Origin of the sequence: Streptomyces sp. NPDC002467 (assembly GCF_042889825.1) — a bacterium.
GTDB lineage: Bacteria > Actinomycetota > Actinomycetes > Streptomycetales > Streptomycetaceae > Streptomyces.
The window spans coordinates 115,344-172,109 of the sequence record NZ_JBIARJ010000020.1; the positions used below are offsets into that span (position 1 = coordinate 115,344).

Sequence of the window (56,766 nt, forward strand, 5' to 3'; positions counted from 1 at the left end):
GTCCACATCGCCGCCCACCTGCGCGGTGGTCCAGAACGCCCGCTCGTAGTCCTGCAGCGAACGCGCCGCCGACCACAGGGCGAAGGGCACGGTGTCGTGGGCGCTCGTGCGCCGCCCGCAGCCCAGGACCGCCGCGACCGTGGTCGCGTCGCCGTAGTCCAGCATGTCCCGCGCCCGGCGCAGCCCGGCGCCCACCGCACTGCGCGGCACCAGGGCGATCACGCCGTCCAGCAGGTCGGAGGCCTTCGGCGGGCCGGTCGGATCCGCCGCGAGCGCGGCCGCGGCGGCGACGGCCATGGCCCCGCACACCGCTTCGCGGTGCTGGTGGGTGGTGTAGGCCGAGATCTCCGCCTGGTGCGTGGCCTGCTCGGGGTCGTCGGCGTACCAGGCGCCGAGCGGAGCGATCCGCATGGCGGCGCCGTTGCCCCAGGAGCCCTGCCCGTTGAACAGTTCGGCGGCCAGCGTGCGCCAGTCCTCGCCCTCCCGGACCAGCCGCAGCATCCGGTTGACCGCGGGTCCGTAGCCCCGGTCGAAGTCGTGGTGGTGCGCGAAGGAGCTCGCGAGCGCGTCCTGGTCGATGCGGCCGTGCTCGGCCAGCACGGCCACGACCGAGCAGGCCATCTCGGTGTCGTCGGTCCACTGCCACGTCTCGGTACCGGCGGGCAGTTCGCGCCGCTTGAGCAGCGGGTAGTTCACGGGGACGAAGTACTGGGAGCCCAGGGCGTCCCCCAGGGCCAGCCCTCTGAGGCTGGACATGGCGCGTGCGTAGCGCCGTTCGGGAGTGGAATCAGGCGTCATCGCGGGCCACTCTAGCCGTCGAGGTCATAAGGCTCGGGTGTGGTCCACCGCTCAAACGGGCGGTCCATCCGGTAGCGGCCGTCCGGACCGCGCATGAGGACCCGGTATTCGCCGTTCCCGGGATTGGACAGCGACTCGAACTCGGCCACCGACCAGTGGAACCACCGCATGCAGAAGAGTCGCATCGTCAGCCCGTGCGTCACCAGCAGCACGTTCTCGGGGTGGTCCGGGGCCTCGAAGCTGCGGTAGAGGCTCTCCAGGAAGGACCCGACCCGGTCGTACACGTCGGCGCCCGACTCCCCCTGCGCGAACCGGTAGAAGAAGTGCCCGTACGCGTCCCGGTACGCCTTCTGGAGCCGTACGTCCTCCCGCTCCTGCCAATTCCCCCAGTCCTGCTCGCGCAGCCTCGGCTCCTCGCGCACCCGGACGCGGGTCGGGTCCAGCCGCAGCTCCCGGAGGGTCTGCAGGGTTCGCCGGTAGGGGGAGACGTACGCGCTGATCGTCTCGTCGCCGAAGAGCTCGCGCAGCCGCTCACCGGCGGCCACGGCCTGTTCGCGCCCCTTCTTGGTGAGCCGCAGGGCGTGGTCGGGCTCGCGCTCGTACACCGAGTCGTCGGCGTTACCCTCCGATTCCCCGTGTCGGACAAGGACGATGCGACGTGGTCGAGACATCCCATGACCCTATTCGGCCACCGGCGGGCCGATCGACGGGCACGCCGGTCAGGGCCCGGCCCAGCCGGCGTTCGTCGTACATCCCTACCGCCGCGCTGCCACACGGTCACACGCTCACACCGTCCAGGACGGTTCGAGATCGACGACGTCGCCGGTGAGGGCCTCCACATCGGCCTGGATCTGGGCCCTCAGGGAGAGCCGCTCCACTCGCTCCTGCCGGTACTTGCCGTGCTCGGCCGCCGCGTGCCACATCGACAGCACCAGGAACTCCCGGCCGGGCGCCTCGCCGAAGAGGCCCCGGATCATCCCGGGCGAGCCCGCCATGGCCGGGTTCCACACCTTCTCCTGCATGAGGGCGAAGTGGTCGACCCGGCCCTCCCGGATCTTGGTGTGCGCGACGCGTACGACATCGGCGTCGGTGAACCGGGGCTCGAACCCCGTCTTCACGTCGAAGCGGTGGTCGAAGAGGGTGACGCGCAGGTCGGTGTAGGTGCCGTTCTGCGATGCGGCCAGTCGATCGTGGCTGCGGGCCATGAAGGAGTCGTAGAAGGCCCGGCTCTCCCAGAACGCGAAGACATGCGCGACCCCCTGCCGGCCCCGGCTCCAGCCGCCGCCCTGCCCCCGGAATCCCGGCTCGCCCGGCAGCCCCGCCCATTTTCGCTGCCCGCGCTCGAACCCCCGTCGGTCCGTCACCGTGCAGCGAATCCACTTGACCAGCACTGCGCCATCGTACGGGCCCGGCGCGTCCCGGGTCAGTCCCCGGCGCGGTGGATCCGCACCACTTCCGCCTCATCCCGCCCGGACAGCCGAAGGCCGAACTCCCTGTCGAGCACGGCGATCAGCTCGTCCGGGCCCACGTCCTCCCGCTCGACCCGCCCGTCCGGATGGAGCCTGGTGAGCTCGCGCCCGACCAGCGCGAGGCGGACCGCGTCGCCCGGGCGCTGCACGATGGCCCGGGAGACGAAGGCGGATCGGGGGTGCGTGGAGCTGTAGTGGTTCAGCACCACGTAGTCGACGGGGTGGTAGCGCTGCGGGGAGAACGCGTACAAGTCCCGCCACGCTCCCCCGCGCAGGACGCACAGCACGAGGACACCGGCCTCCTCCTCGCGGACGCGGTACGTCCACTCCCCCTGCCGCACCTCACCACCGGGCCGCCCCAGCGGGACGGGCTCGCGGGGCCCCTGGTAGCCGAACCCGGCGTCGCAGAGCCACGGTTCACCCTCGACCGTGACGACGAGGACGGCGTGCGTCACGGCCGTGAGGGAATCGCCGCGGGTGCGGTTTCGGGCACCGCGCCCGGAGACCTCGAAGCCGATCCGCTCCAGGGCAGCGGCCAGCAGCGAGTTCTGCTCGTAGCAGTACCCGCCGCGACGGGCGTGCACGAGCTTGCCCTCGATCGCCTTCACGTCCAGCTCGACGGGGCGGCCGAGCAGCACGTCCAGGTTCTCGAAGGTGACGGCGGCGGTGTGGGCGCGGTGCACTGCGTACAACGTCCCCAGATCCGGCCGGAGTTCCCGGGAGGCCGATTCCGTTCCCCATCCGATCCGTGCCAGGTAGGCGTCCAGATCCAGCTCGTCACCACTCCACATGGCTTCCGCTCCCCGTCCCACTCCGGCTCCCCGTCCCGCTCCCACTTCCGGTCCCGCTCCCGTGCCCGGCTCCGTGCCCGGCTCCGGCTCTGACTCGGTCATCCGGCGGCCCACCCCGGAGCCGCCGGCAGCACCTGCTCGGCGACGCTGAACAGCGCCGCGTCATCGGGCGTCCTGTCGTCCTGTCGCCACACGACGACCTCGAACCAACCACCCGCGTCCCCGGGGCCCTTGGCGACGAGCAGCCGCCGCGCGATCCCTCCCCGGCCCGCCGTGCTCTTCCCGCCGTCGAGCCTGAAGGTGAGGGCTATGGTCCGGTCCGAGTAGAGGGCCGCCGGGTGGCCCAGGACCGTCGTACGTTCGACGGACGCTCCCAGAAGACCCGCCATCTCGCCGACCTTGAGCTCGCCGGCAGACGCCGACAGCTTCACGGAGTGGGTCGTCAGCCCGACCTCCGCCTCGGGGGAAACTGTCTTCCTGCCGCCGGCATCGGTGAACTCGGCGCCCTTGCCCGAGGCGTTGCGCACCATGTCCTGCGGCGTTCCCAGGAGTGCCGGCAGGTCCGGCCGGTTGAGCGCCCGGCACAGCCGCGCCCCGGTGTCGTCCGCCTCCGACCGGCTCTCCGATCCGGACGGGCAGACCGCCGGTTTCGGGTCCGCGGCCTTCGTGTCGAAGGAATCCCTGGTCGCCCATGCCGTGGCGGCCAGCCCTCCGACCAGCACCACCGCCATGACGGCCTGCGCCGCCGCGTTCACGCCCGTCCCGGATCCGGCCCCGCTCTCGGCCACGTCCCCCGCCCTTCCCCCGCTGATCACACGTGCGGGCTGGAGGTTAACCGGTGATCGTTTGAGCGGGAAACGAGTATCCGGTCCCCTTGCCGGACACGGGCATGGCGAAGGGGACCGGCCATCGGCCGGTCCCCTTCGTCGTACTACCGGTCAGCGGGCCCAGGGCCTACCGACCTACCGGCATCAGCTGCAACCGCTGGTGGAGCCGCAGCCCTCGCAGATGTAGCAGGAACCGGCGCGCTGCATCTTCGTACCGCAGGAGAAGCAGAGCGGGGCGTCGGCGGAGACGCCGAGCTGCATCTCGACCAGTTCGGCGTTGCTGTGCGCCGTCTTCGGAGCCGGGACCGGGACGGTGACCACGGCCGGCTTCGGGGCCGACGGCACCGCGGTGAGCGGGGCCGACTGGGCCAGGGCCTCGGTGTCCAGCTCCTCCTCGAGGGGCTCGTAGGAGCCGGTCTCCAGGTGGCGCTGGCGCTCCTCGGCGGTGTGGATGCCGAGGGCCGAGCGGGTCTCGAAGGGCAGGAAGTCCAGCGCCAGGCGGCGGAAGATGTAGTCGACGATCGACTGCGCCATCCGCACGTCCGGGTCGTCCGTCATGCCGGCCGGCTCGAAGCGCATGTTCGTGAACTTCGAGACGTAGGTCTCCAGCGGCACGCCGTACTGGAGGCCGACGGAGACGGCGATCGAGAAGGCGTCCATCATGCCTGCGAGCGTCGAGCCCTGCTTGGACATCTTCAGGAAGACCTCGCCGAGACCGTCGTCCGGGTAGGAGTTGGCGGTCATGTAGCCCTCGGCTCCACCCACCGTGAAGGAGGTGGTGATGCCCGGGCGGCCCTTGGGGAGGCGCTTGCGGACGGGGCGGTACTCGATGACCTTCTCGACGGCGGCGCGGATGGTCTCCTCCGTCTTGGCGGTGACCTCCTCCTTCTCCTCTTCCTTCTTCTTGGCGGAGAGGGGCTGGCCGACCTTGCAGTTGTCGCGGTAGATGGCGAGCGCCTTGACGCCCATCTTCCACGCCTCGAAGTAGATCTCCTCGATCTCCTCGACGGTCGCCGTCTCCGGCATGTTGACCGTCTTCGAGATCGCGCCGGAGATCCAGGGCTGGATCGCGGCCATCATGCGGACGTGGCCCATCGCGGAGATGGAACGCTCGCCCATGGCGCAGTCGAAGACCTCGTAGTGCTCGGTCTTCAGGCCCGGGGCGTCGACGACCACGCCGTGCTCGGCGATGTGGGCGACGATCGCCTCGATCTGCTCCTCCTGGTAACCCAGGCGGCGCAGGGCCTGCGGGACGGTGCCGTTGACGATCTGCATCGAGCCGCCGCCGACGAGCTTCTTGAACTTGACCAGGGCCAGGTCCGGCTCGACACCGGTGGTGTCGCAGGACATCGCGAGACCGATGGTGCCGGTCGGCGCGAGGACGGAGGCCTGGGAGTTGCGGAAGCCGTTCTTCTCGCCGAGGCGCAGTACGTCCTGCCAGGCCTCGGTGGCCGCGGCCCAGATCGCGTTGTCGAGGTCCTCGGTGCGCGGCGCGGCGGTGTTGGCGTCCGCGTGCTGCTTCATGACGCGCTTGTGCGACTCGGCGTTGCGGGCGTAGCCGTCGTACGGGCCGACGATCGCGGCCAGCTCGGCGGAGCGCTTGTACGCGGTGCCGGTCATGAGGGAGGTGATCGACGCGGCGAGGGTACGGCCGCCGTTCGAGTCGTACGCGTGGCCGGTGGCCATCAGCAGGGCGCCGAGGTTGGCGTAGCCGATGCCCAGCTGGCGGAAGGCGCGGGTGTTCTCGCCGATCTTCTGCGTCGGGAAGTCCGCGAAGCAGATGGAGATGTCCATCGCGGTGATGACGAGCTCGACGACCTTGGCGAAGCGCTCGGCGTCGAAGGACTGGTTGCCCTTGCCGTCGTCGTTCAGGAACTTCATCAGGTTGAGCGAGGCGAGGTTGCAGGACGTGTTGTCCAGGTGCATGTACTCGCTGCAGGGGTTGGACGCGGTGATGCGGCCGGACTCGGGGCAGGTGTGCCAGTTGTTGATCACACCGTCGTACTGGATGCCCGGGTCGGCGCAGGCCCACGCGGCCTCGGCCAGCTTGCGGAAGAGCGCCTTGGCGTCGACCTTCTCGATGACCTCGCCGGTCATGCGGGCGCGCAGGCCGAACTCGGTGCCGTTCTCGACGGCCGTCATGAACTCGTCGTTCACGCGGACGGAGTTGTTGGCGTTCTGGTACTGGACGGACGTGATGTCGTCGCCGCCCAGGTCCATGTCGAAGCCCGCGTCGCGCAGGGCGCGGATCTTCTCCTCTTCCTTCACCTTGGTCTCGATGAAGGCCTCGACGTCCGGGTGGTCCACGTCCAGGACGACCATCTTGGCCGCGCGGCGGGTGGCGCCGCCCGACTTGATCGTTCCTGCGGACGCGTCGGCGCCGCGCATGAAGGAGACCGGACCCGAGGCGTTGCCGCCGGAGGACAGGAGCTCCTTGGAGGAGCGGATGCGGGAGAGGTTCAGGCCGGCGCCGGAGCCGCCCTTGAAGATCATTCCCTCTTCCTTGTACCAGTCGAGGATCGACTCCATGGAGTCGTCGACGGCCAGGATGAAGCAGGCCGAGACCTGCTGCGGCTGGGGAGTGCCGACGTTGAACCACACCGGGGAGTTGAAGCTGAAGATCTGGTGCAGGAGGGCGTAGGTCAGCTCGTGCTCGAAGATCTCCGCGTCGGCGGGCGACGAGAAGTAGTCGTAGTCCTCGCCGGCCTTGGTGTAGGTCTTCACGATCCGGTCGATCAGCTGCTTCAGACCGGTCTCGCGCTGCGGGGTGCCGACCGCACCGCGGAAGTACTTGCTGGTGACGATGTTGACCGCGTTCACCGACCAGAAGTCGGGGAACTCGACGCCGCGCTGCTCGAAGTTGACCGAGCCGTCGCGCCAGTTGGTCATGACGACGTCACGACGCTCCCAGCTCACCTCGTCGTAAGGGTGCACGCCGGGGGTGGTGTGGATGCGCTCGATACGCAGGCCGCCCTTGGCGGCCTTGGTCCCCTTGGCGCGGGAACCACGTGCCGAGCTGCTCGCCGTCTCTGTCATGCCGCCTCCCAATGCGGGCAAAACGCCCTAAAGTGCCAGCGCTATTCCGCGGCACGGTGCTGTGTATCTGTATCTACGTCTCATCGCTCGACTGACCGGCCACACCGCAGCTGGGGCGCTGCGGTGTGGGCCGTCCGGTCAGCCGGCGGCGGAGGCGGGCACGGGGACCGAACCGGTCCCCCCGGGCTCGCGCTCTTCGGGGTGAGGCCGCGGCTCGCGCAGTTCCGCGATGGCGGTCTCGAAGTCTTCAAGGGTGTCGAAAGCTTTGTAAACGGACGCGAACCGCAGGTACGCGACCAGGTCGAGCTCCTGCAACGGACCGAGGATGGCCAGACCCACGTCGTGGGTGGTCAGCTCGGCACTTCCGGTGGCGCGCACCGCCTCCTCGACCCGCTGGCCGAGCTTGGCGAGGGCGTCCTCGGTGACCGGCCGCCCCTGGCACGCCTTGCGCACGCCGGAGATGACCTTGGTACGGCTGAAGGGTTCGGTCACCCCGCTGCGCTTGATCACCATCAGCGAGGCCGTCTCCACCGTCGTGAAACGACGGGAGCAGTCGGGGCACTGACGGCGCCTGCGGATCGACGTGCCGTCGTCCGTGGTGCGGCTGTCGACGACGCGGCTGTCGGGGTGCCTGCAGAAGGGGCAGTGCATGGTTCCCTCACCCTCCCTCTTGGCACGACTGAATCACCCCACGGAGCCCCTGAACGACAGGGACAAGCTCTGTCGGGGGCTCGTGAAGCAGCCACAAGCATATGCGATGCCGGGACCCTCGGCAGACCGAGGACCACAACCTCTGGGTGGCAGCGCTCATCCAACCACTAGATCTTGGGTTGCGGCGGATTTAACCCACTCCGCGTGTCGCACCGTCCGATAGCCGGATGCGGGGCCCCGCGGTGCCACACTGGGCGCAGCCCCGAAGGCGGCGACCCGACCGGGAAGGGTACCGTAAGCAGCGGGCGCAGAGCCGAACCCACGTTCGGTCGACCGAGCGTCTATACACCTCTCGAAATGCCCACGCGCGACGATCTGCGATTTTTCACTCGAACGTGTGTTTGGCGCAACCTTTCGAAAGCTACTACCGTTGTCCAGCTAGGGAGAACATTTCGAGAGGGGCCGACGTGACCACGACCGCAGACAGTGCCACCATCACTGCCCAGAACCGCTCCCAGAGCCGACTCGAGCCGGTGCATGCCATGAACGACGCAAACCTGAATCCGGAGGCGGAGCCCGTCGTACGCCCCGCACGCTCGCTGCCAGGTCGACCTCCAGGCATCCGCGCCGACAGCTCCGGGCTCACGGACCGGCAGCGGCGGGTCATCGAGGTCATCCGCGACTCCGTGCAGCGTCGGGGTTACCCGCCGTCGATGCGGGAGATCGGCCAGGCCGTCGGCCTGTCGAGCACGTCGTCCGTCGCCCACCAGCTGATGGCCCTGGAGCGGAAGGGCTTCCTGCGGCGCGACCCGCACCGCCCCCGTGCCTACGAGGTGCGCGGCTCCGACCAGCCGAGCTCGCAGCCCACGGACACCACGGGCAAGCCGGCCGCGTCCTACGTTCCCCTGGTCGGCCGGATCGCGGCGGGCGGCCCGATCCTCGCCGAGGAGTCCGTCGAGGACGTGTTCCCGCTCCCCCGCCAGCTCGTGGGCGATGGTGAGCTGTTCGTCCTCAAGGTCGTCGGTGACTCGATGATCGAGGCCGCCATCTGCGACGGCGACTGGGTCACGGTGCGTCGCCAGCCCGTCGCGGAGAACGGCGACATCGTCGCCGCGATGCTGGACGGCGAGGCCACCGTCAAGCGTTTCAAGCGCGAGGACGGCCACGTGTGGCTCCTCCCGCACAATGCCGCCTACCAGCCGATTCCCGGCGACGAGGCGACCATCCTCGGCAAGGTCGTCGCGGTACTGCGTCGGGTCTGACGCCCGCCGCCCCCATTCAGCCCCCGGGACCCACTGCGCCGGTCCCGGGGGTTGTCCTTTCTTGCGGCTAAACCGCCGCCGCTCTCGCGGAGGTGGTTGATCGCCGTTGGGGTCGCTCAATTGACGGTTGCCGCTCGTGCTCCCAGGAACTACTTCCCGTCGGCATTTGCGGCTGCGTCGATGGCGGCCAGCGAGCGGCGGGCCTGGTTGCGGTCCGTGGTGTACCAGAAGTCCGGCAGCGTGGCCCGCAGGAAGGTCCCGTAGCGGGCCGTGGCCAGCCGCGGGTCCAGTACGGCGACGACACCCCGGTCGCCCGAGGCGCGTACGAGGCGACCCGCGCCCTGGGCCATCAGCAGGGCGGCGTGCGTGGCGGCGACGGCCATGAAGCCGTTGCCGCCGTGCTCCTCCACCGACTTCTGGCGGGCGCTCATCAGCGGGTCGTCGGGGCGCGGGAAGGGGATCCGGTCCATCACCACCAGCTGGCAGCTGGGACCGGGCACGTCCACGCCCTGCCAGAGCGACAGCGTCCCGAACAGGCAGGTCTTCGGATCGGCGGCGAAGGTCTTGATCAGCTCGCCGAGCGTCTCCTCGCCCTGGAGCAGGATCGGGTTGTCGAGCCGGCCGCGCAGCTCCTCGGCGGCCGCCTTGGCGCCGCGCATGGAGGAGAAGAGCCCGAGCGTGCGGCCGCCGGCCGCCTCGATCAGCTCGGCGAGTTCGTCCATCATGTCGCCGCGGGTGCCCTCGCGGCCCGGCGTGGCCAGGTGTTTGGCGACGTAGAGGATGCCCTGCTTCGGGTAGTCGAAGGGCGAGCCGACGTCCAGGCCCTTCCAGGCCGGTACGTCGTCCCCTTCGACCCCCTCGGCGGAGAGCCCCAGCGAGGCCGCGACGCCGTTGAAGTCGCCGCCGAGCTTGAGGGTGGCCGAGGTCAGGACCACCGAGCGGTCCTCGAACAGCTTCTCCCGGAGCAGGCCAGACACGGACAGCGGGGCGACCCGGACGGTCGCGCCGAAGCGGTCGTGGCGCTCGTACCAGACGACGTCGTACTCGGAGCCGTTGGTGATCCGCTCCGCCACCGTGTGGATGCCTTCCACGCCGGCCAGGGCCTGCTTGCGGACCGCGTCCTCGTCGTGGACGGACTTGTCGCGGGTCGCACCGATCGCGGAGATCACGTTGCGCGAGGCGTCCCGCAGCGCCATCAGCGCGTAGCCGAGGTCCTCGGGGAGCACTTCGAGGCGGCCCGGGAGCGCCAGCTCCATGACCCGTTCGAAGGTCTCCGCGGCGGTCTGCAGGGAGTCCGCGATCTTCTCGTCGACCAGCTTGGCCGCGCGCTTCACGGCGCGGTTGACCTGCCCCGGGGTGAGCTCGCCGGTGGCGACCCCGGTCACGCGGGAGACCAGCTCGTGCGCCTCGTCCACGATCAGCACCTCGTGCTGGGGCAGCACGGGGGCGCCCTCGATCGCGTCGATGGCGAGCAGGGCGTGGTTGGTGACGACCACGTCCGCGAGCTTGGCGCGCTCGCGGGCGGCCTCGGCGAAGCACTCGGCCCCGTACGCGCACTTCGTCGCACCCAGGCACTCGCGGGAGGAGACGGAGATCTGCCCCCAGGCCTTGTCGGAGACGCCCGGGGTCAGATCGTCGCGGTCGCCGGTCTCCGTCTCGTCGGCCCAGTCCCGCAGGCGCAGCAGGTCCTTGCCGAGCTTGCTCGTGGGGGTGGCCGCCTCGAACTGGTCGAAGAGGCCCTCCTCCTCGTCCTGCGGCGCACCCTCGTGCAGACGGTGCAGGCACAGGTAGTTGGACCGGCCCTTGAGCATGGCGAACTGCGGGCGGCGGCGCAGCTGCGGGTGCAGCGCCTCCACCGTCCGCGGCAGGTCGCGCTCGACGAGCTGCCGCTGCAGGGCGAGGGTCGCCGTGGCGACGACCACGCGCTCCCCGTGGGCGAGGGCCGGCACCAGGTACCCGAGGGACTTTCCGGTGCCGGTGCCGGCCTGGATGAGCCGGTGGGAGTTGTCGTCGATCGCTTCGGCGACGGCTTCGGCCATGGCCACCTGGCCGGGACGCTCCGTGCCGCCGACGGCGGAGACGGCGGCGTGCAGCAGGTCGGGGAGGGAGGGCTTCGTCATAGCACTGCCAACCCTACGGGGCCGCACCGACAGTGAGCGCACCGGCGAGGAATCAAGGCCTGTACAAGGGGTTGGGCACGGTGCCGTGCTGGACTGCGTGCGGGCGGTCGGGGCGGTCGCGGTAGCCGTCCTCGTAGAGCCGGTTCCGGTTCAGGCAGAGCCGACCGATGCGCTCCCCCAGCAGGTCGAAGAGCTCGTAGCGGTCCTTCAGCTCGGGGAAGCGGGCCTGGTGGCGCACGATCTCCGCCCGTACGAGGGACCAGAACTCGCTCTCCGGCACGTCCAGGCGGTCCTCGCACAGGGCGGAGAGGTAGCGGAAGACGCCCACGAAGAGTCCGGAGTGGATGAACTGCGGCAGGAAGTCCGCGGGCTCGGTGAGCAGGACGGCCCGGACCTCGTCGGGCAGCGCGGCCAGCTCGGGGAGCGGCTCGTCGCTGATGTTGATGTCGTCCACGAAGTCCTTGACCGCCAGCCGGACCGGTACGTCGTGCTCGTCGAAGATCACGACGGCGTTCTCCCCGTGCGGGGAGAAGACGGTTCCGTAGCGGTAGAGGAAGTGGAGCAGCGGGGGCAGCACGGCGGCGAAGAGGCGCTGGAGCCAGACCACCGGGGCCAGACCGGACCGGGCGACGAGTTCGGCGGTGAAGGAGCGGCCGCGCGGGTCGGTGTGGAGGAGGGAGGCGAGCGTACGGGCACGCTCGCCGGGGGCGAGGCGGCCGGTCAGTGGCTCGCGCCAGATCGCGCCGAGGAGCTCCTTGTACTGGTACGGGACCTCGGGGAGCTCGTCGTACACGGGATGGCGGACGGTGACGGAGGCGACTTCGCCGAGCAGGATCACCCCGCATTCGTCGCGGAGGAAGGGGTCGCCGTCGCGGATCGAGTGGATCCAGGCGGTGACGGCGGGGGCGGCGAGGGCCAGGTCGGAGGGCAGGCCGCGCCAGACCATGGTGTTGAAGACGGAGAGCGGCAGCTTGACGCTGTGCCGGTCGGGGCGGGTGAGGTTCAGGAAGGTGCGGATCGACTGCTGGGGCAGGCGCACGTCGGGGTCCGCGGGCAGCGGGACCAGGGTGCCGGCGGCGAGGGCCGGGGCGAAGAGCGGGAGGACCACCTCGTCCCACTGCCAGGGATGGACCGGGAAGTACAGGTAACCGAGCGGGTCCAGGCCTCGGTCGCGCAGGCTCTGGTCGAAGGCGGTGCGGGTGACGGGATCGAGCTCCTCGGAGTAGAGGCGGGCGGGGTCCTCCAGACCGGCGGTGCCGCGGTAGGCGGCGATCGAGGGGTGGGCGGCGAGCCAGGGCAGGCGCTGGCGGGCGCGGGCCTCGGGGGCCCAGGCCGCGGTGTCGGAGGCGGAGAGTCCGATGCGGCCCTTGTTGAGGACGAGCCAGGGGTGACCCGTCTGGTGGCCTTCGAGGGCGGCGTAGTCCAGGTCCGCGAGGACGTCGGCGGTGAGCGCGGTGTGGTCGATCCGGGCGTCGGCGGCGAGGGTGGCGCTGAGCTCGCGGACGAGGTGGCCGAGGGTGGCCCCGTCGAGGCCGAGGAGGGTGCGGGCGCGGATCAGGAAGGCGTACGGGTCCCCGAAGGCGATGGGCGGCTGGGCGGAGGGCGGAGCCGGGGTGAGGGTGATGCTGTCCGGGCTGACGTGCCAGCTGCCGTAGACGCGACGGCGGGCGCGGAAGCCGAGGCTGCTGCCGTCGTCGAGCGTGAGGGTCCAGGCGTCACCTGCCCTGGCAGAGGCCCGGACCGGGCTGATGATCTCCTCGTACGCGAACTCGGAAAGCATCTTGGCGAGCAGCCGGCGGGCCGCGAAGTCCCAGGTCGCGCTGGTGAATTCGGGGGGCGTACAGGGGTGCTGGGGCGAGGGCGGCACGGACGGTTCCGTGGCTTCGTGGGGGGTCGGGAAATTCTGCACGGGTCTCCTCGGGGCTCGGGAACTTTGCCGCGTGGTGCGGAGTTTTCGAAGGGAGAGGTGCGAAGCGGCGGGGCGGTCGGGGCCTGCGGGGCGGCAATCAGAGGAGATTGCGCAGCGCCCGCTCCCGGATCATCAGGGCGGCGCGCTTCTCGGGAAGGTCGATTTCCGCGAAACAGCGGAAACCCGAGCCCAGGAAGGCTGATACGGAGGGGGTGTTTCGGATGTCCGGTTCGGCGATGACGCGTGTGCAGCGAGGTCGGTTGTCGAGCACCAGGTCGGCGACGGCGCGCAGCAGTGTGGTGCCCAGTCCCCGGCCGCGGTTCGTTCCGTCTCCGATCAGCAGGTGGATACCCGTGTCGTCGGGGCGCGCCGGGTAGTACCGGGACAGCGGGTCGAGATCGGCCCGGTAGATCTCCCAGTAGCTCATCGGGGTGCCGTCGAGCAGGCCTAGGCAGGGGATGCTGCGGCCGTCGCCGTCGAACTGGGCCCGCAGATGGGCTTCGGTGACGGCTTCGGGGCCGGCGAGCTCCCAGTAGGCGTCGACTTCCGGATCGTTCATCCAGCCGGAGAGCAGGCGCAGGTCCCGGTCGGGGCGTACGGGTTCGAGGCGGAAGACGCCGTTGGGTGTGTCCGTGCTGCCCCAGAGGGCCGGGGAATCAAGCAGGTCCGCCTCGGCGAGCAGGGGCAACCGGTGTACGGGAAGTCGTAGTTCGAGCGTGCCGTCAATGGTGCCGTCGAAGGTGCGCAGGCTGCCGAACGCACGGGTCGCGGAGCCGGTGGGGTCGACAGTGGTTTCTGTGGAGGGCATCGGGGGCTCTTCTCCGTGTCGGCGCTGACGTGTCAATCGTGAAGGGGGTTGGCGATGGTGACGTAGACGGACTGGGTGTCGACGGGACCGACCAGCTCGTCGAGGCCGCCCAGGCGGGTGAGCAGATTCGCCTTGCAGCGCAGGGTGGGTGAGTCGAGGAGCCGCGTGGGGAGCGGTCCGAGGTGGGCTGCCTTGCCGAGGAACCGGCGGAAGGCGGCGAGCAGTACGCGCTCGTCGGCGAGGCGCTGGGAGCCGAAGGCGCCGATGAGGCCGAGCACGTTGTTGATGCCGAGGTAGTAGGCGAAGCGTTCGTCGGTGACGGCGTCGGAGACGAATGTGTCGCTGACGCTGCCGATGCCCGGGAGACGGTGCTCCAGCTCCGCTCGGCGGGATGCGCGGAAGTAGTAGCCCTGGTTGTCGCGGAAGCGGCCGCCGACCGGCCAGCCGGCCGGGTCGAGGAGGACCAGCGTGTTCTGCTGGTGGGCTTCGAGGGCGATGCCGGCGAGCGCGTCGAAGGCGAGCACGGGCAGGACCACGTGGTCGAGGTAGCGCAGGAACCACTCGGCGGCGACGGCGGAGGTGGGGCGGCCGGTGCTCACGGCGAGGTGGGAGATGGTTTCGGCGAGCCGGGAGGTCATGCCGGTCCGGCCGGGCCATGGCCGGGGAGAGGTCAGAGCGGCGACGCAGACGGCGTCGTCGGAGGAGCGGAAGGGGTTGTGGCGCAGCAGGGCGTCGAGTCCGGGGACGGGTGTGCCGTCCGGGGCGTCGACGGCGACCCAGGCGGGGTCGCGGACGATGTCGAAGCCGGGGTGGCCCGTCTGCCACTGCTCGGCGAGGCCGGTGCGGAGCAGTCGGTGGACCTCGACGCCGCGGTGGAGTTCCTTGCGGAGGTTCTCCCGGCGGGAGTTGGTGATGCGCAGGCCCAGGGAGAGCTTGAGCATCGCGGGGGTGCCGGGGCGGTGGACGGTTCGGACGGAGGAGGTGGGGTACCAGGGGGCGCCGTGGGGGCCGAGGTCGTGCAGGAGGCCCGCTTCGCGGAGGGCGGCGACGGCGGGGCGTTGGAGCAGGTCGCGGGCCTGCCAGGGGTGCAGGGGAAGGGGGGTGGAGCCATCGGGCACCACAAGGCCGGGGGCGAGCCGGCCGAGGAGCCGGGCGGCGGAGACGGGGCGGCCCCGTTCCGTCCAGGCCGATTGGGTGGCGAGAGCCGCGGGTTCGACGGCGAACCAGTGCAGGGGGAAGGAACCGTGCAGTTCGGGTGAGTAGCGGCGGACTTCGGTCTCCGAGAGTCCTTCGCGGCTCTTCGGGTCCGGTTGGAGGGGGTGGCCCAGGAGGAGGGACTGTTCGGAGGTGAGGAAGCGGTCCGCGCTGATGGGGGCCGGGGCGGTGGGGCGTTCGCGTCGGGCGGCGATGAACTCGGCGGTGCGGCGGACCGAGTCGGCCACCCGGGCCACGAGGTCGGCGGAGCCGTGGTCGTGGTGATGGTCGTGGTCGTCGCCGGTGGAGGTGCGCGTACGAGTGCCTTCGCGGGCGAGGAGACCGGCGAGGGTGACGGCGTCCAGGGCGGGGGCCGTGGCGGGTGCGGCTGCCAGTCGCGCCGGGCCGAAGCGGTGCCAGCCTGCCGGGGACCAGTGGAGGACGGGGACGTGTACGGCGGCTCCGGAAGCGGGGAGGGGGATGCGCAGCGGAGTCCCGGCGGGGCCGTCGGGTCGGCGGAGTCCGGCTTCGCGGACCCAGCAGCGGAGCAGGTTCTCGACGGCCGCGGCCTGGGCGGCGACCGTCGGGTCGGGGTGGTCCAGGGGCTCGGGCGGCCCGGCCTGCTCCGGCCGGGCCAGCTCTCTGCGGGTGACGCCGGGCGGGGCCGTGCCGTCCTTCTGCCGGGGCACGGTGGCCGGCGCCGGGCCCTCCGGAGCGGGTGTCCGTCGGCCCGGTTCGGCCGTGGCGGCGTACGCCCCGTCGTCCCCGGCCCCCGTCGTGGCGTCGGGGTGCGCGGCCCTGCGCTCGGGGGACGCGTTCCGCGGTCCGGCAGGCTCGGTCCAGGGATCCGCAGGTCCTGGGGGCACGGGCCTCGGGTGCGCGGGGGTGATGTGCGGGGCCCGGGGCCGGCCGGGGTCGGCGGGTGTGGCCTGCGGGTCGTCGAGCCCGAGGGAGGTCCCCCAGGGCCGGGCGGGCTCCGGGGGCACCGGCTGAGGCCGGGCGGGCTCGGCGGCCGCGGCCCAGGGCTGCGCCGGTCCCGGGGGCACGGGCCGCGGGTGGGTCGGGGGTGAGGGCGGCACATGGGCGGGCTCGGCGTGGGCGGCCCACGGGTTCGCGGGGGCGGGTGGCACCGGCTCTGCGGGGGCGGGCTCTACGTGGGCGGGCTCTGCGCGGGTGGGCTGCGCGGGTGCGGGTCGGGGCTCGGCGGGTGCGGGCCGGGGGTGGGTGGGAGGTGTGGGCCTTGTGGGGGTGGGTTCGGCGGGGGCGGTCCAGAGGTGGGCCTGTTCGGAGGGCGGTGTGTCGGGGGTCTGGGGTGCGGCCCAGGGCTGGGTGGGGGTGGGGCGGGACGGTCGTGTGCGGTTGTCCGAGGAGGCGGGGGCCGTGGGGGCGGGCGGGGATCCTGCCGTGTTGGGGGTGGGGGGCTGGGGCGGCGGCTGCTCGGTGGGGGCGGGCGGTTGCTGCTGGGCACCGGGGGCCGGGGCCGGGCTCAGGCGGTGCTCCTCGCCGCCGGGGCCGGGGGTCGGTGTGGAAGGGTGCGCGTCGGGCATCGCGGGTCCTCGGGGTACGGGTCAGTGGGCGCGGCGGGCGGCTGCCGGGATGGCGTCGGCCAGGCGGTCGAGGACCGCCCCGGCCTGCTCGTCGGTCAGGGTCAGCGGGGGTAGCAGACGGACGACGGCGGAATGGCGGCCACCGAGTTCGACGATCAGCCCGCGGTCCAGGCACTCCTGGCGGACGGCGGCGGCGAGGGCGGGGGCGCTGTCCCCGGTCTCGGGGTCGACGAGTTCGACGCCGATCATCAGACCCCGGCCCCGTACGTCCCCGATGCAGGGGTGGTCGGCGGCGAGCCCCCGCAGGGCCGTGAGCATCCGTTCGCCCAGGGATGCGGCGCGCTCGGCCAGCCGGTTCTCGCGGACGTAGGCGAGGGTGGCGGTGCCGGCCGCCATGGCCAGCTGGTTTCCGCGGAAGGTACCCGCGTGTGCTCCGGGGGCCCAGACGTCGAGACCTGCCCGGTACACGATCACCGCGAGGGGCAGGCTGCCACCGATCGCCTTGGACAGGACCAGGACGTCGGGCACCACCCCGGCGTGGTCCACTCCCCAGAAGGCGCCGGTCCGGCCGACGCCCGTCTGCACCTCGTCGGCGATCAGCGGGATCCCCCGCGCCTCGGTGATCTCGCGCATCCGCCGCAGCCAGGCGTCGGGTGCCGGGAGGACACCGCCTTCGCCCTGGACGGGTTCGACGATCATCCCGGCGGGTGCGGGGGCCCCGCCCTTGGGATCGTCCAGGAGGTTCTCCGTCCAGCGGGCGCCGAGTTCCGCCCCCTCGGAGCCGCCGACGCCGAACGGGCAGCGGAAGTCCTGCGGGTACGGCAGCCGGGTCACCCGTACGTCCGCGGCTCCGCCCGACGCGTCCAGTGCCCCGGCGGTCATCCCGTGGTAGGCCCCGGTGAAGGCGAGCAGCCCGGAGCGCCCGGTGGCGGTGCGGACCAGTTTGAGGGCCGCCTCCACGGCGTCCGTGCCGGCCGGCCCGCAGAACTGGATCCGGGCGTCGGCGGCCAGCGCGGGCGGCAGGTTGGCGAACAGCTCGGTGGTGAATGCGTCCTTGACCGGCGTCGCGAGGTCCAGCACGTGCAGCGGGGCCCCGGAGTCGAGTACGCCGCGCACGGCTTCGAGCACCACGGGGTGGTTGTGCCCGAGGGCGAGGGTGCCGGCGCCGGAGAGGCAGTCGAGGTAGCGCCTCCCGTCGGCGCCCTCGATGGTCAGCCCACGGGCCCGCACCGGGACGATGGGCAGGGAGCGCGCGTACGTCCGTGCGGCGGACTCCCGTTGGGACTGCCTGCGCAGGATCCCGGAAGCGGAGACGGTGGCGCCGGAGACAGGGGTTCCGGCCGCACCGGGCGTGCCGGGTCGTCGTCCCCGGCTCGTCTGGGACGGTACCTGTGCCTCGGCGTCGGCAGCTGCGGCTGCCGCGGTCGGCTCGGTCAAAGCCACGAGTGTCGGACCTCCCGCACTGATTGCTCTTCCGGATTGCGCCTCGAACATGAACGCTGCTCCCCCATCCCCCGTACGTACCAACGACGGTGACGCCGACGGATCACGGGTGGGCGCAAGATCCTTGCCCGGCGGCGGCGGAGACACCGTCCGGGCCAGGAACCACGACCCCGGCTGTGCCGTCCCCAACCTCGGCGGCATAGTGGGTTGCTGCACTCGACGCCTCGAATCCACCAGGGGGACGAACCGACATGCGACCGAACCGACCGGTCACCGCGATGCTGTGCGCGGCCGCGCTCGCGCTGACCGCCGCCGCGTGCGGCCCCGGCGACGACCAGGCCGGCGGCGACGCCAAGCCGACCGTGACACAGGCCAGTCCGGTCCCGGGCTCGGGCGGGCTCAAGATCCCCGACCAGCTCAAGGACAAGCTCAAGGAACACGGCATCGACATGGAGAAGTGGAAGGGGGGTGCGTGGAAGAACTGGAAGAAGGAGGACTGGCTCCGCGAGGCGGGCGACTACATCAACCCGATCATCGAGGGCCTCTGGGACCCCGACCGCATGCGTGACGCCGAGCAGCCGAAGCAGCCTGCCGTCGACCCGGACGCGGGCAAGGACCAGGGCGTGACCGACCCGACCCCGGCCGCGGTGACGGCCAAGGCCGCGAACCCGCCCTACCACCAGAGCGTTCCGTCGTCCGGCAAGGTCTTCTTCGACGGGCCCGAGGGTTCGATGGTCTGCTCGGCGACCGTGGTCAAGGACCCGGCGCACCCCGGCAAGTCCAACTTGGTCTGGACCGCGGGCCACTGCGTGCACGCGGGCAAGGCCGGTGGCTGGTACCGCAACATCGCGTTCGTGCCGTCCTACAACAACGCGGGCAAGCCGACGGCGCAGCTGAAGGGCGCGCCCCGCGAGCAGGTGGCCCCGTACGGCGTGTGGTGGAGCGACTGGGCGCAGACCTCCGACCAGTGGATCGCCACGGGCGGTCCGACGGGCGGCGCGGGTGCTCCGTTCGACTTCGCGGTGCTGCACGTGACTCCCGAGCAGGGCGGCGGCAAGTCCCTGGAGGAGATGGTCGGTTCGGCGCTTCCGGTGGAGTTCAACGCTCCGGCCGTGCCGAAGGTCGCGAGCATCACGGCGACCGGCTACCCGGCGGCGCCCCCCTTCGACGGCCAGAAGGCCTACCAGTGCGCGGACAAGCCGGGCCGGCTCTCGCTGAACGCGAACGACCCGGTGATGTACCGCATCGGCTGCACGATGACCGGTGGCGCCTCCGGCGGCGGCTGGGTCGCGGCGGGCGCCGACGGCAAGCCGGCGCTGGTGTCGAACACCTCGATCGGCCCGTCGAAGGCGGGTTGGCTGGCCGGTCCCCGGCTGGGGCCCGAGGCGAAGGGTGTCTTCGACGCCGTGAGCGGCAAGTTCAAGTAGACCCCGCCCGGACAGGTCGGGGCCGCGCGGCCCGGTCCACGTGGGCGTGAGCGAATGGCCGAGGGCCCCCCGCATGATGCAGGGGGCCCTCGGTCGTTCAGCGCGTCGGACCGGCGTCCGGGCGGGTTCAGCTCTTCGCGAGTACGTACGGAGCCAGGTCCGCCGCCAGTTCCTGGTGGACGCGGGCCTTCAGCAGGGTGCCCTCCGCGGTGTGCTCCTCGGAGATCACCTCGCCCTCGGCGTGCGCCTTGGCCACCAGCGAGCCGAGCGTGTAGGGCACCAGGGCCTCCACCTCGACCTCGGGCCGCGGCAGCTCGGCGTCGATGAGCGCGAGCAGCTCGTCGATGCCGATGCCGGTCCGCGCCGAGACGGCGATGGAGTGCCGCTCGATCCGCAGCAGACGCTGCAGGACGAGCGGATCCGCCGCGTCCGCCTTGTTGATCACGACGATCTCGGGCACGTTGACCGCGCCGACCTCGCGGATCACCTCGCGCACCGCCGCCAGCTGCTCCTCCGGCGCCGGGTGCGAGCCGTCCACGATGTGCAGGATGAGGTCGGAGTCTCCGACCTCCTCCATCGTGGAGCGGAACGCCTCGACGAGGTGGTGGGGCAGGTGCCGGACGAAGCCGACCGTGTCGGCCAGGGTGTAGACCCGGCCGCTCGGCGTCTCGGCCCGGCGCACGGTCGGGTCGAGGGTGGCGAACAGCGCGTTCTCCACCAGTACGCCCGCGCCCGTGAGGCGGTTGAGCAGGGAGGACTTGCCGGCGTTGGTGTAGCCGGCGATGGCGACCGAGGGCACCTTGTTGCGACGTCGTTCCTGTCGCTTGATGTCGCGGCCGGTCTTCATCTCCGCGATCTCCCGGCGCATCTTCGCCATCTTCTCGCGGATCCGGCGCCGGTCGGTCTCGATCTTGGTCTCACCGGGGCCTCGGGTGGCCATGCCGCCACCGCCGCCGCCACCCATCTGCCGGGACAGCGACTGACCCCAGCCTCGCAGTCGCGGCAGCATGTACTGCATCTGCGCGAGCGCGACCTGCGCCTTGCCCTCTCGGGACTTGGCGTGCTGGGCGAAGATGTCGAGGATGAGGGCGGTCCGGTCGACCACCTTCACCTTGACGACGTCTTCGAGGGCGATGAGCTGGCCGGGGCTGAGCTCGCCGTCGCACACGACGGTGTCGGCGCCGCTCTCCATGACGATGTCACGCAGTTCGCGCGCCTTGCCCGAGCCGATGAAGGTGGCCGGGTCCGGCTTGTCACGGCGCTGGATCACGCCGTCGAGTACGAGAGCACCCGCCGTCTCGGCGAGCGCCGCGAGCTCCGCGAGGGAGTTCTCCGCGTCGTTCACCGTGCCGGAGGTCCAGACACCGACGAGTACGACGCGCTCCAGGCGGAGCTGTCGGTACTCGACCTCGGTGACGTCTTCGAGTTCGGTGGAGAGGCCGGCCACGCGGCGCAGGGCCGCGCGCTCGGAGCGTTCGAACTGCTCGCCGTCCCGGTCTCCGTCGATCTCGTGGCTCCAGGCGACGTCCTCTTCCATCAGGGCATCGGCCCGAAGGCTCTCGGTGAAGCTCTGCGAGTCCCGCACGTCCCGTGCGTCCCGCTCGTCCTGGGAAGGGGAAGAAGAGGAGGTCATTGGATCCTTACGTCGATTCGAATAGCAGTGTCACGCCCGCCAGGGGACACGTTAGCTGTCACGTCCAACGTGTCGCACCGCCCGGGGATTCCCCGGAGGGACCCGTCGATGGTGACATGCCCGTTCGGCACGGGTCACACGCTTTTCCCGCTCCAGTCCGGGTGTCCCGGCATCGCCGGGGTCGTCTTCCCGTACAGCCACGGCTGCAGGAAGGACGTGAGGTCCCGGCCCGCCTCCTGCGAGGCCAGGCGTACGAAGTCCTCGGTGCCCGCGACGGAGTCCCGGTGTTCCGCCACCCAGCGCCGCTCGACCCGGTCGAAGGCCTGGACGCCGATCTCCTGGCGCAGGGCGTAGAGGATCAGCGCGGCGCCGTCGTAGACCACCGGGCGGAACAGGCCGATCTTCTCGCCGGGGGCGGCGGCCTTCGGGGCGGCCGGGGGCCCTCCCGCGGCCCGCCACTGGTCGGAGCGGGTGTACGCCTCGCGCATGCGCCGCTCCAGGGAGTACTTGCCGAGCCCGTCCGCGTACAGGGCCTCGTACCAGGTGGCGTGTCCCTCGTTCAGCCACAGGTCGGACCAGGTCCGGGGGCTGACGCTGTCGCCGAACCACTGGTGGGCGAGTTCGTGGACCATCACGGATTCCACGTACCACTCGGGGTAGCCCTCGCCGGAGAAGAGGCCGTTCTCGAAGAGGGAGAGGGTCTGCGTCTCCAGCTCGAAGCCGGTGGTCGCCCGCGCGATCAGGACCCCGTAGTTCTCGAAGGGGTAGCGACCGACCCGATCCTCCATCCAGGCGATGTGGCCGGCGGTCTTCTTCAGCCAGGGGGCCAGTCGCTCGCGGTCGGCCGCCGGCACCACGTCGCGCAGCGGCAGCCCGTGCGGTCCGGTGCCGTGGACGACCGCGGAACGGCCCACGGAGACCTGGGCCAGCTCGGTGGCCATGGGGTGCCGGGTCCGGTACGTCCAGGTCGTCGCGCCGCCGGCCTGCGGGACGGGCAGCGCGCCGGGCACCCCGTTGGCGACGACCGTTAGCCCCGCCGGGGCGGTGATCCGGAAGGTGAAGTACGCCTTGTCGGCGGGGTGGTCGTTGCAGGGGAAGACCCGGTGGGCGGCGTCCGCCTGGTTGGCCATGGCCAAGCCGTCCGTCGTGGGCACCCAGCCGCCGTCCGCGCGGCCGCGCGGGTCGCTGGTGTGCCGGACGGTGATGTGCAGCGGCACGTGCGCCGCGACGGGGCGCGCGGGGGTCAGCACGAGGTCCTCACCCGCGCTCTCGAACCGGGCCGGTTCCCCGTTGACCTCGACGGACGCCACCTTGCCGTGGGTGAAGTCGAGGTTGATCAGCTCCAGCGGCCGCAGGGCCCGCGCGTCGATGACGGTGACCGCGTCGAGGGGGCTCTTGTTGTCCTTGTACGTGAACGACAGGTCGTACGAGAGCACGTCGTAGCCGGGGTTCCCGAGCTCCGGGAACAGCCGGTCGCCGATGCCGAGCGGCTTCGGCGGGGGCAGGACGGCGGCGACGAGGGTGAGGGAGGCCGCGGAGAGCAGGGCGGCGCGCAGGCGCGGGGAGGTGAGCTGCATCCACCACCGCTTACCAGCGCCCGCCGCGCGACCGCCCGCGACGCGCGACGGGGCCACCCGAACGGGGCCTTCCGGGCCCGCCCGCTGACACGCGGAGGGCCGGGCCACGCCGGCCTAGGCGCGGCTGACGTCGTAGACGCCGGGCACGTCCCGCATCGCCCGCATCAGGGCGGGCAGGCCGGTCGCGTCGGGCAGCTGGAGGGTGTAGCTGTGCCTGACCCGCTGCTCGACCGGGGGTTCCACGGTCGCGGAGACCACCTCGACGCCCTGCCGGGCGATGGCCTCGGTCAGGTCGGCCAGCAGATGGGGGCGGCCGAACGATTCAGCGAGCAGGGTGACCCGGCAGTCGGCGGTGGCCCGCCAGTGCACTGCGACCGAGGTACGTCCCACGGCGCGCATCTGTGCCACCGCCGCGCAGTGGATCCGGTGGACGGTGACGGCCCCGCCTCGGACCACGAATCCGGCGACGGCGTCCGGCGGCACCGGCGTGCAGCAACCGGCGAGCCGTACGGGGGCGTCAGGCAGGTCGGCGACCGCGTTGGCGCCGCCGCCTCGGGCGCCGACCACGGACAGGGGTGCCCGCGCGGCGGAGGTGGTGGACATGGCCCGGTCGGGGTGGGCGTCGAGCCAGCGGCTGATGGCGATCCGGGCGGCCGGGGTCTTCGCGTGGTCGAGCCATTCGGCGGCCGGGCCCGAGGAGGCGTCCTGCGCCAGCAGCAGCTGCACGGTGTCGCCGTCGGAGAGCGGGGAGGAGAGGGAGGTGAGGCGCCCGTTGACCCGGGCGCCGATACAGCCGTGGGCCGCCTCGCCGTGCTGCGCGTAGGCGGCGTCGATACAGCTGGCCCCGGCCGGCAGGCCCAGCGTGCCGCCGTCGGCTCGGAAGACCGTGATCTCCCTGTCCTGGGCGAGCTCCGCCCGGAGCACGCTCCAGAAGGTGTCGGGGTCGGGCGCGGACTGCTGCCAGTCGAGCAGCCGGGACAGCCAGCCGGGGCGTGTCGGGTCGACCCGCTCCTCGTCGGCTTCGGCGGCTTCCGCCTGGGCGGTGGCGTAGGGGTTGCCGAGGGCGACGACGCCCGCCTCCGCGACGCGGTGCATCTGCCGGGTCCGCACGATGACCTCGGCGACGTACCCCTCGGGGGTGGCGACGGCCGTGTGCAGCGACTGGTACAGGTTGAACTTGGGGGCGGCGATGAAGTCCTTGAACTCCGACACGACCGGGGTGAAGCAGGTGTGCAGTTCCCCGAGGACGGCGTAGCAGTCGGCGTTCTCGCCGACGAGGACGAGGACGCGCCCGAAGTCCGAGCCGCGCAGCTCGCCGCGTTTGAGGGCGACGCGGTGGACGGAGACGAAGTGCCGGGGGCGCACCTGTACCTCGGCGGTGATGCCGGCCTCGCGCAGCACGGTCCGTACGGAGTCGGCGATGCCGGGGAGCGGGTCGTTCTCGCCGGCGTGGGCGGCGATGAGCGCGCGGGTGTGCTCGTACTCCTCGGGGTGCAGGATCGCGAAGACGAGGTCTTCCAGTTCGGTCTTGAGGGCCTGGACGCCGAGCCGTTCGGCGAGCGGGATGAGGACGTCGCGGGTGACCTTGGCGATGCGAGCCTGTTTTTCGGGGCGCATCACGCCGAGGGTGCGCATGTTGTGGAGCCGGTCGGCGAGTTTGATGGACATCACGCGGACGTCGTTGCCGGTGGCGACGAGCATCTTGCGGAAGGTCTCGGGTTCGGCGGCGGCGCCGTAGTCGATCTTCTCCACCTTGGTGACGCCGTCGACGATGAAGCAGACCTCGTCGCCGAACTCCTCGCGGACCTGATCGAGGGTCACATCGGTGTCCTCGACGGTGTCGTGGAGGAGAGAGGCCGTCAGGGTCGTTGTCTCGGCGCCGAGTTCGGCGAGGATCAGGGTGACGGCGAGCGGATGTGTGATGTACGGCTCACCGCTTTTTCGCATCTGGCCGCGGTGTGAGGTCTCCGCGAGCAGATACGCCCGCCGCAATACGGACATGTCGGCGTCCGGATGGTGGGCGCGGTGCGCTTCCGCGACGTGCCCGATGGCGTCCGGGAGACGGTCGCGGGACGTCGGCCCGAGGAGCGCGGCTCGGCCGAGCCGGCGCAGATCGAGCCTGGTCCGGCCGCGTCTGCGGAGCTCAGGGCGCACTTCGGGGTGTGCTTCGGGGTTCGTGGCCTCTGCACTCATGGGCACCTCCGGCGGCTTCGACCGGCGGTGGCGGGCATGGGGTGAGCCCTCAGGGCCGGTGCCTGATGTTACCGACCCCACCACGTGGCGCAGTCCACCTCTCGCCGAGCGTGAAACGGATCACCCATTAGAGGGAAGCTTCAGGCGAAAGCCGTTTCGGTGAGCCAGGCCTCGTCGAACTCTCCGGCGGCCACGATGACGGCCGGTCCGGTCATCTCGATCCGCCCGTCGGGGTGTTCGGTGATGACGAGGGTTCCGCCCGGGAGGTCGACGGTGTACGTCGCCGGCTCGCCGGTGGCGGCCGGGTCGGCGCCCTCGCGGCGGATGGCGGCGACGGCCACGGCGCAGGCGCCGGTGCCGCAGGAGCGGGTCTCGCCGGAGCCTCGCTCGTGGACGCGCATGGCGACGTGCCGGGGGCCGCGGTCGACGACGAATTCGACGTTGACACCCGTCGGGTAGGCGGACGCCGGGCTGAAGTCGGGGGCGTCGTACAGCTTCCCGGCGTCGTCGAGGCTTTCAACGAACGCCACCGCGTGCGGGTTCCCCATGTTCACGTTCCGTGCGGGCCAGCTCTTCGCGCCGACGGCGACGGTGACCTCGCCCTCGGGGAGCTCGGCGCGGCCCATGGAGACCGTGACGTCGCCCGCCTTGTCGAGGTGGACGCGCTTGACCCCGCCCCGGGTGGCGACGGCGAGGTCGCCCGCCTCGACGTGGCCCGCGTACTGGAGGTAGCGGGCGAAGACGCGTACGCCGTTGCCGCACATCTCGGCGATGGAGCCGTCGCTGTTGCGGTAGTCCATGAACCACTCCGCCTCGTCGGCCAGGTGGGCCGCCTCGGGGTGCGCGGCGGACCGGACGACGTGCAGGACGCCGTCCGCGCCGATCCCGGCCCGCCGGTCGCACAGCTTCGCGACGGCGGACGCCGGCAGCTCGATGGCGTTGTCCGGGTCCGGGACGATCACGAAGTCGTTCTCGGTGCCGTGGCCCTTGAGGAAGGGGAGGGTGGTCTGCGTCACCCGCCCATCGTACCGATCCGCTGGTCAGGGGCGTCGCCCAGTCCGAGGGACGGGCAGCGGGCGCTAGCGGAGCCGGGCCACCCGGTACACGGCGAGCGCCACGACGGCCAGCGCGACCGCGGCGTACAGGGCGGCCATGCGCCAGTCGGGGCGGCGGCCGCTCCCCCGGGCCGGGAGCCCGGGCCAGCTGTAGCCCACGCGGCGGGCGGCCATCATCCCCCAGCCGCCCGCGCAGCAGCTGATGAGGAATCCGAGCATGGCGACCACGGCTCCGCCGTCGCCGAACTCGAAGGCGAGCGGGAAGGCGAACATGAGCGAACCGGCGGCGGCCAGCACCGCGATGGGGATGATCTGCCACACGCGCAGGCGCCGCTGCGGGCGCAGCTCCACCTCGACCTCGGGCCCGGCGACGGCCTCGGCCTCGGCGGTGTCCGGGGCGTCCGGACCGTCGGGGGTCAGCCGCGCGGGACCCGCGGGCAGCCCGAGGGTGTCGGGGAGCTCCGGGCCGTCGGAACGCCGCGGTCCCTCGATGCCCTCCGCCGAATCGAGAAGCGTCGGGTCCGCTTCCCTCCGGATGTCGTCCCGCCCGGTGTCACGAGGGCCGGCCTCCATCGCCACGCGCCCTCCCCACTCGGATTCAGTACGCCGCCATTCACTGCGGGTGACGCACCCGCCGGAGTTTGATGATGGCACGCCCCCAGGCCCGCTACGGGCCCACGGGGCGTCCCGATGCCATCACGTGATCAGGCTGTGACCGCTCGTTCGACCAACGACTGCGCGAGTCCGGTGAGTTCCCCCCGGTCGGCGACGGCCCCGCTGAGCCAGTGGACGCGCGGGTCGCGCCGGAACCAGGAGTCCTGGCGTCGGGCGAAGCGCTTGGTCGCCCGGACGGTCTCGGCCCTGGCCTCGTCCTCGGTGCACTCGCCGGCGAGCGCGGCGAGCACCTGCTGGTAGCCGAGCGCCCTGGAGGCGGTGATTCCGTCGCGCAGTCCACGGGCCTCCAGCGCGCGGACCTCGTCCACGAGGCCGGCCTCCCACATCCGGTCCACGCGCAGCGCGATCCGCTCGTCGAGCTCCGGCCGGGCCACGTCAACGCCGATCTGGACGGTGTCGTAGACCGACTCGTGGCCGGGCAGGTTGGCGGTGAAGGGGCGGCCGGTGATCTCGATGACCTCCAGAGCGCGCACGATCCGGCGCCCGTTGCTGGGCAGGATCGCCGTGGCGGCGGCCGGGTCCGCCGCGGCGAGTCGGGCGTGCAGGGCGCCGGAACCGCTCACGGCGAGCTCGGCCTCCAGCCGGGCGCGGACCTCGGGGTCGGTGCCGGGGAACTCCATGACGTCCAGGGCGCCCCTGACGTAGAGGCCGGAGCCGCCGACGAGGACGGGGGTGCGGCCCTCGGCGAGCAGTTTGTCGATCTCGGTACGGGCGAGGCGCTGGTACTCGGCCACGTTGGCGGTGTCGGTGACGTCCCAGATGTCGAGGAGGTGGTGCGGGACCCCGCCGCGTTCCTCCGTCGTCAGCTTGGCGGTACCGATGTCCATCCCCCGGTACAGCTGCATGGAGTCGGCGTTGACGACCTCGCCGTCGAAATGGCGGGCCAGGGCGACGCCCAAGTCGGACTTTCCGGCCGCGGTGGGACCGACGACGGCGATGACCCGCTGGGCGGGGGCTGCTTTCCTCACCGCCCCAGTCTCTCAGCCCCCGGTCAAGACGCCGACGCGTACCCGATCGAGCTACGTGACGGAGTGGAGGCGGGGTCGTTGCCCTGGCGTGGTTCGGCCCGGCGGAGGGAGCTGCCGAAGCCCCTGCGGAGGGCCTTGCGGAGGCCTCTGAGCAGGCCCCTGAGGCCAAGGCGGAACTTCGCTCACACGAGTAACGTTATAGGAGGAGAAATGGGCTTTTTCGATCGGCTTTTTCGCCGCAAGGAAGAGGTCGTGACCGAGGAGGTCGCCGCCGAGGCCACGACGGTGGAGTCCGGTGCGGCCGAGGAGGTCGAGGAGAACGGGACCGGGGCCGGGGCGGCCGAAGTGGAAGCTCCGGCGGCGGAGGCCGTGGAGATCCCGAAGCAGCAGTCGGCCGAGCAGGCCGCGGACAGCGAGGCCGGCGAGGGCGCCCGTACGTAGCGACCGCCAATGGAAGGTGCCCCATGGGCCTGCTGGACAATCTGAAGGCCAAGCTCGCGCCGGCGAAGGAGAAGGTCGGCGACCTCGCCCAGAGGAACGAAGGCAAGATCGCCGGAAGTCTGGACAAGATGGCCAAGGCCGTGGACGAGAAGACCCACGGCAAGTACAGCGACCGGATCACGAGCGGGACGGGCAAGGCCAAGGACGCCCTGGGCAAGATCGCGCACAAGGACGCTCCCGGCGGCGGACCGACGCCGCCGACGGCTTCCTGACGCGGTACCGGAAAGGGGCGCGGCACCGGCGACGGCCGGTACCGCGCCCCTTCCTCGTCGGTGTGGTGCCGTACGGGTTTCAGGACCAGGCGGCGACGAAGTACCCCACGCCGTACGGGGCGTCCTCGTACAGCAGTCGCCCGTCCAGGCCCGCGCCCTCGGCGGCGCCGGCCAGCACCTGCCAGGGGGCCCGGCCTGCGGCCTGGAGTTCGGCGGCGAGTGCGGAGTCCATGGCGGCGAGCGCGGCGACGTCGGCGGCGCCGAGCGCGCGGGCGGCGGCCGCGTCGAAGGCGGCGGCCCGCTCGTCGAGGTAGCCGGGGGCCTTCAGGGTCCGCTTGGCGCTGCCGTCACCCATCACGAGCAGCGCGACCCGCTCGTCCCGCGCGGCGAGTTCCCGGCCGGCGCGCAGGCAGTGCGCGGTGTCGTCCAGCGGCTCCGCGACGGCGAACCCCTCCACGGGCGCTGCGCCCCAGCGGGCGTGGCGCAGCAGCCAGGCGCCGACGGCGAGCGGGGCGGGCAGCGTGCGCGGCCCTTCCTCGCCCTCGCCCAGCTGTACGTCGGCCGCGACCCCGAACCCGCGGAAGTTGCCGCGGGCGCCCTGGGGGTAGGGACCGCCGTGGTCGCGGTCGGCGGCCCCGACGACGACGAGCAGGTCGGGCCGGGACGCGGCGAGCACCGACAGCGCGTCGGAGCAGGCGGTACGGGCGTCACCGAGTTCGGCGGCGGCCCCCGCGGCGACCTCCGGCACGAGCAGCGGCGGGGCGGGGCAGACTGCAGCGGCTACGAGCATGATCCGCAGCCTATCGCCAAGCGGGGGCGGGCCATGGGGGTCCTTCGTGCGGGGCGGCTCGCGCCGGGCCGCTCGCGCGGTGCGGGTGAGGGTGCGCGGGCCGGGTGCCGGTTCAGGACTCGGGGCTCCGCCCCGGACCCCGCGCCTCAAACGCCGGCGGGGCTGGAATTGCCCCGCGGCTGCGTATGCGGCACGAGGCAGGGGCGGAGCCCGGAAAGGGCTGAGTGCCGGCGCCGGCACGGGCAGGGCCCGGGAAGTGCCGGCGCGGGCGTTGGGTGGGGTGCGCCGGCACTCGGGGCGGCTCAGCCCTGCGGTGCCGCGCACCCCGACGTGGCTGCCGGGAGGGGGGCCGGGATGCCCAGGGTCGGGATGCCCAGCATGACGCCCGCCGGCTGGGCCGGGGCGGCGTTGCGCTTCTCCCAGGCGTCGCCGGCGCGGGTGCGCCGTACGGCCGTGGTCGGGCCCTCGGCCAGCAGGTGGTGCGGGGCCGCGTAGGTGATGTCCACGGTGACCACGTCACCCGGGCGGACCTCCGCCTCCGGCTTCGTGAAGTGCACCAGGCGGTTGTCGGCGGCGCGGCCGGACAGGCGGTGCGTGGCGCCGTCCTTGCGGCCCTCGCCCTCCGCGACCATGACCTCCAGGGTGCGGCCGACCTGCTTCTTGTTCTCCTCCCAGGAGATCTCCTCCTGAAGGGCGACCAGACGCATGTAGCGGTCCTGGACGACCTCCTTGGGGATCTGCCCCTCCATCTCGGCGGCCGGGGTGCCGGGGCGCTTGGAGTACTGGAAGGTGAAGGCGCTGGCGAAGCGGGCCTCGCGGACCACGTGCATCGTCTGCTGGAAGTCCTCCTCCGTCTCGCCGGGGAAGCCCACGATGATGTCCGTGGAGATCGCGGCGTGCGGGATGGCGGCGCGGACCTTCTCGATGATCCCGAGGAACCGCTCCTGCCGGTAGGACCGGCGCATCGCGCGCAGGATCGGGTCCGAGCCGGACTGGAGCGGCATGTGCAGCTGCGGCATCACGTTCGGCGTCTCGGCCATGGCGGCGATGACGTCGTCGGTGAAGTCCTTCGGGTGCGGGGAGGTGAAGCGGACCCGCTCCAGGCCCTCGATCTCGCCGCAGGCCCGCAGCAGCTTGCCGAAGGCTTCGCGGTCGCCGAGGTCGGAGCCGTACGCGTTCACGTTCTGGCCGAGCAGGGTGATCTCGGAGACGCCCTCGCCGACCAAGGCCTCCACCTCGGCGAGGATGTCGCCGGGGCGGCGGTCCTCCTCCTTGCCGCGCAGCGCCGGGACGATGCAGAAGGTGCAGGTGTTGTTGCAGCCGACGGAGATGGAGACCCAGGCCGCGTACGCGGACTCGCGACGGGTCGGGAGCGTCGACGGGAACGCCTCCAGCGACTCGGCGATCTCGACCTGCGCCTCCTCCTGGATACGGGCGCGCTCCAGCAGCACGGGGAGCTTGCCGATGTTGTGCGTACCGAAGACGACGTCGACCCAGGGGGCCTTCTTGACGATCGTCTCGCGGTCCTTCTGGGCGAGGCAGCCGCCGACGGCGATCTGCATCCCGGGACGCTTCGTCTTCATCGGGGCCAGCCGGCCGAGGTTGCCGTAGAGCTTGTTGTCGGCGTTCTCGCGGACCGCGCAGGTGTTGAAGACCACGACGTCGGCGTCGCCGTCGGAGCCCTCGGGCGCCCGGACGTACCCGGCGTCCTCCAGCAGACCGGAGAGCCGCTCCGAGTCGTGCACGTTCATCTGGCACCCGTAGGTGCGCACCTCGTAGCTTCGCTTCACGTCCACTGCCTGGCTCCGGTCGCTGCTGGTCATGCATCAAGGGTAGGCGGTGCCGGAGAGCCCTCCGCCCCGCCGTGGGGCAGGGCCGGGGACGGGGGCGAAGCGTCGCAGGCCGGGGCGGGTGAGGAGGCCGGGGCGTGACAGGGCGGCGGGCGGGTGGCAGGATCGCCGGCATGCCTCTCGTACCGCCCCGGATCAGCAGGCGCCACGCCCTGCGGGTCCTGGTGGCCGTACTCGCCGTGCTCGGAGTCCTGCTCTGGTGGCTGCGGCCTTTCGGGGAGCCCGAGCTCAAGGGCGAACTGACCTTCAGCACCGGGGTCAAGAACGGGGTCTACCACCGCTACGGAGAACTGCTGGACCAGGCGCTCAAGCAGGACATGCCCGGGGTGAAGGTGCGGCTGGAGACCAGCGAGGGCTCGCAGCAGAACCTCCAGCGGGTGGCCACGGGTGAGGCGGACTTCACCGTGGCGACGGCCGACGCGGTCGCCAAGTACCGGCTCGACGGGAAGCCCGGCGCCGCCTACCTGCGCGGATGTGCCCGCCTCTACGACGACTACGTGCAGCTGGTGGTGCCGGCCGGCTCACCGGTGCAGTCGGCGCGCGACCTGCGGGGCAAGCGGGTCGCGGTCGGCCAGCCCGGTTCCGGGGTGCGGCTGATCTCGGAGCGGCTGCTGGCGGCGGCGAAGCTGGACCCGGCCCGCGACATCACGGCCTTGTCCATCGGCATCGACACGATGCCGGCCGAGCTGGAGGCCGGGCGGATCGACGCCTTCTTCTGGTCCGGCGGCCTGCCGACCAACTCGGTACGCGAGCTGTCGGAGCGCTTCGAGATCCGGCTCGTCCAGCTCGGCGACCTGGTGGAGCAGTTGCAGGGCAGCGGGAGCCCCGCGCGTTACTACCGGGCGGCGGTGATGCCGCAGGACGCGTACGCGCGGGCGCGCAACACCAGCGCGGTGGCGACCCTCGCCGTGCCGAACCTGCTGGTCACCACCGAGGGGATGGACCCCGAGCTGACGCGTCAGTTCACCCGCACGGTGATCGACAGCCGTGACGAGATCGGGCACCAGGTGCACGCGGCTCAGCTGGTGGACCTCCGGACGGCGATCTACACCGATCCGCTGGACCTGCACGAGGGCGCCCGCCGGTACTACCGGTCCGTCAAGCCGTAGGCCAGGCCGTCACCGATCAGGACGGCAGCAGCATCGTCGCCGCCGCGGCCGCGCCGATCAGGCCCGCGTGGGTGCCGAGGGTGGCCGGCACCACCTCGAGGTCCCGGACGAAGGACAGGGTCGCGTACGAGGCCAGGTGCCGCCGGATCGGCTCGAAGAGGGTGTCCCCGCTCGCCGCGACCCCGCCGCCGACGACCGCGATGTCCGTCTCGACGAGGGTGGCCGTGGCGGCGATGGCGGCGGCCAAGGCGCGGCCCGCGCGGTCGAAGGCCGCCAGTGCGATCGGGTCCCCGGCCTCGGCGGCGACGGCCACTCCCGCCGCGGAGGCGTCCCCCGCCGGGGTCCAACCCTGGGCCAGCGCCCAGCGGGCGATCGCCGTGCCGGAGGCGATGGACTCCACGCAGCCGCGGCCGCCGCACACGCAGGGCTCGCCGTCGAAGGCCACGCTGATGTGGCCGATGTGACCCGCGTTGCCCGTGGGGCCGGGGTGGAGCTGGTTGTTCAGGACGAGGCCGCCGCCCACGCCCGTGGAGACGACCATGCACATCGCGTTCGCGTGCCCCCGGGCCGCGCCCAGCCAGTGTTCGGCGGCGGTCATCGCCACGCCGTCACCGGCCAGCACCGTCGGCAGCTCGGCCCCGCGCGCCGCGAGTTCCGCCTCGATCCGGGCCTGGACGGGGAACTCCCGCCACGCGCCGATGTTGACCGGGCTGACCGTGCCCCGCGAGGCGTCCACGGGGCCGGCGCTGCCGATCCCGCAGCGGGCCGCCGTGGTCCACAGCGGCGACCGGGACAGCTCCGCGACGACCTCGGTCACCGCCGCCATGACCCCGTCCGCGTCGGTCCCGCGCGGGGTCGGGCGGCGGGTCGTGGCGGTCATGGTGCCGTCGGGGTGCACGAGCGCGCCGGCGATCTTCGTGCCGCCGATGTCGATGGCCACCGTCGGTCCGTCGGCCGCCGCTGCGGCTCGCGCTACGGGCAGGGGGGCGGTGGGGGTGATCACGGTGGCGGCTCCAGGAAGGGGTCGGGATTCAGTATGCGCCGGGCGGCGGCTCCGTACGCCCGCGCGGCCCGGCGCCCGCCCTCCGTCCTCGGTACCCGGCCGGCTCAGCCGCCGTGCGGTTCGGTGCGCGGGACGCTGACCGTCACCCGCAGTCCGTGCGGCGGGTTCGTCTCGTACGCGAGGGTTCCGCCGCCCGCGGCGAGCAGGGCGCGGGAGATGGACAGGCCGAGCCCGGAGCCCTTCACGTTCTGGTGGCGGCCGCTGCGCCAGAACCGGTCGCCCACGCGGAGCAGCTCCTCCTCGGTGAGCCCCGGCCCGCGGTCGGCGACGACCACCCGGACGAAGCTCCCGGCCGCGGCGACCGACACCTCGACCTCCTCGTCCGCGGGCGTGAACTTCAGGGCGTTGTCGATGACGGCGTCCAGGGCGCTGGACAGGGCGACGGGATCCGCCCAGCCGGTGATGGCGGTGCGGCCCGTACCGGTGAGCCGTACGCCCTTCTCCTCGGCGTACGGGCGCCACGCGGTCACCCGTTCGGCCGTGAGCGCGCCGATGTCGGTGAGGCTGATCTCGGCGGAGGCGTGCTCGGCCAGCGCCAGGTCCAGCAGGTCGTCGAGGACCCGGGTCAGGCGCTTGCCCTCGGTCCGCACGGAGGCGATCTCCTCGTTCCCCTCGGGCAGTTCGAGGGCGAGCAGCTCGATCCGCAGGAGCAGCGCCGCGAGCGGGTTGCGCAGCTGGTGGGAGGCGTCGGCGACGAACGCCCGCTGCTGCTCCAGTACCTCTTCGACGTTGTCCGCCATCTCGTTGAACGATCGGGCCAGCCGCTGGAGTTCCGGCGGCCCGCCGGCGGCCGCGACCCTGGACTGCATCCGCCCGGTGGCGATGCCGTGGGCGGCCGCGTCCAGGGTCCGTACGGGCTTGAGCACCCAGCTGGTCAGCCTCAGGGCCGCGCCGAAGGCGAGCAGCATGGCGGCGGCGAGCCCGGCCGCGATGAGCAGCCAGCCCCGCAGGATCCGGCCGCGCATCTGATCGGTGGGTGATTCGGTGGCGACGACCGCGACCACGTCACCGTCGAGGACGACCGGGGAGATGACGAGGAGTTTGCCGTTGGCCTGCCAGGGCCAGACCTGGCCGGGGTCGTGGCTGCGCCGGCCTGCGAGGGCCTCCTCCAAGGCGCGGCGGGCCTCCCCGGTCGCCGGCAGCTGCCACCAGCCGGGCGCCCTGACCATGGCGTTGTCGTCGCGGTAGAAGATGCCGACACGGATGCCGTAGAGCTCCTGGTAGCGGGCCAGTTCGAGTTGGAGGGTGTCGCGCCGCTCGTCGGCGCCGGTGGCCCCGGAGCCCTCGGCGTCGATGACGAACTGGGCGAGGGCCGCGAAGCGGGCGCTGTCGTCGATGCGGTCTACGACCACCCGCTGCTGCTGCGCGGCGGCCAGGCTCACGGCCAGCGGCAGGCCGAGCGCGAGCAGTACGCCCGCCATGAGGACGACGAGCAGCGGGAGCAGTCGGGCGCGCACGGAGGGTGACCGCTAGGGGGCGGCGGGGGTGACGAGTCGGTAGCCCACCCCGCGGACGGTCTCGATGAGTGCGGGCATGCGCAGCTTCGAGCGCAGCGAGGCCACGTGGACCTCCAGGGTGCGCCCGGTCCCCTCCCAGCTGGTGCGCCACACCTCGCTGATGATCTGCTCGCGGCGGAAGACGACCCCGGGCCGCTGGGCGAGCAGGGCCAGGAGGTCGAACTCCTTGCGGGTGAGAGGCACGTCGGCGCCGTCCACGCTGACCCGGCGGGTGGGCAGTTCGATGCTGACGGCGCCGAGGCGGACCAGACCGGGGGTGCCGCCGGCGGCGGCCTCCTCGGCGGCGGCGGTGCCGGTGCGCCGGGCCACCGCGTGGATGCGGGCGAGGAGTTCGCCGGTGTCGTACGGCTTGACCACGTAGTCGTCGGCGCCCATGTTGAGGCCGTGGATGCGGGAGCGCACGTCGGCCCGCGCGGTGACCATGATGACGGGCGTGGCGGTGCGCTTGCGGATCTTGCCGCAGACCTCGTAGCCGTCCTGGTCCGGCAGGCCGAGGTCGAGCAAGATCACCCCGTAGGGAGACGCGTGGGGCGGGGCTCCGGCGGGCAACAGCGCCTGTAGCGCCTCTTCGCCGTTGCGGGCATGGGTGACCTGGAAGCCGTGCCGGGCGAGGATCGCGGACAGGGCGGCGGCGACGTGGTCGTCGTCCTCGACGAGCAGCAGTCTCATGTCGTCCCCCTCTCCTTTTCTCGATCTTCACGTTCCGTGAGGGCCACCCTGCATCCCATGCGGATGCGGAGTCCCGCGTCAAGGGGGTTCCGCTCCGGCGCGCCTTCCGTTACCCACCCGGTACGAGCGCACCACCGGTCACACGGGTGCGGCACACGGAGCGTATCCGGGTGAGGCCGGATCGTTATGCTCAATTCTCCCTCAGATGTGATGACGGTGTGCTCGACACGTCACTACTGTCCTGCCAACCGAGGAGGACGGAGCAAGAAGCCGATGAGCGGAGTATCAGTGGCCGAGGACGTGCAGGACGCGGTCCCCGCCGCGGACGACCTGGTCGTACTGAGCAACGTCAACAAGCACTTCGGCGCGCTGCACGTGCTTCAGGACATCGATCTGAGCATTGCCCGCGGTGAGGTGGTCGTGGTGATCGGTCCTTCGGGATCGGGCAAGTCCACGCTGTGCCGGACCATCAACCGCCTGGAGACGATCGACTCCGGCACGATCACGCTGGACGGCAGGGAACTGCCCTCGGAGGGCAAGGAGCTGGCCCGGCTGCGCGCCGACGTCGGCATGGTCTTCCAGTCGTTCAACCTGTTCGCGCACAAGACGGTGCTGCAGAACGTGATGCTCGGCCAGATCAAGGTCCGCAAGACGCCCGCGGCCGCGGCCGAGAAGAAGGCCCGTGAGCTGCTGGACCGCGTGGGTGTCGGCTCGCAGGCCGACAAGTTCCCGTCGCAGCTGTCGGGCGGCCAGCAGCAGCGCGTGGCGATCGCGCGCGCCCTGGCCATGGAGCCGAAGGTGATGCTGTTCGACGAGCCGACCTCGGCTCTCGACCCGGAGATGATCAACGAGGTGCTGGAGGTCATGCAGCAGCTCGCCCGGGAGGGGATGACGATGGTCGTCGTCACGCACGAGATGGGCTTCGCCCGCTCCGCGGCCAACCGGGTTGTCTTCATGGCGGACGGAAAGATCGTCGAAGAGGCCGCCCCCGAGCAGTTCTTCAGCAACCCGCGCAGCGACCGGGCGAAGGACTTCCTGTCCAAGATCCTGCACCACTGAGGGTCTTCTCTGGTAGGCATCCCTAGGCGGATCCCTGCCGGAACAGATCCTGACCGGCCGTCATGCGCCGTTCGCGTCGCTCGTCGTTCAACAACGTCTCATCCGAGGGAAGTTCACATGAAGATCTCCAAGGCCGTTGCGGCCTCGGCCGCGGCCATCGCTCTCGCCCTGACCGCGACCGCCTGTGGCGGCGGCAGCGACAAGGCCGCCAGTGACGGCGGGGCGTCCGGTGGCGCCAAGAAGGACAAGATCGTCATCGGCATCAAGTTCGACCAGCCCGGTCTGGGCCTGAAGACCCCCGACGGCAAGTTCACCGGTTTCGACGTGGACGTCGCGACGTACGTGGCCAAGGAGCTCGGCTACCAGCCCGACCAGATCGAGTTCAAGCAGGCCGTCAGCGCCGAGCGCGAGAACCTGATCAAGAACGGTGACGTGAAGCTGGTCGTCGCGACCTACACGATCAACGACAAGCGCAAGCAGAGCGTCGACTTCGCCGGCCCGTACTTCCTGGCCCACCAGGACCTGCTGGTCCGCGCCGACGACACCTCGATCACCAAGGCCGAGGACCTCAACAAGAAGAAGCTCTGCTCGGTCACCGGCTCGACCTCGGCGCAGAACGTCAAGACCAAGCTGGCCCCCGAGGCCGACCTGCAGCAGCTCCCCGGCTACTCCGAGTGCCTCACCGGCCTGGAGAACAAGGCCGTGGACGCGCTGACCACGGACGACTCGATCCTGGCCGGCTACGCCTCCCAGGACAAGAACAAGGGCAAGTTCAAGCTGACCGGCCTGAAGCTCAGCAACGAGCCCTACGGCATCGGCCTGAAGAAGGGCGACACCGAGCTCCAGACCAAGGTCAACGCCGCCCTCAAGAAGATGGTCGCGGACGGCGCCTGGCAGAAGGCCGTGGACGCCAACTTCGGCCCGGCCGGCTACAAGGCCGAGCCCGCCCCGCAGATCACCGAAGGCAGCTGATTCACCGGTGAGGAGCGTCGCCGCCCGCCTGTCACGGGCGGCGGCGCACCTCGCCGGCCATCCTGGGGAGAGCGCAGGGCATCGTGTTCGATTTTCTTGAGTCCGGGCAGTACGACGTGCTCGGAGCCTTCTGGGTGACGGTTCAGCTCACCCTCTACTCGGCCGTCGGGTCCCTGATCTGGGGTGTCATGCTGGCCGGGATGCGGGTCAGTCCGGTCCCGCTGATGCGGGCCTTCGGCACCGCGTACGTCAATACAGTGCGCAACACCCCGTTGACCCTGCTGGTCCTCGGCTGCTCACTGGGCCTGAGCCAGACCCTGGGCATCAACCTCGGTGGCGACACCTTCAAGGAGACCGGCTTCCGCCTCGCGGTCCTGGGGCTGATCGCCTACACCGGCACGTTCGTCTGCGAGGCGCTGCGCTCGGGCATCAACACCGTGCCCGTGGGCCAGGCCGAGGCCGCCCGTGCGCTGGGCCTGAGCTTCTTCCAGGTGCTCACGCTGATCGTGCTCCCCCAGGCCTTCCGGGCGGTCGTCGGACCGCTCGCCAACGTGCTGATCGCCCTCACCAAGAACACCACGGTGGCGGCAACCATCGGCGTCGCCGAGGCAGCGCTGCTGATGAAGGAAATGCTGGAGAACGAGGCGGACGCGATCTTCGCGGTCTTCGCTGTCTTCGCCTTCGGCTTCGTCGTGCTCACCCTGCCCACCGGCCTGCTGCTGGGCTGGGTGGCCAAGCGAGTGGCGGTGAAGCGATGAGCTCCGTTCTGTACGACACCCCCGGCCCCAAGGCCAAGGTCCGCAACTGGATCTACACCGCCGTCTTCGTGGTGGTCGTTGGGCTGGTCCTGTGGTGGGCCCTGAGCCTGATGGCCGAGAAGGGCCAGCTCGCCGCCGACAAGTGGAGCCCGTTCGTCACCGACAGCGAGATCTGGACGACGTTCCTGCTGCCAGGCCTCGGTGAGACCCTCAAGGCCGGCCTGATCGCCATGGTGATCGCGCTGCCCCTCGGTGCGCTCCTCGGCATCGCCCGGCTCTCCGACCACGCGTGGGTGCGCGTCCCGGTCGGGACGGTCGTGGAGTTCTTCCGCGCCATCCCGGTCCTGATCCTGATGATCTTCAGCTCCGCGCTGTACGTCATGCTCGGCACCGTCAGCTCCGAGGTGCGCCCCCTGTACGCGGTGGTCACCGGCCTGGTCCTGTACAACGCAGCGGTCATCGCCGAGATCGTCCGGGCCGGCATCCTGTCGCTGCCGCGCGGCCAGACCGACGCGGCCAAGGCGATCGGCATGCGCAAGGGCCAGATCATGACGTACGTCCTGGTCCCGCAGGCCGTCACGGCGATGCTGCCCGCCCTCGTCAGCCAGCTCGTGGTGATCCTCAAGGACACCGCGCTCGGCGGTGCCTTCCTCGGCTTCGCCGACCTGATGTCGATGAACCGGCAGATCTCCGCGAACTACAGCAACACCATCGCGACCATGGTCGTGATCGCCCTGATCTACATCGCGGTGAACTTCGCCCTGACCACTCTGGCCTCGTGGCTGGAGAGGCGGCTGCGGCAGTCGAAGAAGGGCACGGGCGCCGTGGTCGAGGCCGACGTGGCCGAGGTCGACGCGGGCGGCGCGGCGGGCGTGGGCAAGGCCCCCTGACGCCCGGTCAGTACACTGGCGTGACATGTGTGGTGCGGCGGGAGTCATCCGTCGCACCACACGGCGTCGTCCCGACCTGTGTCACTTGACGCAGGCACCTCCAGTGGGTTGCATACGTTCTGTGATCACATACCGGACACCGGGAGCCACATCATGGACCCGGTGATCGTCGTCGGCGCGGGCCCCGTCGGGCTGTCCCTGGCCCTCGCCCTGGCCGGCCAGGGCGTGCCCTCCATCGTGCTCGACGAAGGCCCCGGCAAGGAGGAGATCCGCCCCGCGCGCACCGTCGTCCTGCACGCGGACACCGCCGCCATGGCGCACCGGTTGGGGTGTACGACGCTGCGCGACGAAGGGGCGTACTACGCCGCCTGGCGCACCGTGCGCCGGGGCCGGCCCGCCCAGCGGGTCACCTTCGAGGAGCATCCGGCGCCCCTGCACGTGCCGCAGCACGCCCTCACGCGCGGACTGCGCGACTCCGCCGCCGCGCACCCGCTCGTCCAGCTGGTCACCGACAGCAAACTGGACTCCCTGGAGCAGGACGAGCGGGGGATCACCGCGCACACCCGCGGCGCCGAGACCACGTGGTGGCGCGGGAGTCACCTCGTCGGCTGCGACGGCGCCCGCTCCACCGTCCGCAAGCTCCTCGGCATCCGCTTCCCGGGCCGCACCGCCGTGGAACGGCACGCCGTGGCCGCGCTGCGCACCGAACTGCCCTGGCCCGGCGAGGCCCTGCTGCACCGCAACCCGCCCTCCGGCCCCGCCGAGGTCACCTCGCGGCCGCTGGCCGACGGGGTGTGGCGGCTGGACTGGCTGCTCCCGGCCCGCGGCGAACTCGTCACCCCCGACGCGCTGGTGACCCTGATCCGGGACACCCTCGCCGTGTGGTGCGGGGGCACGACTCCCCCGTACGACCTCCTCGACACGGGCGTCCACACCCTGCACCACCGCCTCGCCCGACGCTGGCGCGACGGCCGCGCCTTCCTCGCCGGGGACGCCGCGCACCTGTTGGGCGCGCTCGGCACCCAGGGCGTCGAGGAAGGGCTGCGGGACGCGGAGAACCTGGCCTGGAAGCTGTCCCTGGCCTGGCACCAGGGTGCCTCCGAGGAACTCCTCGACAGTTACGAGGGCGAGCGGCGCACCGCGGTCGCGGCCCGGCTGCGCGCCGCCGACCAGGCGATGCCCACGCTGCGGGCCGGGGGCGCGCTGCGCACCTACCTGCCCGGGGCCGCGCGTTCCGCCGAGACCCTGCTCACCGACGGCCACCTGGGGCGGGGGCCGCTGGGCGCGGAGCCGACGTACTCCCCGCCGATGGCCGTACGGGAGGTCCCGACGGCCACCGAGCCGGGGGGGCCGGTGGCCAACGTCCCGGTGACCGCGCCCGACGGCTCGACGGTGCCGCTGCGCGACCTGCTGGGGCAGGGCCGGCTGCTGGTGGTACTGGTCGCTCCGGGCACCGGGGTCTGGGACCGCCGCCACTGGCTGGGTGCCGGGCTGATGCCGCGGCTCGCGGCGGCGGTGAGCGCCCTGCCGGTCCGGACCGATCTGCTGGTCGCGGACGGCTACCCGGGGGCGCCGGCGCACACCGTGCTCCTCGTACGACCGGACGGGCACCTGGCCGCGACGTTCGCGGGGGTCCGCCCGGCGGAGCTGTACGAGGCGGCGGACGCGGTCCGGGCGGGTGCGCCCGAGGCGCGGCCCGCGCCTCCCCCGGCGACGGCCCCGGCCACAGCGCCGACATCCGTGATCGATTGACCGTTTCCGGGACCGCGTGGTTCACTCGCGGAATGACCGGCAACGACGTACGCCTGTGGCGGAGGGTCCATATGGACCTGCTCCGCTACGCGGGCTGCGTGTGTCGCCCTTCCTGCTGATTCGCCCCACGCCCCTGCGCGCCCCGTGCCGTCCACCGGCCCGCGCGCACTTCCGCGAACCCAGGAACGGTCAACCTCCATGTCTGCACCCGCGTTCTCCCCTGCCCCCACCGTCAATTCCGCCGGTCCCACGGCCGCCGAGCTGCTCGCGTTCGCGCAGCGCACCGCGGCGGACCCGGACGTCGTCGCCTCGCTCCCCCTCGACCCCGAGGGCCGTACCTGGATCCGGCTGGACGGGCCGGGCGGCAGCGAGGCCTGGCTGATCGGCTGGCCGCCGGGCACCGGCACCGGCTGGCACGACCACGCCGAATCGCGGGGCGCGTTCGCCACCGCTCGGGGCCGGCTCACCGAGCACTCGCTGTCCGTACGCCTCCCCTCGGAGGGCTGGCAGTCCCTGCACCTGGCCTCCGGTGTCGACCGCAGCCGACGGCTGGGCGCGGGCGCCGGGCGGGCCTTCGGGGAGCACCACGTGCACGAGGTCCTCAACGAGTCCGCGACCGAGCACGCGATCTCCGTGCACGCGTACTACCCGCCGCTCCCGCTGATCCGCCGCTACAGCCGCAGCGGCCCGGTGCTGCACCTGGAGCAGGTCGAGCGCCCGGCGGACTGGCAGTGAGCGCCCCGGTCGGCATCGACGAGCTGCTGGAGCGGGTCCGGGCGGGCTACACCCGCGTCGACGCGCGGGAGGCGTACGAGGCGTCCCGCGCGGGCGCCCTCCTCGTGGACATCCGCTACCAGGCGCTGCGCGAACGCGACGGCCTGATCCCGGGGGCGCTCGTGGTGGAGCGCAACGAGCTGGAGTGGCGGCTGGACCCGCTGGGCAGCCACCGCGCGGCCGAGGCGACGGGGCACGACCTCCAGGTGGTCGTGATCTGCAACGAGGGCTACGCGTCGAGCCTCGCGGCGGCCTCGTTGCACGCGCTGGGGCTGCGTCGCGCGACGGACCTGGCCGGGGGCTTCCAGGCCTGGCGGGCGGCGGGCCTGCCGGTGTCCCTTCCCTGACGCCCCCTCGGCCGGCCGAGCCGATGCCCGCCCGTGGCCTGGCGGCCGGTTTCGGGTGGTCCGAGCGCGGGGCGGGTACCGCTGCGCGGGGCCGGTCCCCTACCCGCCCTTCCTCCGTTTCCCAGGGCTCCGCCCCGGACCCCGCGCCTCAAACGCCGGCGCGGCTGGAATCGCCCTGCGGGCAATCCAGCCCCGCCGGGCAGGAAATCCAGCCCGTCCGGCGTTTGAGGACCGGGGGTCCGGGGGCAGCGCCCCCGGCAGCGGCGCCGCGCCCGGGCCGCTACGCCTTGGACGTGGCCACGTCCACCGGACGGACCCGGAGCGCCACCCTCCCCGGGAGGGAAGTGGCCGCGAGGGCCAGCAGTCCGGCCGCCCCGACCACCACCGCGTAGGCCACCGGCAGGACCGCCGGCGCGGCCACGCCCGTCATGCCCACGCTGAACGCGGTCAGCACGGCCAGCGCGATCCCCGACCCCAGCACCGCACCGATCAGCAGGACGGAGACGGCCTCCGCACGCAGCATCCGCAGCACCTGCCGCCGCTTCGCCCCCGCGAGCCGCAGCATCGCGAACTCCCGCACCCGCTCGGCGGTGGACATCGCAAGGGTGTTGACCACCGCGATCGCGGTGAAGGCCAGCACGAGGCCCATCGCCAGCAGGTTGATCTCCGCCCCGGCGTCCTGCCGGTCGGCCCGTGCCGCGTCGGCGTCCGCCGCGGAGAGCAGGGCCACCCCCGGGTAGGCCTTCACCACGGCGGCGAGCCGTTCCCGCCCCGCACCCGCGCCACCCGCACCCGGCTCCGTCGCCACCAGCACGGTGCTCGCGAGCGGGTTGTCGACGTGCGCGGCGACCAGGCCGTGCGGCAGCGTCAGGTCTCCGAAGCCCAGCCCCCGCGCGTACACGGCGGTGACCTTCAGCGTGACCGGAGTGCCGTCGCCGAGGGTCAGCTCCAGCGGGCTGCCCGGCTTCAGGCCGAGCTGGTCGGCGGCGAGTTCGCTCACCGCCGCGTCGCCCTCACCGAAGCCGGCCAGGCTGCCGCCGGTGACCTCGGGGTCCCAGGTCCGGGTCAGGCCCGCCGGGGTCACGCCCTGCGCGGCGTACTTCGCCAGGCCCACCCGTACGGAGGTGTGGACGATCTCGGTTGCCGCGGCGACTCCGGCCGTACGGCGGATCGTTTCGGCGGCCTCCGGGGTGACGCCCGGGCCCTGCGCCGCCAGCACCCAGTCGGCCCGGATGCCCTCGCGGGCCTGCGTCCGGGCCGCGTCCCCGAGGGTCGGGGTGATGAAGAGCACGGTGCAGGTCATGCCGACCAGCAGGGCGAGCGGGGTGACGGCGGACGCCATGCGGGTGGCGTTGCCGCGCAGGTTCGCGCCCGCCAGGTGGCCGCCCGCCCCGGCCAGCCGCAGCGGACCGGCGAGCAGCGCCGTGGCACCCCGTACGAGCAGCGGCCCGAGCAGCGAGACCGCCCCGGCCAGGACCACCACGGCCAGGAAGGTCACCGGGGTGGAGGCCGGCTCGGTGCGCAGCGAGCCCAGTACGACGACCAGCACCGCGCCGCCGGCCAGCAGGAGCAGCCCGAAGGCGGTCCGGAGCCGGCGCGGCCGGGCGGTCTCGACGGCGGCTTCGGCGAGTGCTTCGGCGGGGCGGATCCGGGCGATGCGGCGGCCGGTGATCCGTGCGGCGGCCCAGGCGCCGAGCAGGCTCGCCGCGACGGCGGCGAACATCGGGAAGATCCCGGCGGTGCGCTCCAGCGACGCGGGGACGACACCGCTGTCGACGAACCGGCCGTACAGCCAGGCGGCGAGCGGCAGTCCGGCGAAGGCTCCGGCGATGCCGGCGGCCAGGCCGACGAGCAGGGCCTCGCGTCCGATGAGCTGTCGCAGCTGTCGGGGGGTGGCGGCGATGGCGCGCAGCAGGGCGAGTTCGCGGTAGCGCTGCTGGACGGAGAGGGAGAAGGTGCCGACGACGACGAGGATCGCGACGAGGAGCGAGGTGCCGCCCATCGCGCCGCCCATGGAGACCAGTTTGACGCGGGCTCCGGCGGCGTCGAGGAACTCCACGGGGCCGCGCTCGTCCCCGGTGGCGACCTGCGCTCCGGTCCCGCGCAGGGCCTGCTCGACCCGGCCGGCCAGCTCGGCGGCGTTCACGCCGGGTGCGGGCAGGATCCCGATGGCGCTGATCCGACCGTCGCGGGCGGCGAGCCGCTGGGCCTCGGCGTCGCCGAAGAAGAGGGCGCTCTGCCGGGCGAGGTCCCCGTGGGCGCCCTGCGCGATGCCGCTGACCTGGTACGTCTTCGGTTCGCCGGTCGCCTGCACGGTCAGCTGCGAGCCGGCCTTCAGTCCCGCGCGGGCGGCCAGTGCCCGGTCGACGACGACCTCGCCGCCTCCCTGGGGCGCACGGCCCTCCACGAGGGTGAAGGGGGTGAGCGCGGCGGAGGTCCAGGCGTGCCCGTACGAGGGCTTCGGTTCGCCGGGGGTCTTCACGAGCGGGACGGCCTGGAAGCTGAGCTCGGGCACGGCCCGCTCGACTCCGGGGACGGCGCGGACCGTGTCGAGGGTGCCGGCGGGCAGCCAGGCCCGCTCGGCGACGGGCTTCGCCTTGTGCTTCGTCTTCGTCTTGCCCTTCTTCTCCTTGACCGTGGTCTCGTGGACGTTCTGGTCGGCGGAGACGACGACCGGCGCGGCCGCGTAGCGCTCGGTGCCGATCTTTCCGCGGAGTCCCGTTTCCAGGAGGGTGCCGCAGGCGGTGACGAGGGCGGCCGCGCAGAAGAGCGCGACGAAGGCGCCGAGGAATCCGGCTTTGCGGTCCCTGATGGTCTGGAGGGCGTAACGCAGCATCATGCGGTCAACTCTGCCGCCGGGCCCGCCTCCTGACATTGGCGTGCCCCGGCGTCCGCACCCGGGGGCTACCCCCACCCCGGGCGCACCGGCTCACTCCCCTGGGTACCCGAGTTCGTCGGCGTCGTCGGGGTCCTGGCCCTCCGCCTCCAGGGCGCGGCGGACCACCCGCAGGGCCATGCCCTCCGGGTATCCCTTGCGGGCGAGCATCCCGGCGAGGCGCCGGATCCGCTTGTCCCGGTCCAGCCCCCGGGTGGCGCGGAGCTTGCGCTCCACGAGCTCCCGGGCGGTCTCCTCCTCCTGGTCGGAGTCCAGCTGCTCCAGGGCCTCCTCGACGAGGGTGGCGTGCACCCCCTTGGTACGGAGTTCCTGGGCGAGCGCGCGACGGGCCAGGCCCCGGCCGCGGTGCCGGGACTCGACCCAGGCCCCGGCGAAGGCGGCGTCGTCGATCAGGCCCACCTCCTCGTACCGGGAGAGGACCTCCTGCGACACCTCCTCGGGGATGCCCCGCTTGTGCAGGGCGTCCGCGAGCTGGCGCCGGGTGCGCGCGCTCCCCGTGAGCAGACGCAGGCAGATGGCCCGCGCCTGCTCCTCGGGGCTCTGGGGCGGCAGCTCCTGGCGGCCCTCACGGCCGCCCCGGCTTCCGCCGCCCCTTTCCTGCTCCTGCACGGGTCAGCTCTTGGACGCGGCGGCCTTGGCCGTCGTCTTGGCCTTCGTCGCCGGCGCGGGCACGGCTGCCGAGCCGTCGGCCGGCGCCGCGGCCGCCTCGTCACCCGCGCCGTCCGCGGCGTCCTTGCGCACGCCGACGCCCAGCTTCTCCTTGATCTTCCGCTCGATCTCGTTGGCGAGATCCGGGTTGTCCTTGAGGAAGTTGCGGGCGTTCTCCTTGCCCTGGCCGAGCTGGTCGCCCTCGTACGTGTACCAGGCGCCGGCCTTGCGGATGAAGCCGTGCTCCACGCCCATGTCGATCAGACCGCCCTCGCGGCTGATGCCCTGGCCGTAGAGGATGTCGAACTCGGCCTGCTTGAACGGCGGCGCGACCTTGTTCTTCACGACCTTGCAGCGGGTGCGGTTACCGACCGCCTCCGTGCCGTCCTTCAGGGTCTCGATACGGCGGATGTCGATGCGCACCGAGGCGTAGAACTTCAGCGCGCGGCCACCGGTCGTGGTCTCGGGCGAGCCGAACATCACACCGATCTTCTCGCGGAGCTGGTTGATGAAGATCGCGGTGGTCTTGGACTGGTTGAGCGCACCGGTGATCTTCCGGAGCGCCTGGCTCATCAGTCGGGCCTGGAGACCCACGTGCGAGTCGCCCATCTCGCCCTCGATCTCGGCGCGCGGCACGAGGGCCGCCACGGAGTCGATGACGATCAGGTCGAGGGCGCCGGAGCGGACGAGCATGTCCACGATCTCCAGCGCCTGCTCGCCGGTGTCCGGCTGCGACAGGATGAGGTTGTCGGTGTCGACGCCGAGGGCCTTCGCGTACTCGGGGTCGAGCGCGTGCTCGGCGTCCACGAAGGCGACGGTGCCGCCGGCCTTCTGCGCGTTGGCCACGGCGTGCAGGGTCAGGGTCGTCTTACCGGAGGACTCCGGGCCGTACACCTCGATGACACGGCCGCGGGGCAGCCCGCCGACGCCGAGCGCGATGTCCAGCGCGGTCGACCCGGTGGGGATGACCTCGATGGGGTCGTTCGGCTTGTCGCCGAGGCGCATGACCGCACCCTTGCCGAATTGCCGTTCAATCTGTGCGAGAGCGGCGTCGAGAGCCTTCTCGCGGTCGGTGCCTGCCATGGGTTCCACCCGGTTTGCTTGAGTCGATCGCTTCACGCCATTGACGCTAATGCCTGCCACTGACAATGCGCCTCCACGACCGGTTCGGCTGTGGATAACCCATCAGAATGGATGTTCGATTTCCCTGTCAAGCGCGCCACGCCGGCACCGGCGGACGGCACCACAGGGCAGAATCCAGGCCTGTGATCATCAGCGAGCGCGAACTCAACCGGGCCACCCTCGGCCGCCAGCTGCTGCTGGAGCGTGAGCCACTGTCCGTTCCCGAAGGGCTGCGGCGCGTGGTCGCCCTCCAGGCCCAGCACCCCGCCTCGCCCTACATCGCCCTGTGGAACCGGCTCGCCGGGTTCACCGCCGCCGAACTCGACGCCGCCTTCTCCGGGCGGTCGGCGGTCAAGGCGACCCTGATGCGGATCACGCTGCACGCCGTGCACACCGAGGACTACCCGGCCTTCCGGGCCGCGATGCGGCCCACGTTGTACGCCTCCCGGCTCGGCGGCCGCTTCGCCGCCGCCGGGCTGACCCCCGCGGACGCCGACGCGCTCCTCCCGGACCTGCTGGCCTTCGCCCGGGAGCCGCGGACCTCGGCGCGGATGCAGGCGTGGACCGAGGAGCGGGTCGGCGCGGAACGGAAGGACGCGGCGTGGTGGGGGCTGAAGGGGTACGCGCCGCTGCACCACGCCCCGACGGGCACGCCCTGGTCGTTCGGCGACCGCCCGTCCTTCGTCGCGGCCGACCCGTCCGGGGCCTCCCCCTCGGACGTTCCCGCGGGCCGGGCCGTGGACCCGTACGCGCTGCGCACCCTGGTCCTGCGCTACCTGGCGGGGTTCGGGCCCGCCTCCGTCGCGGACGTGGCGCAGTTCGCCATGGTGCAGCGTGCGCCCGTCCGCGCGGCGCTCCGCGCCCTGGCCGGCGCCGTCGAGGAGCTCCGGGGGCCGGACGGCGTGACGTTGTACGACCTTCCGGGCGCCCTCCGGCCCCACGCCGAGACCCCCGCCCCGCCCCGGCTCATGGCGATGTGGGACAGCGTCCTGCTGGCGTACGCCGACCGCGGCCGGTTGATACCCCCGGAGTACCGCCCGCTGGTGATCCGGCGCAACGGCGACGTGCTGCCCACCCTGCTGGTGGACGGCCGTGTCGCGGGCGTGTGGCGTCCGACGGAACGCGGCGTCGAGGCCACGGCGTTCCGTCCGCTCCCGCCGGCCGTCTGGGACGGGCTCGCGGAGGAGGCCCTGGCCCTGACGGCCTTCCTCGGCGAGCGCGAGCCGGCGGTCTACAGCCGCTACCACCACTGGTGGACCAAGCTCCCGGAGGCCGAGGTCCGGATGTTGTGAAGCGGCGGCCGTCCGGCCCTCCGGGTCAGGAGGAGAGCGCGGTTCCGAGGGAGGCCGCGCCCATGGGTTTCGGCGCGCCCTCCTCGTAGAAGACGTCGAGCGCCGTGATCGTGAACCCGGCCGCCTCCAGCATGTCGACGGTCGGCCGGGTGAGGTGACAGCCACCGAGGAGCCGCTTGTTGAGCGGTTCCAGGCGTCGTTGCCAGTCGCGTACGCGCGGGTCCGCCTGCGGGGCGAGGCCGTGCTCGACGAAGTGCAGGGTCCCGCCGGGCTTCAGCACGCGCCGCAACTCCCGCAGGGCCGCTCCGGGATCGGGGACGGTGCACAGGGTCCAGGTGCACAGGGCGGCGTCGAAGGTGTCGTCCCCGAAGGGAAGTGACTGCCCGTCGAGTCCGGCCCGGCGCACCGGGATCCGCGAGGCCCCCACGCGGTCGGCGGCCAACTTCCACCCGAGGTCGGAGGGTTCGACGGCGGCCACGCCCGTCACTTCCGGCGGATAGAACGGGACGTTGTGTCCCGAGCCGAATCCGATCTCGACGACCTCGCCGCGCAGGCCTTCGCAGACCCGGCGCCGCAGCGGCCCCGCCTGCTTGACACCGCAGGCGAGGTCGATGATCCGCGGCAGGATCCGCTCTCCGTAGAACCCCATCTCGGCCTCCGGCCTCCGTGTCCCGCTTCAGCATGGCACCGCGGGCTCCCGATCGCGTACCGACCACGAAGTGACAACCAACGGTTGACAGTCATTCGACTGTCAACCTAGGGTTGCACTCATGACGAACCCTTCGGTGGAACCCGTTCGCATGACCAATCCGGTACGCCTCGACGATCTGATCGCGGCCATCAACAAGGTCCACACCGACCCCTTGGAGCAACTCAGCGACGCGGTCGTCGCCGCCGAGGCGCTCGGGGAGGTCGCCGACCACCTCATCGGCCACTTCGTGGACCAGGCCCGGCGCTCCGGCGCCTCCTGGACCGACATCGGCCGCAGCATGGGCGTCACCCGCCAGGCCGCCCAGAAGCGCTTCGTCCCCAAGGCCGACAAGGAGGGCGACGCGGCCCTCGACCCCAGCGCGGGCTTCGGCCGCTTCACCCCCCGCGCCCGCAACGTCGTCGTGACCTCGCAGAACGAGGCCCGCACGGCCGGCAGCCCCGAGATCGGCACGGCGCACCTGATCCTGGGCCTGCTCGCCGAGCCCGAGGGTCTCGCCGCCCTCGCCCTGCGCTCCCAGGACGTCGCGGAGCAGGACGTGCGCGCCGCCGCGACGGCCGCGCTGCCCCCGCGCCAGGAGGACCTCCCCGCCCTCATCCCCTTCGACGCGTCCGCGAAGAAGGCCTTGGAGCTCACCTTCCGCGAGGCCCTGCGCCTGGGCCACTCCTACGTCGGCACCGAGCACGTCCTGCTCGCGCTGCTGGAGCAGGAGAACGGCGAGGGTCCGCTCAGCGGCCTCGGCCTGCGGAAGGACGCCGTCGAGGCGGCCGTCACCGAAGCCCTGGAATCCGTACTCGGCGGCTCGGACGCTCCGTAGCGGCGGCCGCTCCCTCCGTCAGCTCGTACCGCTTCACGTACGCCCCGAGGAAGGCCTGCAACGTGGCGACGGCCGGGATCGCGATGAGCGCCCCGACCGCGCCCAGCAGGGCGGTGCCCGCGATGACCGATCCGAAGGCCACCGCCGGGTGGATGTCGACGGTGCGCGAGGTCAGCTTCGGCTGGAGCATGTAGTTCTCGAACTGCTGGTAGACCACCACGAATCCGAGGACGTACAGCGCGTACCAGGGATTGACGGTGAAGGCGATCAGCATCGGCAGCGCGCCCGCCAGATAGGTGCCGATGGTGGGGATGAACTGGGAGACCAGTCCCACCCACACCGCGAGCGCGGGCGCGTACGGCACCCCGAGGACGACCAGCACGATGTAGTGGGCGATGCCGGAGATCAGTGCCATCAGCCCGCGCGAGTAGAGGTAGCCGCCGGTCTTGGCGACGGCGATCTCCCAGGCGCGCAGCACCTCGGACTGCTTCGCGGGCGGCAGTACGGAGCACAGCGCGCGCCGCAGCCTCGGTCCGTCGGCGGCGAAGTAGAAGGAGAAGAGCCCGATCGTCAGCAGCTTGAAGAGTCCGCCGAGCACGGTGGCGGACACGTCGAGCACGCCGGTCGCGCTGTTCTGCACGTACTTGCGCAGCCAGTCGGAGCGCAGCAGGCTCTCCTGGATCTCCAGCCGGGAGAGCTCGGTGTGGAAGGTGGAGTTGATCGAGTCGATCACCGAGTCGAGGTAGCGGGGGAAGCCCTCGACCATCTCGACGATCTGCCCGGCGAGCATGGAGCCGAGCAGGGCGAGGAATCCGACGGCGGCGACGAACACTCCGAGGAACACCAGGAAGGTGGCGAGCCCGCGGCGCATGCCGCGGGCCGCCATGCGTGCGACGGCGGGCTCGATCGCGAGCGCGAGGAAGAACGCGATCAGGATGTTGACGAGCAGCCCGATCAGCTGGTGGAAGGCCCAGCTGCCGAGCTGGAAACAGGCGACGAGGGCCAGTACGAGGACCACGGCTCGCGGCAGCCAGCGCGGCATCCGCGCGTCGGCTCCGGCGGGGGTGGCGGGTGGGACCCGGCTGCCGTCCCCGGCGGCGCTGCCCCGCGGTCCTGGCATGCGGGGGTGCTCGGCGTGCGCGTCGGCGGGGCCGTCGGTGCCCTCCGGGACGGCGGCCGGTGCGGTCGGCTCCGCCCGCCCGGGCGGGGGCGCGCCCTCGGCGCCTGGGGGCTGATCGGTCGTGTCTTCGGTGGCTGCCACCCGGCCAAGTCTGGCCCACGGTCGGCCCTGACCACGAAACGGCGGCCTTCGGGCCCCGGCCGGCGCCCCGGGCGTGCCCGGCGGAGCCCCGGGGGGTCAGCGCAGGGAGGCCGGTACGTCCATCGCCGAGCACACGGCGCGCCACACGTCCTTGGTCTCCCATCCCGCGTCCAGCGCCTGGTGGACGGTCCGCCCGCCGAGCTCCGTCATGACGTGGTCCCGCGCGAAGGAGTCGGCGTAGCCCTCGCCGAAGTGCTCCGCCATCCGCTCCCAGAAAATCGTCAACCGCATGCCCCCAGTATCCCGCCCCGGGAGAGTGCACCGGCCGCGTTCGTCCCTCCGCCGTGCGTCACGGCGTCCTACCTTGCACGCATGCCCGGAGACGAAGGTCCTTCAGCGACCTCACCGACCTCACCGACCTCGCCGACCCCGCTGGCCCGCGCCGAGCAGTTCATCTGGCTCACGGCCCGGGTCCTGGAGCAGCGGCGGTTCGCGTTCCACTTCCTCGGCGGGGACGCCGACGCGGTGGACACCGCCCTCGGCTCGTACCTGAACGGCGACGGCGGCTACGGCCACGCGCTCGATCCGGATCTGCGCGGCCCGCTCAGCCAGCCCCTGCACACGGCCCACGCGCTGCGGGTGCTGGACAGCCTGGGTCGGTGCGGCGGGCAGCGCATCGAGCGGCTCTGCCTCCACCTGACCCGGGTGTCCACCCCGGAGGGTGCGCTTCCGGTGACCGTCCCCGCCCCGCGCTGCTACCCGGCGGCGCCGTACCACCCGGTGCACGACGATCCGCCGGGCGAGCTGCTGACCACGGGCCCGGTGGTCGGGGTGCTGCACCGCAACCGGGTCTGGCACGCGTGGCTCTTCCGGGCCACGGACTTCTGCTGGGACCGGGTCGAGAACCTGCGCCACGCGCATCCGTACGAGCTCCAGGGCGCGGTGGCCTTCCTGGACGGCGCGCCAGACCGGGCCCGCGCGGCGGCGGCCGCGGACCGGCTCGGGCGACTGGTGCGCGAGCGGGGGCTGGCCGTGCTGGATCCGGGGCGGTGCGAGGAGTACCCGCTCGCGCCCGGTTGCGCGCCGGGCGAGCGGTTGTTCCCGTACGACTACGCGCGGCGGCCCGAGTCGCTGGCGCGGGGCTGGTTCACCGAGGAGGAGGTGCGGCGCTCGCTGGACTTCCTGGCGGCCGAGCAGCAGCCGGACGGGGGCTGGCCGGTGCGTCGCAGGGCCTGGGCGCCGGGCAGCTCGCTGGAGCGGCGGCCGATCGCCACGTTGGAGGCCCTGCTGACGTTGCGGGCGTACGGGCGCCTGCCGGCGCAGGTCAGCCGCCCAGGGCCCGGACGCCCGCGGTGACGACGACGGCGGCCGCGACCACGATCAGGAAGGGGGCCCGCAGCAGCAGTGCGAGTCCGGCGGCGGCGAGCCCTGCGGCCCGTGCGTCGAGGACGAGTTCGTGCCCGGTGGCGAAGGTCTGCTGGGCGGTGAGCGCGGCGAGCAGCGCGACCGGCAGCAGTGCGCTGAGCTTGCGGACCAGGGGCCGTTCCAGGGCTCCGGCGGGGACGAGGAGTCCGGCGAGCTTGACGGCGTAGCAGCCGAGGACGGTGATCCCGATGGCGATCCACACGTTCATGCCGTTCACGAGCGGCGTCCCTTCATCCAGAGCACGACGGGGGCGGCGAGGGCCGCGATCAGCACGGGGACCCCGGCGGGGAGCACGGGCAGGAACCCGAGTCCGAGGACCAGTGCGAGGGCGGCGACGGCCCGCTCGGTGGAGGTCTTCAGCATCGGTGCGAGGAGGGCGAGGAACACGGCGGGCCCGGCGGCGTCCAGTCCCCACGCGTCGGTGTCGCCGATGGCCTCGGCGCCGAGCGCGCCGAGCAGGGTGGTGAGGTTCCACAGCACGTAGAGGGCGAGCCCCGTGACGCCGAAGCCGAGCCGGGCCGACCTGCGGTCCTGCTGCGCGAGTGCCACGGCGGTGGTCTCGTCGATCACCCAGTGCGCGGCGAAGGGCCGTGCCGCGCGGGGCAGCGCGAGCAGCTGCGACAGCCTCAGGCCGTAGAAGGCGTTCCGGGTGCCGAGGAAGAAGGCCCCGGCGGCGGCGGTGAAGGGGTTCCCGCCCGCGGCCAGCGCCCCGACCAGCGCGAACTGGGAGGCGCCCGTGAAGACGAGCAGGCTGAGCGCGCAGGCCTGGAGGGTGCTGATCCCTGCCCCGGCGGCGGTCACGCCGAAGGCGAACCCGGACAGGCCGACGGCCACTCCGACGCCGAGTGCGTCCCTGATCACGGCCGCCCGCGGCCGCGCGACGGGCGGCGCCGTCCGGTGCGTGTCCTGCTCTTCGATCATCGTCTGGTCTCCCACGCCACGAAACTAGGCGGGGGCGGGCCGGGTGGTCTTGTACGTTCTTGCGCGCGGGGCCTCGGCCCCGGTGGCTTCGGGCGGGGTCCGGCCGGCGCGCTCCCGCCGGTAGGCGCCCGGTGGGACTCCCACGATGCGGGTGAAGTGTCGGTTCAGGTGCGGCTGGTCGGTGAAGCCGACGGTCACGGCCGCCTCGGCGGGCGGGGTGCCCCCGTCGAGGAGCCGGCGGGCCCGGCGGACGCGGGCGTCGGTGAGCCAGGTGTGCGGCGGCATTCCGTAGCGGTCCCGGAAGGCCCGGAGCAGGGCGAAGGGGCTGGTGCCCAGTTCGGCCGCCAGCTGTTCCAGGGAGGGCGGGTCGGCCATGCGGTCCTCCAGGACGGCCCGGGCGGTCTCCGCGTCGGCGCCGCCCGTGCCGCGGACCGTGCGGGCCGGCAGGGGTCCGGCGTGCCGGGTCAGCATCCGCGCGACCACGCCCCGCAGCATCGTGTCGGCGGCCAGCGCGTTCCCGGACTCGGCGGCCCGGTGCACCTCGGTGATCGTCCGCGAGGCCTGCGGGTCGGTGACCATGTCGGCGGTGAAGCCGGGTGTGCCGCGCAGGGTGCCGATCTCGGCGGCGACCTCGGCGATCAGCTCGCGGGAGGGGTAGAGGGTGGAGTACGCCCAGCCCTCGGGGACCCCGGCGCGTGCGGTGTGCGCCACCTCGGGGTTGATCAGGACCACGCTGCCCGGCCCGGCGCGCAGTACGTGGCCGGGGAGGCCTATCTCCTCGATGCCGCCGGTGACGGCCGCGATGACGTACCCGTCGTGCGCGTGGCGGGGGAAGGTGTGGCGGACGTAATGGGCGCGCAGCAGGTCCAGTCCGGGCAGCTCCGGGTACTGCCAGTGCCTGGCCCACTCCCGGCGTCCCTCGTCCGCGTCCGTCCCCATCCCCCCATTCTGCGCCTCGCCCGGCGGGGGTGTTTTCCCAGGTCCGGCCGGTTGTCAGTGGCGGGGTGCACGATGGGGGCATGTCCGGCTCCGCGCTCGATTCGTTCTCCCCCGCGACCCGCTCCTGGTTCACGGGGGCCTTCGTCAGGCCGACCTCCGCGCAGGAGGGCGCCTGGCGGGCCATCTCGGAGGGGTCGGACGTGCTCGTCGTGGCGCCCACCGGCTCCGGGAAGACGCTGGCCGCGTTCCTCGCCGCGCTCGACCAGCTGGCCTCGACCCCGCCGCCGGCCGAGGCGCGCAAGCGCTGCCGGGTGTTGTACGTGTCGCCGCTGAAGGCGCTGGCCGTGGACGTGGAGCGCAATCTGCGCAGTCCGCTGACGGGGATCCGGCAGGAGTCGGTGCGGCTGGGGCTGCCCGAGCCGGAGATCCGGGTCGGGATCCGTTCGGGCGACACGCCGCCCGCCGAGCGCCGGGCGCTGGCCACCCGCCCGCCGGACATCCTGATCACGACGCCCGAGTCGCTGTTCCTGATGCTGACGTCGTCGGCGCGCGAGGCGCTCGCCGGCATCGAGACGGTGATCCTGGACGAGGTCCACGCCGTCGCGGGGACGAAGCGCGGGGCGCACCTGGCGTTGTCCTTGGAGCGTTTGGACGAGCTGTTGCCGCGCCCGGCCCGCCGGATCGGCTTGTCGGCGACGGTCCGTCCGGTGGACGAGGTGGCCCGGTACCTGGCGCCGCGCGGCAAGGTGGAGATCGTCCAGCCCCCGTCCGCGAAGGAGTTCGACCTGTCGGTGGTCGTCCCGGTGCAGGACATGGGCGAGTTGGGTGGTTCCCCGGCGAGCGAGGGCAAGGAGGGCGGGGACAAGCCGTCGATCTGGCCGCATGTGGAGGAGCGCATCGCGGATCTGGTGCAGGCGCACCGTTCGACGATCGTGTTCGCCAACTCCCGCCGTCTCGCGGAGCGGCTGTGCAACCGGCTGAACGAGATCGGGTACGAGCGGGCGATGGGCGAGCGCCTGCCGGAGGGGGCGCCGCCGGCCGAGGTCATGGCGCAGTCGGGTGCGGCGCTCGGCGCGCCGCCGCTGCTGGCGCGCGCGCACCACGGTTCGGTCTCCAAGGAGCAGCGGGCCCTGGTGGAGGAGGACCTGAAGGCGGGCCGGCTGCCCGCCGTGGTCGCCACCTCCAGTCTGGAACTGGGCATCGACATGGGTGCGGTGGACCTGGTGGTGCAGGTGGAGTCCCCGCCCTCGGTGGCTTCCGGGCTCCAGCGGGTGGGCCGGGCCGGGCACCAGGTCGGCGCGGTCTCCACGGGGGTGGTGTTCCCCAAGTACCGGGGCGACCTGGTGCAGGCCGCGGTGGTCACCGAGCGGATGCGCACCGGTTCGATCGAGTCGCTGCGCATTCCGTCCAACCCGCTCGACGTCCTCGCGCAGCAGTTGGTCGCGATGACCGCGATGGACACCTGGCAGTTGGACGACCTGCTCGCGCTGGTGCGCCGGGCGGCCCCGTTCGCGGCGCTGCCGGAGTCGGCGTTCACGGCGGTCCTGGACATGCTGGCGGGCCGCTATCCGTCGGACGCGTTCGCCGAGCTGCGACCGCGGGTGGTGTGGGACCGGGTGGCGGGGACGGTCACGGGCCGGCCGGGGGCCCAGCGCCTCGCGGTCACCTCCGGCGGCACCATCCCGGACCGCGGCCTGTTCGGGGTGTTCCTGGCGGGTTCCGATCCGAAGAAGGGCGGCGGCCGGGTCGGCGAGCTCGACGAGGAGATGGTCTACGAGTCGCGCGTCGGTGACGTCTTCACGCTGGGCACCACCTCGTGGCGGATCGAGGACATCACCCGTGACCGGGTGCTGGTGACGCCGGCCCCCGGGGTGCCGGGCCGGTTGCCGTTCTGGAAGGGCGACCAGCTGGGTCGCCCGCTCGAACTGGGTCGCGCGGTCGGTGCGTTCCTGCGCGAGCTGGGCGGCCTGTCGGACGAGGACGCGCGGCTGCGGCTGCTGGCTGCCGGTCTGGACGCCTGGGCCGCGGAGAACGTGCTGGCGTACCTGACCGAGCAGCGCGAGGCGTGCGGGCACGTGCCGGACGACCGGACGATCGTGGTGGAGCGTTTCCGCGACGAGCTGGGCGACTGGCGGGTCGTCGTCCACTCCCCGTTCGGCGCGCAGGTGCACGCTCCCTGGGCGTTGGCGCTGGGCGCCCGGCTCGCCGAGAAGTACGGCATGGACGCGCAGGTGATGCACGCGGACGACGGGATCGTGCTGCGCCTGCCGGATGCGGACCTGCTGTCCATGGACCTCCTGGACCACGATCCTTCCGCTTCCGCTTCGTTCGAGTTCGACGACGAGCAGGCCCCCCTCGGCGCCGCCGACGTCGCCTTCGACCACGGTGACGTCAATCAGATCGTCACGGATCAGGTGGGCGGCTCCGCCCTGTTCGCCTCGCGGTTCCGCGAGTGCGCGGCGCGCGCCCTGCTGCTGCCGCGCCGCAGTCCCGGCAAGCGGACCCCGCTGTGGCAGCAGCGGCAGCGCGCGTCGCAGCTGCTCCAGGTGGCTTCGGAGTTCGGTTCCTTCCCGATCGTGCTGGAGGCCGTACGGGAGTGCCTCCAGGACGTCTTCGACGTGCCCGGCCTGACCGAGTTGATGGGTGACATCGAGGCGCGGCGGGTCCGGTTGGTGGAGGTCACCACTCCGGAGCCGTCGCCCTTCGCGCGTTCCCTGCTCTTCGGGTACGTGGCCCAGTTCCTGTACGAGGGTGACTCGCCGCTCGCCGAGCGCAGGGCGGCGGCGCTGTCGTTGGACTCCCGGCTCCTGGCGGAGCTGCTGGGGCAGGCGGAGCTGCGCGAGCTGCTCGACGCGCAGGTGCTGGAGGAGCTGGAGCGGGAGCTGCAGTGGCTCACCGAGGACCGGCGGGCCAAGGACGCCGAGTCGGTGGCCGACCTGTTGCGGCTGCTGGGTCCCCTCACCGACGACGGGCTGGCGGAGCGGGGCGCGGATCCGGACTGGGCCCCGGGCCTGGCGGCGGCCCGGCGCGCGATCCGGGTCCGGATCGGCGGCGTCGACCACTGGGCGGCGGTCGAGGACGCGGGCCGGC

49 protein-coding genes (2 of these 49 running past the window's edge) are annotated in these 56,766 nt (G+C 72.4%); 17 read left to right on the top strand and 32 right to left on the bottom strand.

Annotated features, from left to right (window positions below):
* The 7 genes from ACFYYJ_RS33100 to nrdR form a co-directional block, all read right to left on the bottom strand.
* Positions 1–798: the 5' portion of an ADP-ribosylglycohydrolase family protein gene (locus ACFYYJ_RS33100; protein ID WP_389137838.1), read on the bottom strand. The gene continues 120 nt to the left of window position 1, outside the view; only the first 798 of its 918 coding nucleotides appear in the window; the start codon lies at positions 796–798; the stop codon falls past the left edge of the window.
* 11 nt (positions 799–809) lie between these two features.
* Positions 810–1,469, bottom strand: coding sequence for a histidine phosphatase family protein (locus ACFYYJ_RS33105; RefSeq protein WP_385125817.1), 660 nt, complete (start codon positions 1,467–1,469; stop codon positions 810–812).
* 114 nt (positions 1,470–1,583) lie between these two features.
* Positions 1,584–2,189, bottom strand: coding sequence for a YdbC family protein (locus ACFYYJ_RS33110; protein ID WP_385125819.1), 606 nt, complete (start codon positions 2,187–2,189; stop codon positions 1,584–1,586).
* Between the two features lie 32 nt (positions 2,190–2,221).
* The gene (locus ACFYYJ_RS33115; protein WP_389137841.1) at positions 2,222–3,058 is read right to left on the bottom strand and encodes an arylamine N-acetyltransferase; all 837 of its coding nucleotides are present in this window, start codon (positions 3,056–3,058) and stop codon (positions 2,222–2,224) included.
* Positions 3,059–3,156: 98 nt separating this feature from the next.
* On the bottom strand, positions 3,157–3,846 hold the full coding sequence (locus ACFYYJ_RS33120; protein WP_389137843.1) for a DUF6215 domain-containing protein: 690 nt from the start codon (positions 3,844–3,846) through the stop codon (positions 3,157–3,159).
* Positions 3,847–4,029: 183 nt separating this feature from the next.
* A complete protein-coding gene (locus ACFYYJ_RS33125; RefSeq protein WP_385125825.1) occupies positions 4,030–6,921 on the bottom strand; it encodes a vitamin B12-dependent ribonucleotide reductase in 2,892 nt (963 codons plus the stop codon).
* Positions 6,922–7,059: 138 nt separating this feature from the next.
* A complete protein-coding gene (gene nrdR / locus ACFYYJ_RS33130; RefSeq protein ID WP_385125827.1) occupies positions 7,060–7,572 on the bottom strand; it encodes a transcriptional regulator NrdR in 513 nt (170 codons plus the stop codon).
* A 467-nt stretch (positions 7,573–8,039) separates the two neighbouring features.
* On the opposite strand from nrdR, the gene lexA reads away from it, so the two are divergent.
* Entirely contained in the window at positions 8,040–8,834 is a 795-nt protein-coding gene (gene lexA, locus ACFYYJ_RS33135) for a transcriptional repressor LexA (RefSeq protein WP_384579735.1), read from the top strand.
* Positions 8,835–8,983: 149 nt separating this feature from the next.
* Here lexA and ACFYYJ_RS33140 read toward each other — a convergent pair whose 3' ends face one another.
* The 5 genes from ACFYYJ_RS33140 to ACFYYJ_RS33160 form a co-directional block, all read right to left on the bottom strand.
* Positions 8,984–10,954 carry an ATP-dependent DNA helicase gene (locus ACFYYJ_RS33140; protein WP_385125828.1) on the bottom strand — a complete coding sequence of 657 codons (1,971 nt, stop codon included), beginning with the start codon at positions 10,952–10,954 and terminating at the stop codon, positions 8,984–8,986.
* A 52-nt stretch (positions 10,955–11,006) separates the two neighbouring features.
* The gene (locus tag ACFYYJ_RS33145; protein WP_385359702.1) at positions 11,007–12,863 is read right to left on the bottom strand and encodes an IucA/IucC family protein; all 1,857 of its coding nucleotides are present in this window, start codon (positions 12,861–12,863) and stop codon (positions 11,007–11,009) included.
* A gap of 97 nt (positions 12,864–12,960) precedes the next feature.
* The gene (locus tag ACFYYJ_RS33150) at positions 12,961–13,671 is read right to left on the bottom strand and encodes a GNAT family N-acetyltransferase (protein WP_389137847.1); all 711 of its coding nucleotides are present in this window, start codon (positions 13,669–13,671) and stop codon (positions 12,961–12,963) included.
* A gap of 32 nt (positions 13,672–13,703) precedes the next feature.
* Positions 13,704–15,731: an IucA/IucC family protein gene (locus ACFYYJ_RS33155; RefSeq protein WP_389137895.1), complete on the bottom strand. Its 2,028-nt coding sequence runs from the start codon at positions 15,729–15,731 to the stop codon at positions 13,704–13,706.
* 702 nt (positions 15,732–16,433) lie between these two features.
* Positions 16,434–17,906, bottom strand: coding sequence for a diaminobutyrate--2-oxoglutarate transaminase family protein (locus ACFYYJ_RS33160; protein WP_389137849.1), 1,473 nt, complete (start codon positions 17,904–17,906; stop codon positions 16,434–16,436).
* Positions 17,907–18,106: 200 nt separating this feature from the next.
* Between ACFYYJ_RS33160 and ACFYYJ_RS33165 the strand changes: the two genes are divergently transcribed.
* Positions 18,107–19,282, top strand: coding sequence for a trypsin-like serine peptidase (locus ACFYYJ_RS33165; RefSeq protein WP_385125833.1), 1,176 nt, complete (start codon positions 18,107–18,109; stop codon positions 19,280–19,282).
* Positions 19,283–19,409: 127 nt separating this feature from the next.
* On the opposite strand, the gene hflX is transcribed toward ACFYYJ_RS33165, so the two are convergent.
* The 6 genes from hflX to miaA all read right to left on the bottom strand — a co-directional run bounded on the left by hflX (position 19,410) and on the right by miaA (position 27,383).
* Positions 19,410–20,915: a GTPase HflX gene (gene hflX, locus ACFYYJ_RS33170; RefSeq protein ID WP_385125835.1), complete on the bottom strand. Its 1,506-nt coding sequence runs from the start codon at positions 20,913–20,915 to the stop codon at positions 19,410–19,412.
* 134 nt (positions 20,916–21,049) lie between these two features.
* Positions 21,050–22,492: a M1 family metallopeptidase gene (locus ACFYYJ_RS33175; protein ID WP_389137852.1), complete on the bottom strand. Its 1,443-nt coding sequence runs from the start codon at positions 22,490–22,492 to the stop codon at positions 21,050–21,052.
* 114 nt (positions 22,493–22,606) lie between these two features.
* Positions 22,607–24,685 (bottom strand): RelA/SpoT family protein, encoded by a 2,079-nt coding sequence (locus ACFYYJ_RS33180; protein WP_385365767.1) that lies wholly within the window; start codon positions 24,683–24,685, stop codon positions 22,607–22,609.
* Between the two features lie 140 nt (positions 24,686–24,825).
* Positions 24,826–25,701, bottom strand: a complete 876-nt coding sequence (gene dapF / locus ACFYYJ_RS33185; RefSeq protein ID WP_385125840.1) for a diaminopimelate epimerase — start codon at positions 25,699–25,701, stop codon at positions 24,826–24,828.
* Positions 25,702–25,764: 63 nt separating this feature from the next.
* Complete coding sequence (locus tag ACFYYJ_RS33190; RefSeq protein WP_385125841.1) at positions 25,765–26,319, bottom strand: hypothetical protein; 555 nt, start codon at positions 26,317–26,319, stop codon at positions 25,765–25,767.
* 125 nt (positions 26,320–26,444) lie between these two features.
* Positions 26,445–27,383 carry a tRNA (adenosine(37)-N6)-dimethylallyltransferase MiaA gene (gene miaA / locus ACFYYJ_RS33195; protein WP_385365766.1) on the bottom strand — a complete coding sequence of 313 codons (939 nt, stop codon included), beginning with the start codon at positions 27,381–27,383 and terminating at the stop codon, positions 26,445–26,447.
* Positions 27,384–27,635: 252 nt separating this feature from the next.
* Here miaA and ACFYYJ_RS33200 point away from each other — a divergent pair, with 252 nt between their 5' ends.
* Both ACFYYJ_RS33200 and ACFYYJ_RS33205 read left to right on the top strand, forming a co-directional pair.
* Positions 27,636–27,824, top strand: coding sequence for a gliding motility protein (locus tag ACFYYJ_RS33200; RefSeq protein WP_389137855.1), 189 nt, complete (start codon positions 27,636–27,638; stop codon positions 27,822–27,824).
* 23 nt (positions 27,825–27,847) lie between these two features.
* Entirely contained in the window at positions 27,848–28,096 is a 249-nt protein-coding gene (locus ACFYYJ_RS33205; protein WP_384579719.1) for an antitoxin, read from the top strand.
* Positions 28,097–28,175: 79 nt separating this feature from the next.
* Here the strand turns inward: ACFYYJ_RS33205 and ACFYYJ_RS33210 are convergent, their stop codons facing one another.
* Positions 28,176–28,886, bottom strand: a complete 711-nt coding sequence (locus ACFYYJ_RS33210) for a class III extradiol dioxygenase subunit B-like domain-containing protein (RefSeq protein ID WP_385125845.1) — start codon at positions 28,884–28,886, stop codon at positions 28,176–28,178.
* A 302-nt stretch (positions 28,887–29,188) separates the two neighbouring features.
* Positions 29,189–30,709, bottom strand: coding sequence for a tRNA (N6-isopentenyl adenosine(37)-C2)-methylthiotransferase MiaB (miaB, locus tag ACFYYJ_RS33215; protein WP_385125846.1), 1,521 nt, complete (start codon positions 30,707–30,709; stop codon positions 29,189–29,191).
* A gap of 140 nt (positions 30,710–30,849) precedes the next feature.
* Between miaB and ACFYYJ_RS33220 the strand changes: the two genes are divergently transcribed.
* On the top strand, positions 30,850–31,845 hold the full coding sequence (locus ACFYYJ_RS33220) for a TAXI family TRAP transporter solute-binding subunit (RefSeq protein WP_389137859.1): 996 nt from the start codon (positions 30,850–30,852) through the stop codon (positions 31,843–31,845).
* Between the two features lie 16 nt (positions 31,846–31,861).
* Here the strand turns inward: ACFYYJ_RS33220 and ACFYYJ_RS33225 are convergent, their stop codons facing one another.
* From ACFYYJ_RS33225 to ACFYYJ_RS33235, 3 genes are all read right to left on the bottom strand, one after another.
* Complete coding sequence (locus ACFYYJ_RS33225) at positions 31,862–32,827, bottom strand: ROK family protein (RefSeq protein WP_389137897.1); 966 nt, start codon at positions 32,825–32,827, stop codon at positions 31,862–31,864.
* 125 nt (positions 32,828–32,952) lie between these two features.
* A complete protein-coding gene (locus tag ACFYYJ_RS33230) occupies positions 32,953–34,365 on the bottom strand; it encodes an ATP-binding protein (protein WP_389137861.1) in 1,413 nt (470 codons plus the stop codon).
* A 12-nt stretch (positions 34,366–34,377) separates the two neighbouring features.
* On the bottom strand, positions 34,378–35,094 hold the full coding sequence (locus ACFYYJ_RS33235; protein ID WP_389137863.1) for a response regulator transcription factor: 717 nt from the start codon (positions 35,092–35,094) through the stop codon (positions 34,378–34,380).
* A 273-nt stretch (positions 35,095–35,367) separates the two neighbouring features.
* On the opposite strand from ACFYYJ_RS33235, the gene ACFYYJ_RS33240 reads away from it, so the two are divergent.
* From ACFYYJ_RS33240 to ACFYYJ_RS33275, 8 genes are all read left to right on the top strand, one after another.
* Positions 35,368–36,153 carry an amino acid ABC transporter ATP-binding protein gene (locus tag ACFYYJ_RS33240; protein ID WP_385125850.1) on the top strand — a complete coding sequence of 262 codons (786 nt, stop codon included), beginning with the start codon at positions 35,368–35,370 and terminating at the stop codon, positions 36,151–36,153.
* 117 nt (positions 36,154–36,270) lie between these two features.
* Entirely contained in the window at positions 36,271–37,125 is an 855-nt protein-coding gene (locus ACFYYJ_RS33245) for a glutamate ABC transporter substrate-binding protein (protein ID WP_385125851.1), read from the top strand.
* Positions 37,126–37,208: 83 nt separating this feature from the next.
* On the top strand, positions 37,209–37,883 hold the full coding sequence (locus ACFYYJ_RS33250) for an amino acid ABC transporter permease (RefSeq protein WP_385125852.1): 675 nt from the start codon (positions 37,209–37,211) through the stop codon (positions 37,881–37,883).
* Positions 37,880–38,773, top strand: a complete 894-nt coding sequence (locus ACFYYJ_RS33255; protein ID WP_389137867.1) for an amino acid ABC transporter permease — start codon at positions 37,880–37,882, stop codon at positions 38,771–38,773. Before ACFYYJ_RS33250 ends, ACFYYJ_RS33255 begins: the two co-directional genes overlap by 4 nt.
* 153 nt (positions 38,774–38,926) lie before the next feature.
* Positions 38,927–40,525 (top strand): FAD-dependent monooxygenase, encoded by a 1,599-nt coding sequence (locus ACFYYJ_RS33260; protein ID WP_389137868.1) that lies wholly within the window; start codon positions 38,927–38,929, stop codon positions 40,523–40,525.
* Between the two features lie 32 nt (positions 40,526–40,557).
* Positions 40,558–40,644: a putative leader peptide gene (locus ACFYYJ_RS33265; protein ID WP_311318651.1), complete on the top strand. Its 87-nt coding sequence runs from the start codon at positions 40,558–40,560 to the stop codon at positions 40,642–40,644.
* Positions 40,645–40,723: 79 nt separating this feature from the next.
* Positions 40,724–41,260: a cysteine dioxygenase gene (locus ACFYYJ_RS33270; protein ID WP_385125856.1), complete on the top strand. Its 537-nt coding sequence runs from the start codon at positions 40,724–40,726 to the stop codon at positions 41,258–41,260.
* Positions 41,257–41,646 carry a rhodanese-like domain-containing protein gene (locus ACFYYJ_RS33275; RefSeq protein ID WP_385125858.1) on the top strand — a complete coding sequence of 130 codons (390 nt, stop codon included), beginning with the start codon at positions 41,257–41,259 and terminating at the stop codon, positions 41,644–41,646. Before ACFYYJ_RS33270 ends, ACFYYJ_RS33275 begins: the two co-directional genes overlap by 4 nt.
* 280 nt (positions 41,647–41,926) lie before the next feature.
* Here ACFYYJ_RS33275 and ACFYYJ_RS33280 read toward each other — a convergent pair whose 3' ends face one another.
* The 3 genes from ACFYYJ_RS33280 to recA all read right to left on the bottom strand — a co-directional run bounded on the left by ACFYYJ_RS33280 (position 41,927) and on the right by recA (position 46,273).
* Positions 41,927–44,485 carry an FtsX-like permease family protein gene (locus ACFYYJ_RS33280; RefSeq protein WP_389137871.1) on the bottom strand — a complete coding sequence of 853 codons (2,559 nt, stop codon included), beginning with the start codon at positions 44,483–44,485 and terminating at the stop codon, positions 41,927–41,929.
* 90 nt (positions 44,486–44,575) lie between these two features.
* Complete coding sequence (recX, locus tag ACFYYJ_RS33285; protein ID WP_385130110.1) at positions 44,576–45,151, bottom strand: recombination regulator RecX; 576 nt, start codon at positions 45,149–45,151, stop codon at positions 44,576–44,578.
* Positions 45,152–45,154: 3 nt separating this feature from the next.
* Positions 45,155–46,273 (bottom strand): recombinase RecA, encoded by a 1,119-nt coding sequence (recA, locus tag ACFYYJ_RS33290; RefSeq protein ID WP_384748482.1) that lies wholly within the window; start codon positions 46,271–46,273, stop codon positions 45,155–45,157.
* A 182-nt stretch (positions 46,274–46,455) separates the two neighbouring features.
* On the opposite strand from recA, the gene ACFYYJ_RS33295 reads away from it, so the two are divergent.
* On the top strand, positions 46,456–47,604 hold the full coding sequence (locus ACFYYJ_RS33295; RefSeq protein ID WP_389137874.1) for a winged helix DNA-binding domain-containing protein: 1,149 nt from the start codon (positions 46,456–46,458) through the stop codon (positions 47,602–47,604).
* Positions 47,605–47,629: 25 nt separating this feature from the next.
* Here ACFYYJ_RS33295 and ACFYYJ_RS33300 read toward each other — a convergent pair whose 3' ends face one another.
* On the bottom strand, positions 47,630–48,253 hold the full coding sequence (locus ACFYYJ_RS33300) for a class I SAM-dependent methyltransferase (RefSeq protein WP_389137876.1): 624 nt from the start codon (positions 48,251–48,253) through the stop codon (positions 47,630–47,632).
* 121 nt (positions 48,254–48,374) lie between these two features.
* Here ACFYYJ_RS33300 and ACFYYJ_RS33305 point away from each other — a divergent pair, with 121 nt between their 5' ends.
* Entirely contained in the window at positions 48,375–49,130 is a 756-nt protein-coding gene (locus ACFYYJ_RS33305; protein WP_385130114.1) for a Clp protease N-terminal domain-containing protein, read from the top strand.
* On the opposite strand, the gene ACFYYJ_RS33310 is transcribed toward ACFYYJ_RS33305, so the two are convergent.
* Both ACFYYJ_RS33310 and ACFYYJ_RS33315 read right to left on the bottom strand, forming a co-directional pair.
* Complete coding sequence (locus ACFYYJ_RS33310) at positions 49,084–50,250, bottom strand: AI-2E family transporter (RefSeq protein ID WP_389137899.1); 1,167 nt, start codon at positions 50,248–50,250, stop codon at positions 49,084–49,086. The two genes, ACFYYJ_RS33305 and ACFYYJ_RS33310, sit on opposite strands and share 47 nt — an antisense overlap.
* 237 nt (positions 50,251–50,487) lie before the next feature.
* On the bottom strand, positions 50,488–50,682 hold the full coding sequence (locus ACFYYJ_RS33315) for a DUF3046 domain-containing protein (protein WP_030010745.1): 195 nt from the start codon (positions 50,680–50,682) through the stop codon (positions 50,488–50,490).
* A gap of 81 nt (positions 50,683–50,763) precedes the next feature.
* Between ACFYYJ_RS33315 and ACFYYJ_RS33320 the strand changes: the two genes are divergently transcribed.
* Positions 50,764–51,747: a hypothetical protein gene (locus ACFYYJ_RS33320; protein ID WP_389137879.1), complete on the top strand. Its 984-nt coding sequence runs from the start codon at positions 50,764–50,766 to the stop codon at positions 51,745–51,747.
* On the opposite strand, the gene ACFYYJ_RS33325 is transcribed toward ACFYYJ_RS33320, so the two are convergent.
* Genes ACFYYJ_RS33325 through ACFYYJ_RS33335 form a run of 3 tightly spaced genes read right to left on the bottom strand, consistent with a single transcriptional unit; the run spans position 51,716 to position 53,676 of the window.
* Positions 51,716–52,024 (bottom strand): AzlD domain-containing protein, encoded by a 309-nt coding sequence (locus ACFYYJ_RS33325; protein WP_385130146.1) that lies wholly within the window; start codon positions 52,022–52,024, stop codon positions 51,716–51,718. The two genes, ACFYYJ_RS33320 and ACFYYJ_RS33325, sit on opposite strands and share 32 nt — an antisense overlap.
* A 5-nt stretch (positions 52,025–52,029) precedes the next feature.
* Positions 52,030–52,737, bottom strand: coding sequence for an AzlC family ABC transporter permease (locus ACFYYJ_RS33330; protein WP_385130148.1), 708 nt, complete (start codon positions 52,735–52,737; stop codon positions 52,030–52,032).
* 24 nt (positions 52,738–52,761) lie between these two features.
* A complete protein-coding gene (locus ACFYYJ_RS33335) occupies positions 52,762–53,676 on the bottom strand; it encodes an AraC family transcriptional regulator (protein ID WP_389137881.1) in 915 nt (304 codons plus the stop codon).
* An 80-nt stretch (positions 53,677–53,756) separates the two neighbouring features.
* On the opposite strand from ACFYYJ_RS33335, the gene ACFYYJ_RS33340 reads away from it, so the two are divergent.
* Positions 53,757–56,766 carry the 5' portion of an ATP-dependent helicase gene (locus ACFYYJ_RS33340; RefSeq protein ID WP_389137883.1) on the top strand. It continues 1,580 nt past the right edge of the window, so the window shows 3,010 of its 4,590 coding nt (coding positions 1–3,010); it begins with the start codon at positions 53,757–53,759; its stop codon lies off the right edge, out of view.

Bases quoted from the DNA above. Each gene is read 5' to 3' on its own strand.
- ACFYYJ_RS33260 (WP_389137868.1), top strand. From the start codon at position 38,927: ATGGACCCGGTGATCGTCGTCGGCGCGGGCCCCGTCGGGCTGTCCCTG.
- ACFYYJ_RS33280 (WP_389137871.1), bottom strand. From the start codon at position 44,485: ATGATGCTGCGTTACGCCCTCCAGACCATCAGGGACCGCAAAGCCGGA.
- ACFYYJ_RS33210 (WP_385125845.1), bottom strand. From the start codon at position 28,886: ATGCTCGTAGCCGCTGCAGTCTGCCCCGCCCCGCCGCTGCTCGTGCCG.
- ACFYYJ_RS33205 (WP_384579719.1), top strand. From the start codon at position 27,848: ATGGGCCTGCTGGACAATCTGAAGGCCAAGCTCGCGCCGGCGAAGGAG.
- ACFYYJ_RS33320 (WP_389137879.1), top strand. From the start codon at position 50,764: ATGCCCGGAGACGAAGGTCCTTCAGCGACCTCACCGACCTCACCGACC.
- ACFYYJ_RS33220 (WP_389137859.1), top strand. From the start codon at position 30,850: ATGCCTCTCGTACCGCCCCGGATCAGCAGGCGCCACGCCCTGCGGGTC.
- ACFYYJ_RS33305 (WP_385130114.1), top strand. From the start codon at position 48,375: ATGACGAACCCTTCGGTGGAACCCGTTCGCATGACCAATCCGGTACGC.
- ACFYYJ_RS33310 (WP_389137899.1), bottom strand. From the start codon at position 50,250: ATGCCAGGACCGCGGGGCAGCGCCGCCGGGGACGGCAGCCGGGTCCCA.
- recA (WP_384748482.1), bottom strand. From the start codon at position 46,273: ATGGCAGGCACCGACCGCGAGAAGGCTCTCGACGCCGCTCTCGCACAG.
- ACFYYJ_RS33125 (WP_385125825.1), bottom strand. From the start codon at position 6,921: ATGACAGAGACGGCGAGCAGCTCGGCACGTGGTTCCCGCGCCAAGGGG.
- ACFYYJ_RS33330 (WP_385130148.1), bottom strand. From the start codon at position 52,737: ATGATCGAAGAGCAGGACACGCACCGGACGGCGCCGCCCGTCGCGCGG.
- ACFYYJ_RS33255 (WP_389137867.1), top strand. From the start codon at position 37,880: ATGAGCTCCGTTCTGTACGACACCCCCGGCCCCAAGGCCAAGGTCCGC.
- hflX (WP_385125835.1), bottom strand. From the start codon at position 20,915: ATGACCTCCTCTTCTTCCCCTTCCCAGGACGAGCGGGACGCACGGGAC.
- nrdR (WP_385125827.1), bottom strand. From the start codon at position 7,572: ATGCACTGCCCCTTCTGCAGGCACCCCGACAGCCGCGTCGTCGACAGC.
- ACFYYJ_RS33300 (WP_389137876.1), bottom strand. From the start codon at position 48,253: ATGGGGTTCTACGGAGAGCGGATCCTGCCGCGGATCATCGACCTCGCC.
- ACFYYJ_RS33180 (WP_385365767.1), bottom strand. From the start codon at position 24,685: ATGAGTGCAGAGGCCACGAACCCCGAAGCACACCCCGAAGTGCGCCCT.
- ACFYYJ_RS33165 (WP_385125833.1), top strand. From the start codon at position 18,107: ATGCGACCGAACCGACCGGTCACCGCGATGCTGTGCGCGGCCGCGCTC.
- ACFYYJ_RS33150 (WP_389137847.1), bottom strand. From the start codon at position 13,671: ATGCCCTCCACAGAAACCACTGTCGACCCCACCGGCTCCGCGACCCGT.
- miaB (WP_385125846.1), bottom strand. From the start codon at position 30,709: ATGACCAGCAGCGACCGGAGCCAGGCAGTGGACGTGAAGCGAAGCTAC.
- ACFYYJ_RS33315 (WP_030010745.1), bottom strand. From the start codon at position 50,682: ATGCGGTTGACGATTTTCTGGGAGCGGATGGCGGAGCACTTCGGCGAG.
- ACFYYJ_RS33335 (WP_389137881.1), bottom strand. From the start codon at position 53,676: ATGGGGACGGACGCGGACGAGGGACGCCGGGAGTGGGCCAGGCACTGG.
- ACFYYJ_RS33240 (WP_385125850.1), top strand. From the start codon at position 35,368: ATGAGCGGAGTATCAGTGGCCGAGGACGTGCAGGACGCGGTCCCCGCC.
- ACFYYJ_RS33105 (WP_385125817.1), bottom strand. From the start codon at position 1,469: ATGTCTCGACCACGTCGCATCGTCCTTGTCCGACACGGGGAATCGGAG.
- ACFYYJ_RS33270 (WP_385125856.1), top strand. From the start codon at position 40,724: ATGTCTGCACCCGCGTTCTCCCCTGCCCCCACCGTCAATTCCGCCGGT.
- ACFYYJ_RS33175 (WP_389137852.1), bottom strand. From the start codon at position 22,492: ATGCAGCTCACCTCCCCGCGCCTGCGCGCCGCCCTGCTCTCCGCGGCC.
- ACFYYJ_RS33140 (WP_385125828.1), bottom strand. From the start codon at position 10,954: ATGACGAAGCCCTCCCTCCCCGACCTGCTGCACGCCGCCGTCTCCGCC.
- ACFYYJ_RS33235 (WP_389137863.1), bottom strand. From the start codon at position 35,094: ATGAGACTGCTGCTCGTCGAGGACGACGACCACGTCGCCGCCGCCCTG.
- ACFYYJ_RS33115 (WP_389137841.1), bottom strand. From the start codon at position 3,058: ATGTGGAGTGGTGACGAGCTGGATCTGGACGCCTACCTGGCACGGATC.
- ACFYYJ_RS33245 (WP_385125851.1), top strand. From the start codon at position 36,271: ATGAAGATCTCCAAGGCCGTTGCGGCCTCGGCCGCGGCCATCGCTCTC.
- ACFYYJ_RS33325 (WP_385130146.1), bottom strand. From the start codon at position 52,024: ATGAACGTGTGGATCGCCATCGGGATCACCGTCCTCGGCTGCTACGCC.
- ACFYYJ_RS33265 (WP_311318651.1), top strand. From the start codon at position 40,558: ATGACCGGCAACGACGTACGCCTGTGGCGGAGGGTCCATATGGACCTG.
- ACFYYJ_RS33160 (WP_389137849.1), bottom strand. From the start codon at position 17,906: ATGTTCGAGGCGCAATCCGGAAGAGCAATCAGTGCGGGAGGTCCGACA.